This window comes from Microbacterium shimangi, from assembly GCF_043556445.1.
Lineage (GTDB): Bacteria > Actinomycetota > Actinomycetes > Actinomycetales > Microbacteriaceae > Microbacterium.
In genome coordinates this window covers 57,423-115,093 of the sequence record NZ_JBIGII010000003.1, presented here as the reverse complement: position 1 = coordinate 115,093, position 57,671 = coordinate 57,423, and the positions used below count along the sequence as shown (strand labels likewise).

The 57,671-nt window shown below is 70.2% G+C and carries 47 protein-coding genes, 1 tRNA gene, 1 other RNA gene and 1 pseudogene (2 of these 50 cut by a window edge); 31 read left to right on the top strand and 19 right to left on the bottom strand.

Going from position 1 to position 57,671, the window contains the following annotated elements; all coding sequences use genetic code 11:
* Both ACFXQA_RS02200 and ACFXQA_RS02195 read right to left on the bottom strand, forming a co-directional pair.
* A protein-coding gene (locus ACFXQA_RS02200; RefSeq protein WP_394518154.1) for a hypothetical protein crosses the window boundary here: on the bottom strand, nucleotides 1-379 show its 5' portion. Its footprint begins 326 nt before the window's first position; only the first 379 of its 705 coding nucleotides appear in the window; the start codon lies at nucleotides 377-379; its stop codon lies off the left edge, out of view.
* Nucleotides 380-491: 112 nt separating this feature from the next.
* A complete protein-coding gene (locus ACFXQA_RS02195; RefSeq protein WP_394518153.1) occupies nucleotides 492-2,021 on the bottom strand; it encodes an HNH endonuclease signature motif containing protein in 1,530 nt (509 codons plus the stop codon).
* A gap of 324 nt (nucleotides 2,022-2,345) precedes the next feature.
* On the opposite strand from ACFXQA_RS02195, the gene ACFXQA_RS02190 reads away from it, so the two are divergent.
* Nucleotides 2,346-3,023: a glycosyltransferase family 2 protein gene (locus ACFXQA_RS02190; RefSeq protein ID WP_394518152.1), complete on the top strand. Its 678-nt coding sequence runs from the start codon at nucleotides 2,346-2,348 to the stop codon at nucleotides 3,021-3,023.
* Here ACFXQA_RS02190 and ACFXQA_RS02185 read toward each other — a convergent pair.
* Together ACFXQA_RS02185 and ACFXQA_RS02180 are read right to left on the bottom strand one after the other, a co-directional pair.
* Nucleotides 2,987-4,291, bottom strand: coding sequence for a glycosyltransferase (locus ACFXQA_RS02185; RefSeq protein ID WP_394518151.1), 1,305 nt, complete (start codon nucleotides 4,289-4,291; stop codon nucleotides 2,987-2,989). The genes ACFXQA_RS02190 and ACFXQA_RS02185 overlap by 37 nt on opposite strands.
* Complete coding sequence (locus tag ACFXQA_RS02180) at nucleotides 4,288-6,438, bottom strand: glycosyltransferase (RefSeq protein ID WP_394518150.1); 2,151 nt, start codon at nucleotides 6,436-6,438, stop codon at nucleotides 4,288-4,290. Before ACFXQA_RS02180 ends, ACFXQA_RS02185 begins: the two co-directional genes overlap by 4 nt.
* Before the next feature lie 120 nt (nucleotides 6,439-6,558).
* On the opposite strand from ACFXQA_RS02180, the gene ACFXQA_RS02175 reads away from it, so the two are divergent.
* Together ACFXQA_RS02175 and ACFXQA_RS02170 are read left to right on the top strand one after the other, a co-directional pair.
* A complete protein-coding gene (locus ACFXQA_RS02175) occupies nucleotides 6,559-7,740 on the top strand; it encodes a polysaccharide pyruvyl transferase family protein (protein WP_394518149.1) in 1,182 nt (393 codons plus the stop codon).
* Between the two features lie 284 nt (nucleotides 7,741-8,024).
* Nucleotides 8,025-8,519: a bifunctional nuclease family protein gene (locus ACFXQA_RS02170; RefSeq protein WP_394518148.1), complete on the top strand. Its 495-nt coding sequence runs from the start codon at nucleotides 8,025-8,027 to the stop codon at nucleotides 8,517-8,519.
* Nucleotides 8,520-8,611: 92 nt separating this feature from the next.
* Here ACFXQA_RS02170 and ACFXQA_RS02165 read toward each other — a convergent pair whose 3' ends face one another.
* From ACFXQA_RS02165 to ACFXQA_RS02155, 3 genes are all read right to left on the bottom strand, one after another.
* Entirely contained in the window at nucleotides 8,612-9,640 is a 1,029-nt protein-coding gene (locus tag ACFXQA_RS02165; protein WP_394518147.1) for an LLM class flavin-dependent oxidoreductase, read from the bottom strand.
* Nucleotides 9,641-9,706: 66 nt separating this feature from the next.
* Nucleotides 9,707-10,240, bottom strand: coding sequence for a hypothetical protein (locus ACFXQA_RS02160; protein WP_394518146.1), 534 nt, complete (start codon nucleotides 10,238-10,240; stop codon nucleotides 9,707-9,709).
* Nucleotides 10,237-10,539: a helix-turn-helix transcriptional regulator gene (locus tag ACFXQA_RS02155; protein WP_394518145.1), complete on the bottom strand. Its 303-nt coding sequence runs from the start codon at nucleotides 10,537-10,539 to the stop codon at nucleotides 10,237-10,239. Before ACFXQA_RS02155 ends, ACFXQA_RS02160 begins: the two co-directional genes overlap by 4 nt.
* Before the next feature lie 96 nt (nucleotides 10,540-10,635).
* On the opposite strand from ACFXQA_RS02155, the gene ACFXQA_RS02150 reads away from it, so the two are divergent.
* Nucleotides 10,636-11,589, top strand: coding sequence for an aldo/keto reductase (locus ACFXQA_RS02150; protein ID WP_394518144.1), 954 nt, complete (start codon nucleotides 10,636-10,638; stop codon nucleotides 11,587-11,589).
* 11 nt (nucleotides 11,590-11,600) lie between these two features.
* On the opposite strand, the gene ACFXQA_RS02145 is transcribed toward ACFXQA_RS02150, so the two are convergent.
* The 3 genes from ACFXQA_RS02145 to ACFXQA_RS02135 are packed head-to-tail and all read right to left on the bottom strand — an operon-like array spanning nucleotide 11,601 to nucleotide 14,862.
* Nucleotides 11,601-12,935 carry a glycosyltransferase family 2 protein gene (locus ACFXQA_RS02145; RefSeq protein WP_394518143.1) on the bottom strand — a complete coding sequence of 445 codons (1,335 nt, stop codon included), beginning with the start codon at nucleotides 12,933-12,935 and terminating at the stop codon, nucleotides 11,601-11,603.
* Nucleotides 12,929-13,915 carry a glycosyltransferase family protein gene (locus ACFXQA_RS02140; protein ID WP_394518142.1) on the bottom strand — a complete coding sequence of 329 codons (987 nt, stop codon included), beginning with the start codon at nucleotides 13,913-13,915 and terminating at the stop codon, nucleotides 12,929-12,931. The genes ACFXQA_RS02145 and ACFXQA_RS02140 overlap by 7 nt, the downstream gene beginning before the upstream one ends.
* Nucleotides 13,912-14,862, bottom strand: coding sequence for a WcbI family polysaccharide biosynthesis putative acetyltransferase (locus tag ACFXQA_RS02135; RefSeq protein ID WP_394518141.1), 951 nt, complete (start codon nucleotides 14,860-14,862; stop codon nucleotides 13,912-13,914). The genes ACFXQA_RS02140 and ACFXQA_RS02135 overlap by 4 nt, the downstream gene beginning before the upstream one ends.
* Nucleotides 14,863-14,978: 116 nt before the next feature.
* On the opposite strand from ACFXQA_RS02135, the gene ACFXQA_RS02130 reads away from it, so the two are divergent.
* From ACFXQA_RS02130 to ACFXQA_RS02115, 4 genes are read left to right on the top strand one after another with little or no spacing between them, the layout of a single operon-like run.
* Nucleotides 14,979-16,085, top strand: a complete 1,107-nt coding sequence (locus ACFXQA_RS02130; RefSeq protein WP_394519065.1) for a glycosyltransferase — start codon at nucleotides 14,979-14,981, stop codon at nucleotides 16,083-16,085.
* Entirely contained in the window at nucleotides 16,082-17,200 is a 1,119-nt protein-coding gene (locus ACFXQA_RS02125; protein ID WP_394518140.1) for a glycosyltransferase, read from the top strand. Before ACFXQA_RS02130 ends, ACFXQA_RS02125 begins: the two co-directional genes overlap by 4 nt.
* The gene (locus ACFXQA_RS02120; protein WP_394518139.1) at nucleotides 17,197-18,201 is read left to right on the top strand and encodes a hypothetical protein; all 1,005 of its coding nucleotides are present in this window, start codon (nucleotides 17,197-17,199) and stop codon (nucleotides 18,199-18,201) included. The genes ACFXQA_RS02125 and ACFXQA_RS02120 overlap by 4 nt, the downstream gene beginning before the upstream one ends.
* On the top strand, nucleotides 18,198-19,013 hold the full coding sequence (locus tag ACFXQA_RS02115) for a glycosyltransferase family 2 protein (protein ID WP_394518138.1): 816 nt from the start codon (nucleotides 18,198-18,200) through the stop codon (nucleotides 19,011-19,013). Before ACFXQA_RS02120 ends, ACFXQA_RS02115 begins: the two co-directional genes overlap by 4 nt.
* Before the next feature lie 73 nt (nucleotides 19,014-19,086).
* Here the strand turns inward: ACFXQA_RS02115 and ACFXQA_RS02110 are convergent, their stop codons facing one another.
* From ACFXQA_RS02110 to ACFXQA_RS02085, 6 genes are all read right to left on the bottom strand, one after another.
* Complete coding sequence (locus ACFXQA_RS02110; protein ID WP_394518137.1) at nucleotides 19,087-19,593, bottom strand: 2'-5' RNA ligase family protein; 507 nt, start codon at nucleotides 19,591-19,593, stop codon at nucleotides 19,087-19,089.
* Between the two features lie 22 nt (nucleotides 19,594-19,615).
* On the bottom strand, nucleotides 19,616-19,942 hold the full coding sequence (locus ACFXQA_RS02105; protein WP_394518136.1) for a YbjQ family protein: 327 nt from the start codon (nucleotides 19,940-19,942) through the stop codon (nucleotides 19,616-19,618).
* 117 nt (nucleotides 19,943-20,059) lie between these two features.
* Nucleotides 20,060-20,144 (bottom strand) — tRNA-Ser (locus tag ACFXQA_RS02100).
* Between the two features lie 84 nt (nucleotides 20,145-20,228).
* Nucleotides 20,229-22,568, bottom strand: coding sequence for a transglutaminase TgpA family protein (locus tag ACFXQA_RS02095; protein ID WP_394518135.1), 2,340 nt, complete (start codon nucleotides 22,566-22,568; stop codon nucleotides 20,229-20,231).
* A complete protein-coding gene (locus tag ACFXQA_RS02090; protein ID WP_394518134.1) occupies nucleotides 22,561-23,820 on the bottom strand; it encodes a DUF58 domain-containing protein in 1,260 nt (419 codons plus the stop codon). Before ACFXQA_RS02090 ends, ACFXQA_RS02095 begins: the two co-directional genes overlap by 8 nt.
* Nucleotides 23,817-24,845, bottom strand: a complete 1,029-nt coding sequence (locus tag ACFXQA_RS02085) for an AAA family ATPase (RefSeq protein ID WP_394518133.1) — start codon at nucleotides 24,843-24,845, stop codon at nucleotides 23,817-23,819. Before ACFXQA_RS02085 ends, ACFXQA_RS02090 begins: the two co-directional genes overlap by 4 nt.
* Before the next feature lie 112 nt (nucleotides 24,846-24,957).
* Here ACFXQA_RS02085 and ffs point away from each other — a divergent pair.
* Nucleotides 24,958-25,054: signal recognition particle sRNA small type (ffs, locus tag ACFXQA_RS02080), an RNA gene on the top strand.
* A gap of 15 nt (nucleotides 25,055-25,069) precedes the next feature.
* Here ffs and ACFXQA_RS02075 read toward each other — a convergent pair.
* On the bottom strand, nucleotides 25,070-25,747 hold the full coding sequence (locus ACFXQA_RS02075; protein WP_394518132.1) for an NUDIX domain-containing protein: 678 nt from the start codon (nucleotides 25,745-25,747) through the stop codon (nucleotides 25,070-25,072).
* The gene (locus ACFXQA_RS02070) at nucleotides 25,744-26,781 is read right to left on the bottom strand and encodes a DUF1266 domain-containing protein (RefSeq protein WP_394518131.1); all 1,038 of its coding nucleotides are present in this window, start codon (nucleotides 26,779-26,781) and stop codon (nucleotides 25,744-25,746) included. The genes ACFXQA_RS02075 and ACFXQA_RS02070 overlap by 4 nt, the downstream gene beginning before the upstream one ends.
* Before the next feature lie 147 nt (nucleotides 26,782-26,928).
* Here ACFXQA_RS02070 and pta point away from each other — a divergent pair, with 147 nt between their 5' ends.
* From pta to ACFXQA_RS01960, 22 genes and pseudogenes are all read left to right on the top strand, one after another.
* The gene (pta, locus tag ACFXQA_RS02065) at nucleotides 26,929-29,070 is read left to right on the top strand and encodes a phosphate acetyltransferase (protein WP_394518130.1); all 2,142 of its coding nucleotides are present in this window, start codon (nucleotides 26,929-26,931) and stop codon (nucleotides 29,068-29,070) included.
* 180 nt (nucleotides 29,071-29,250) lie between these two features.
* Nucleotides 29,251-30,522: an acetate/propionate family kinase gene (locus ACFXQA_RS02060; RefSeq protein WP_394518129.1), complete on the top strand. Its 1,272-nt coding sequence runs from the start codon at nucleotides 29,251-29,253 to the stop codon at nucleotides 30,520-30,522.
* A 233-nt stretch (nucleotides 30,523-30,755) separates the two neighbouring features.
* Nucleotides 30,756-31,493 (top strand): HAD family hydrolase, encoded by a 738-nt coding sequence (locus ACFXQA_RS02055; protein ID WP_394518128.1) that lies wholly within the window; start codon nucleotides 30,756-30,758, stop codon nucleotides 31,491-31,493.
* A gap of 52 nt (nucleotides 31,494-31,545) precedes the next feature.
* The gene (locus tag ACFXQA_RS02050; protein WP_394518127.1) at nucleotides 31,546-34,086 is read left to right on the top strand and encodes a glycoside hydrolase family 65 protein; all 2,541 of its coding nucleotides are present in this window, start codon (nucleotides 31,546-31,548) and stop codon (nucleotides 34,084-34,086) included.
* A gap of 222 nt (nucleotides 34,087-34,308) precedes the next feature.
* On the top strand, nucleotides 34,309-35,502 hold the full coding sequence (locus tag ACFXQA_RS02045; protein ID WP_394518126.1) for an ice-binding family protein: 1,194 nt from the start codon (nucleotides 34,309-34,311) through the stop codon (nucleotides 35,500-35,502).
* A gap of 44 nt (nucleotides 35,503-35,546) precedes the next feature.
* A complete protein-coding gene (locus tag ACFXQA_RS02040; protein WP_394518125.1) occupies nucleotides 35,547-37,862 on the top strand; it encodes a DNA polymerase III subunit gamma and tau in 2,316 nt (771 codons plus the stop codon).
* 2 nt (nucleotides 37,863-37,864) lie between these two features.
* Nucleotides 37,865-38,458, top strand: coding sequence for a recombination mediator RecR (gene recR, locus ACFXQA_RS02035; protein ID WP_394518124.1), 594 nt, complete (start codon nucleotides 37,865-37,867; stop codon nucleotides 38,456-38,458).
* 65 nt (nucleotides 38,459-38,523) lie between these two features.
* A pseudogene (locus ACFXQA_RS02030) lies at nucleotides 38,524-38,841 on the top strand (EamA family transporter); the annotation flags it as partial.
* 9 nt (nucleotides 38,842-38,850) lie between these two features.
* Nucleotides 38,851-39,405, top strand: coding sequence for a DMT family transporter (locus ACFXQA_RS02025; RefSeq protein WP_394519064.1), 555 nt, complete (start codon nucleotides 38,851-38,853; stop codon nucleotides 39,403-39,405).
* 158 nt (nucleotides 39,406-39,563) lie between these two features.
* Nucleotides 39,564-40,115 (top strand): YegP family protein, encoded by a 552-nt coding sequence (locus tag ACFXQA_RS02020; protein ID WP_394518123.1) that lies wholly within the window; start codon nucleotides 39,564-39,566, stop codon nucleotides 40,113-40,115.
* Nucleotides 40,108-41,784 (top strand): protein kinase domain-containing protein, encoded by a 1,677-nt coding sequence (locus ACFXQA_RS02015; protein ID WP_394518122.1) that lies wholly within the window; start codon nucleotides 40,108-40,110, stop codon nucleotides 41,782-41,784. Before ACFXQA_RS02020 ends, ACFXQA_RS02015 begins: the two co-directional genes overlap by 8 nt.
* 175 nt (nucleotides 41,785-41,959) lie before the next feature.
* Nucleotides 41,960-43,027 carry a phosphate ABC transporter permease subunit PstC gene (gene pstC, locus ACFXQA_RS02010; protein ID WP_394518121.1) on the top strand — a complete coding sequence of 356 codons (1,068 nt, stop codon included), beginning with the start codon at nucleotides 41,960-41,962 and terminating at the stop codon, nucleotides 43,025-43,027.
* Nucleotides 43,024-44,475 carry a phosphate ABC transporter permease PstA gene (gene pstA, locus ACFXQA_RS02005; RefSeq protein WP_394518120.1) on the top strand — a complete coding sequence of 484 codons (1,452 nt, stop codon included), beginning with the start codon at nucleotides 43,024-43,026 and terminating at the stop codon, nucleotides 44,473-44,475. Before pstC ends, pstA begins: the two co-directional genes overlap by 4 nt.
* A complete protein-coding gene (gene pstS / locus ACFXQA_RS02000; protein ID WP_394518119.1) occupies nucleotides 44,472-46,091 on the top strand; it encodes a phosphate ABC transporter substrate-binding protein PstS in 1,620 nt (539 codons plus the stop codon). Before pstA ends, pstS begins: the two co-directional genes overlap by 4 nt.
* A gap of 178 nt (nucleotides 46,092-46,269) precedes the next feature.
* Nucleotides 46,270-48,846, top strand: coding sequence for a hypothetical protein (locus tag ACFXQA_RS01995; protein WP_394518118.1), 2,577 nt, complete (start codon nucleotides 46,270-46,272; stop codon nucleotides 48,844-48,846).
* 70 nt (nucleotides 48,847-48,916) lie between these two features.
* The gene (locus ACFXQA_RS01990) at nucleotides 48,917-50,038 is read left to right on the top strand and encodes a substrate-binding domain-containing protein (RefSeq protein WP_394518117.1); all 1,122 of its coding nucleotides are present in this window, start codon (nucleotides 48,917-48,919) and stop codon (nucleotides 50,036-50,038) included.
* Between the two features lie 27 nt (nucleotides 50,039-50,065).
* Complete coding sequence (locus ACFXQA_RS01985) at nucleotides 50,066-51,118, top strand: hypothetical protein (RefSeq protein WP_394518116.1); 1,053 nt, start codon at nucleotides 50,066-50,068, stop codon at nucleotides 51,116-51,118.
* A 127-nt stretch (nucleotides 51,119-51,245) separates the two neighbouring features.
* Complete coding sequence (locus ACFXQA_RS01980; protein ID WP_394518115.1) at nucleotides 51,246-52,379, top strand: COG1361 family protein; 1,134 nt, start codon at nucleotides 51,246-51,248, stop codon at nucleotides 52,377-52,379.
* The gene (locus tag ACFXQA_RS01975) at nucleotides 52,376-53,212 is read left to right on the top strand and encodes a hypothetical protein (protein WP_394518114.1); all 837 of its coding nucleotides are present in this window, start codon (nucleotides 52,376-52,378) and stop codon (nucleotides 53,210-53,212) included. Before ACFXQA_RS01980 ends, ACFXQA_RS01975 begins: the two co-directional genes overlap by 4 nt.
* Complete coding sequence (locus ACFXQA_RS01970; RefSeq protein WP_394518113.1) at nucleotides 53,209-54,216, top strand: sortase; 1,008 nt, start codon at nucleotides 53,209-53,211, stop codon at nucleotides 54,214-54,216. The genes ACFXQA_RS01975 and ACFXQA_RS01970 overlap by 4 nt, the downstream gene beginning before the upstream one ends.
* Nucleotides 54,217-54,240: 24 nt before the next feature.
* Complete coding sequence (locus tag ACFXQA_RS01965; RefSeq protein WP_394518112.1) at nucleotides 54,241-55,182, top strand: phosphate ABC transporter ATP-binding protein; 942 nt, start codon at nucleotides 54,241-54,243, stop codon at nucleotides 55,180-55,182.
* A 99-nt stretch (nucleotides 55,183-55,281) separates the two neighbouring features.
* Complete coding sequence (locus ACFXQA_RS01960; RefSeq protein ID WP_394518111.1) at nucleotides 55,282-56,568, top strand: aspartate kinase; 1,287 nt, start codon at nucleotides 55,282-55,284, stop codon at nucleotides 56,566-56,568.
* A 103-nt stretch (nucleotides 56,569-56,671) separates the two neighbouring features.
* On the opposite strand, the gene ACFXQA_RS01955 is transcribed toward ACFXQA_RS01960, so the two are convergent.
* Nucleotides 56,672-57,671, bottom strand: partial view of a dipeptide ABC transporter ATP-binding protein gene (locus ACFXQA_RS01955; RefSeq protein ID WP_394518110.1) — the 3' portion only. 608 nt of this gene lie beyond the right edge of the window; only the last 1,000 of its 1,608 coding nucleotides appear in the window; its start codon lies beyond the right edge, outside the window; its stop codon occupies nucleotides 56,672-56,674.

Genomic DNA, 57,671 nt, shown 5'->3' with positions numbered 1-57,671 from the left:
GCGGAAGGAGGAACTCCGGAAGGTCGTCGGGCGCCGGCGGGGCCGCCACGGACATCCCCGCCACGAATGCCGCGCCTCCGACGAGCAGCGCGATGCCGATCGTGCCTAGCACCGTGCGCCACCGCGATCGGCGCGGAGTGTCGGCCGCGTCGACGGCCGCGGGCGTGTGCGGACCCTCGGGTGGCGCCGGGGTGTGGTCGATCGCCTCGGGTGGCGCCGCGTGGGGCCCTGGCGGTGTGTGCGGTGCGAGGTCCACTGATGGCGGGGTCTCGAGATCGCGCAGGCGGTCGATGTCGGCGACGGTCGCTTCCGCGCCCGCGCCGTAGACGCGTTCGCGGAGGCGGCGCAACTCGTCCGCAGAGTCAGAGAGCGGCGTCATGCGATCAGTATGGCGTGGGTGGGCCGGCAAGGGTCGGACCGCCCGCGCCTCCGTTCTCAGACCCGCGTGTCCGTTCTCAGACCGGCGTCCGTTCTCAGTCCCGCGTCCGCCTCTAGAACGGCGGCCCCACCTCATCGGGTTCGGGGTGAGGGCCGCCGCCGGGTTCAGCGCCGGGTTCAGCGCCGGGTTCAGCACCGGCTTCGGGATCGGCGTCGGGGACGAAGACGACGCGCGTCGGAGGGTCGTCGCGGTAGGTGTATCCGAGCGGTGAGGTCCATTCGAGCGATCCTCCGGGGAGTTGCCGCACCGTCCACTCGGTCTCGGTCTTCATCGTGTGATGGCGCACACAGAAGTGGGCGAGATTGCGCAGTCGGGTGCGACCGCCGTGCTGTCGTTCGTGATGGTGATCGAGCTGACACAGGTGGGCACGCTGTCGGCACCCCGGGCACCGACATCGCACGTCGTGCGCGGCGAGAAACCGCCGTTGCGCCGCCGAGGGCTCGTAGCGGTCGACCTCGAGCACGGTGCCGCGCACCGGATCGGTCATGACGCGGTCCCATCCGGTCGCGTCCCCGGCCAGGCGCCGGGCGGTCTCGCTGTCGACCGGCGAACGGCCGTCGAGTTCGGCACCGCCGGAGGTGACCCCGGTGAGGGTCGTGACGGGCACCGTGATCTGCACGTGCGCCCGGATCGCACCGATGCCCCCGGGCGAACGATCGAGCGTCGGATCGATGGCGGGAGCCCCCGTGAGGAGGAGGTCGGTGAACAGATCGGCGCGGACCTGGTCAAGGGTGCGCTCGTCGAACTGCGGGGGCTCGCCGGGGGCGGTGCCGGCCGAGGGTTCTGCATCATCGATCCCGGCGGCTGCGTCCGACAGCCCCGGGTCGTGTTCGCGGCGCGCGGCGATGTCGACTTCGCGTATTGCTCGCGCGCCACGGGTGAGCCGATCGCGAATGCTGAAGGCTTCGACCACCGGCAGAAGCGCTTCGAGTCGCGCCATCCCGTCGTCGAGCTCGGTGACCGTGACCCGACGTTCGAGCGAGGCCTCGGCGAATCGTTCGTCGATCGAGCGAGGGTCGAGCCGCTCCGCGAGACCTCGGGCGAACGCGCGGGTGCGCGCCGGAGTGTCGGACGCCGCGTGATCGAGCACCACCCGCTCGAACGCACCCCTCGCGTCGGGGTCGGTGAGGCGGCACCCGACGTCGACGATCGCCGTGGCATGAGCGCGACTGACGAGCCCGCTCTCGAGCGCATCGACGGTCGTGGGGAAGAGCCGCAGCAACTGCTCGGCGTCACCGATCCGGCCCTGGATGGTGCGATCGTTCTCGTGCAGTGCCATCGCGAACTCGGTGGCGATCGACCGCAGCTCCATATCGCGGCCGCGCGAGTTGCGTCGCGAGGTACGCTCCACCCGGGCGCGGACGATCTCTGCTGCCCGGGCCAGCAGCCGCACCCGACGTGCTTCTGCGGCGGCGATGATCCCGGCCTCTTCGATCAATCCGGCCCGGATTCCTCGCAACTCGACGACCTCGGCCGCGCCGACGTCGTCGCGATGGCTCTCGAAACGGAAATGCGCGAAACCCGCCGCATCCGCATTCGAACCACCGGCGCCGGCATCGTCGCTTTCTGGCGAGTCGAACATGTGCCCTCATCCGTCGTCACGGGACTACGGTCTTCGGATCGAAGACCGCCACCGACCGGCGAACCGGGGGCACTCGGTGTGGTGTCGAAGAGTCAGGATGCTGACGCACGGGCCCGATCTCGACGACACGTTCATCGTCCCACCACCCTCCGACATCGTCCCGACCGGCGCCCGGCGCCCGCCCCACCCCGTGCCGAAACGCCCGCGCGAAACCCGCCCGAGACCCGCCCAAAACCCAGGCCGAAACCCTCGCCCGAACCCCCTCCGCATCCCCACGAGAACCGCACGCGCCGGGCACCCCGTTTGCGCGGATACGCTGGTGCGGTGACTGAGGCGATCGTCGTGCTTCCCTGGCGTCCTGCGCCCTCTCGCATTCCGGCGTACGACCGTGTACGCGCCTGGTACGCCGAGCAGCTTCCCGAGCTCGAGGTCTTCACGGTCGACACCGACGACGACCCGTTCGTCCTCGCGGCGTGCCGGAACAAGGCCATGCGCGACGCGCCCGACGGCACGGTCGTGGTGGTGGGTGACGCCGACACCTTGCCCGAGCCCGGGCCGCTCCGTGCGGCCATCGCCGCCGCGCGCGACAGCGATCGCGTGCACCTGCCCTACGACGAGTACCGGTGGCTGGGCCGCGACGGCTCCGCCCAGTTCGACGCGGGCACATCGCTCATCGACTGCCACTACGAACTCATCATCGGCGCGTGCTCGGGCGTCTACGTCGCGACGCCGCGCACGTGGGCGGCGCACGGCGGGCAGGACGAGAACTTCCGCGGGTGGGGCTTCGAAGACGCCGCCTGGTTCATCGCCCACCAGACCCTCCTCGGGGGCCCGCCCGTCCGGCACGCCGGGCGCGTGTACGCCCTGCACCACCCCGGTGAGATCCGCGCGGGGCTCCAGTACGACCTGAATGCCGCGCGCATGGAGCGCTACCGCGAGGCGTCGGGCGACCCGATCGCGATGGCTCAGCTGCTCTCCGAGGTTCCTGTCAGCGCGGTGTAGGCGATCGCTGGTCCCGACCCCTCCCGCTGCTCGCGGGCGATGCCGTCGAGAGTGGCACGGGCGACGTCGTCGGAGATCACCGCGTCGATGGCGGCGGCGAGTTCTGCGGCATCCGCCCGGTTCGGATCGAGGGCCCGCCCCAGACCCGAGCGTTCGATGGCGGCGGCTCCGGCGAACTGGTCGGTCGAGAACGGCAGCACGACCAGCGGCACGCCCTGTCCGACCGATTCGGTCACGGAGTTGTTGCCCCCGTGGGTGACCCCGGCCACCGCGCGCCCCAGCAGCCGCACCTGGGGGAGGAACCCCCGAACGAGCCAGTTCGACGGCACGGGGCCCAGCGCGGCCGGGTCGGTCGCTCCCGTCGCGATCGCGGCGCGAAGACCGAGGCGGCGGAGGGCATCGGCGACACGGGCGAGCACGTCGTCGCGCACCGAGAGGAAGCTGCCGAAGCTGACGTACACGAAGGGTTCGTCATCGGCGAGCCACCTCTCGACGTCGGTGTCCGGCCCCTCGTCGCGGCGGGTCGAGCCCAGAAATGCGTGCGGCGGCAGCGTACGCCCGTCGCCCTCGGCAAGAGCCGCCGGGTAGTTGTAGAGCACGAGCTCGCCGTGCGATGCGAACGCATCGGGAATTCCGGATGCTGCGGGGTCGAGTTCTCGCGCCGCGGTGTTCCACTGATCGGTGAACCGTCGCGAGACCTCGGCGCACAGCATCCGCAGTTCTTCGAGTTCTGCCGTCTCGGGTGAGAACGCGGCGGGCCACGCGGGCGGGTAGCCGTAGACCTCGCCCGCCACGGGGAGCGCGCTGGGGTGACCCAGCACCACGTCGCCGTAGGGGATTCCGGCCGTCTGCAGGGCGAGTCGTGCGCTGAAGGCGAGGTGGTCGACCACGATCGCGTCGGGCGAGACCTCGGCGACCACCTCGAGGGTGCGGCGGGCACGACCCACCGGATCCCACATCAGATCGGTCAGGCGCTCGCGGGCCTGGTAGGCCAGCGTCGGCACCATTCCGCGTCGCGTCGCGTCGAAGAACCCCTGCAGCGACGCCGCTTCGTCTCTCGGTTGCTCGCCGGGTCGCATGACCCCGGCGTTCGATCCGCGTCCGAGCGGCAGATCGACGCGACGCAGCCCGAAGTCGCGCACGATCGGATCGGTGGCGGGTCCGGTCGCGACCACGACGTCGGCGCCAGCGTCGCGCCACGCCGTCGCGATCGTCGCGAGCGGCAGAAGGTGCGAGGCGTAGTCGGGGGCGATGACGAGGAGCGTCATGCCACCGGGCCGACGGCACGCAGCAGCTCGGCCTCGGAGGCCGCCACTCCGCGGTAGACCGGGCCGAGCGCGGCGGCCATGCCCTGGATCGTGAACCGCGCGGCCACCATGTCGTGTGCGCGGCGCGTGAGGCTCTCGTCGCCGCGCGCGGCGAGGTCGAGAGCGGTCGAGACCGCACCGGTGAGCTGCGCCGGATCCCACGTGGCGGTGAGCACGCCCGTGATCCCGTCTTCGACGTAGGTGGCGGGGCCGCCGGCGTCGGGGGCGACGACCGTGAGTCCGGTGGCCATCGCCTCGAGCAGAGCGATGCCGAACTCCTCTTTCAGGCTCGCGCAGACGTAGACCCCGTTCGGCGCGATGAGACCGGGCACCCCGAACCGCACCGCGGCGAGCCACCGCGCGGCCACGTCGTTCGGGCGATGGCCGACCAGGAGCAGGCCGGCCGCGTTGCGCGTGCTCGGGGGGACGACGACGTCGATGCGCTCGAGCTGCTCGCGCTCATCGAGTGAGGGATTGTCGAGGTCTCCGCCGATGATGAGCAGGTTCGCCCGCTCCGACAGCGGGCTGCTCGCCCACGCCTCCACGAGCGTCGCCATGCCCTTCACCCGGTGCAGGCGCCCCACCGAAGCGATGATCGGCAATCCGCGGCGGTGCGGGGGCAGTGCCTCGGTCAGCGCGTGCAGATCGGCGAACCGCTCGTCGCGGGTCGGATCGAGAGCGTGAGCGGATGCGTCGACGACCGCGCGGTCGACCACGTCGAGGTCGACGCCCTCGGCCACGATGGTGTGGCGCTCGGGGTGCGAACCGACGTCGATGCCGACGAGTTCGCGCATGTCGCGCGCGAGTTCGGGGCGGGGGAACAGCACGGTGTGGGCGGCATTGGCGGCGAGGTTCTGCACCAGCCGCATGCGGAACCAGAAGTGCTCGCGCCGATCGACGTCGCCGAACGTCGCGCGGGTGAGTTCACCCGAACGGTCGAGCGATTGGATGATCGAGTGCGGGTCGGGAGCCACGGTGAAGACCACCGGGATTCCGAGTTCGCGGGCGACGTCGACGGCGGCGAGGCTTCCGACGTCGGCCATGCGCAGGTGCAGCACGTCGACCCGGCCCGCGGCCCGCAGGAGCCGGCGGATTCCGCGCCGAGCCGTGACGCGCAGCGGCCACGCGGCGGCCGAGGGAACGGCCGACGGTGCCAGAGGGACATGGCCGTAGACGTGGCCGGTGTCGGAGCCGACCGAGAGCAGGTCGGCTGCGGCCTGGGGCACCGGGCCCCGCGAGAGCGTGAGCACGCGCTCGACGTGGGCCGCGGGGTCTGCGACGAGGGCATCGCCGAGACGCACGAGGAGGGTGGCGATGCCACCGTTGTCGCCCGCGCCGGCCGAGGCCAGCGTCGGGTCGATGTCGGCGTGGAGGAAGAGCTGCGCGACGGTGAGCCCCCCGTCGGTCTCGGTGGGGCGCCGCGTGACGACCTGGAGGTCGATGACGGCGAGTCGCGCCACCTCGGCGAGGCGGCCCTCACCGCCGACGAGGTGCTCGAGGTGGTCGGCGATGCGCGCGCCGTCGGGGCGCTGCCCGAGCGCTGCGACCGCGGCGACACGCACGTCTTCGTGCTCCTTCTCGTCGAGGGCGATCTCGAGAAGACGACGTTCGGCGATGGGCTGACGCACGAGTCCGAGCGTTTCGACCAGCCGGGTGCGAGCGGGCGTGCCCTCGACGCCGAGCAGGGCGGCGTCGATAGCGACGGCGAGGGTCTCGCCGACGGCTCCCGACCAGTTCTCGAGGGTCGTCTGCGCGAGCATGCCGGTGAAGCCGCCGTCGGCGACCAGCGAGAGCAACCGGCCGATCGCATCGAAGCGGGGGAGCGTTTCACCCAGCGCCCACGCCGCGTGCTCGCGGATGAACGGGCGCTCGTCCGAGAGCAGACGGCTGAGGCTGCGCGAGGCCTGCTCGTCGAACAGTGCCGCCAGCGCGTGCACCGCGGCGATGGCCGACACCTGGTCCGTGCCGGCGATCGCGGCCGCCAGAACCCGGATGGTGCGCACCCCCGGATCGCGTCGTGCCTCGAGGGCGAGGTCATCGGCGAGCCGGATGGCGTCGATGATGCGGGGTGCCGTTGCGACGGCGTCGAGCGTGGTCTGAATGCCCATGGTTTGGCTTCTTCTGTAGAGCGTGCCGCGATCCGCGGTCGTTCGAATGGTAACGGGCGAACCTGGCGTCCGAGTAGCGTGGAGGCGCTCTTCTCGCATCCTTCGGAGGTAACCCCGCGCATGTCCGTCATCGTCATCGGAGATATCGGCGTCGTCGACGGCATGATGCACATCGGTGATGAGGCGATGTTCGAGGCGGCCGCCACCGAATTGGCCGGCCGCGGACTCGAGGTGGTCGGCGTCTCGTCCGCCCCCGAAGAGTCCGCCGAGCGATACGGCATCGGTACGGTGTCGCGCCTCGGGTTCGCCGGCCTCGATCGGGCCGCCGCTGCCGCGCGGAGCGCGCTGCTGGTGGATGCAGCATCCGGTCGCGCCACCCTCGCCACCGACGACGCCGCGACCGGCGTCCTGGCGGCGCTGCGCGACGCGAGCGGCGTGCTCGTCGCGGGCGGGGGCAACCTCGCCTCTCGCTGGCCCGTCCACATCCACGAGCGCGGCACCCTGGCCGCCATGGCTCGGGCCCTCGACCTACCGGTCGTCGTGAGCGGACAGACCCTCGGACCCGACCTGATCGAGACGGATGCTGCGGCCGTGGCGACCCTGTTGCGCGGTGCCGCGCGCGCGGCCGTTCGCGAGTCGGCGTCGGCAGCGCTCGCCGCTTCGTGGGACGTCGGCGTGCGCTCGGGGGTCGACGACGCGTCGTTCCTCGGCGATGCGGCGGGATCGTCCGAGCGCTCAGGGATCGTCGTGAGCCTGTCGGGCTGGTTCGACCACCGTCCACCGGCCGCCGTCGAAGCATCCCTCGCCCGTCTCATCGACCGGGCAGCCGTCGTGGTGGGCGGGCCGGTGCGGTTTCACGCGCACTTCGGGCCGCTCGAACAGGCAGCCGAGCCTCGCGGCGACGCCGCTCTGCACGAGCGGATCCGCGCCCGCCTCGCCGTCGAGAGCGAGGTCGTGCCGACCGGAGATTCGCAGCACTCCGCCGCCCTCGCGCGCAGCACCGCGCTGCTGATCACGAGCCGCTACCACCCGGCCGTCTTCGCCGCCCCGGCCGGGGTTCCGACCCTCGGGCTGGTCGCCGATGCCTACACCGGTATCAAGCTGGGCGGCGCCCTCGGCCACTGGGGATCGCCGCAGACCGCGACGCTCGATGAGCTCGACACCGCCGCGCCGCTCGTGGTGGAGGAGTTGGATGCTGCGCGCTCCCGCATCCTCGACGAGGCAGCCGCCCGGCGTCCCGCCCACTTCGCCGACTACACGGCGTGGTGGGACGACGTCGCCGCGGTCTTCGCCGGCCGCTGACCCATCCGACTCGCCGCGGGCGAGACCGCCGAAACCCGCGTTCCCCTGTCGCGATCGGCGGGACGCATCCGCGTTTCGCGACAGCGGAGCGCCCATGGCCGGGTTCCCCTGCCGCACACGGTGCGTGCGACGCGCCTTTCGTGACAGCGGAGCGAGCGAGCGGTTGCGGGGAGGCGCGGGAAACGGCGAGCTGGTGGCCTTGAAGCGCCTGGCAAGCCCGCCGCGGGCGGTCGGAACGGCCGTACGATGGCAGAACTTCGAGACCGATCGCGACGGGAGACACCATGGTGCAAGTCCGAGTGATCGGTGTGGCGCGTGACACCGAACAACAGCACGTGATCCTGCTCAAGCCGGTCGACGAACCGGCGGCGGAGGGGCGGATGCTGCCGGTGTGGATCGGTGAGCAGGAAGCGACGTCGATCCTCGTCGCCGTCCAGGGTGCGCAGACCCCCCGGCCGCTCGCGCACGACCTCATGGCTCAGATGATCCACGAACTCGAAGCGGAGGTCGATCGCGTCGAGGTCACCCGTCTCGAAGAGGGAACCTACTTCGCCGAGATCACCCTGTTCACGCCTCACGGCATGCGCGTCATCGACGCCCGCCCCTCCGACGCGATCGCTCTCGCTTCACGGACGCACACGCCGATCTGGGTCGCCGACGACGTGCTCGAGATCGCCGGCGTCGAAGACACCGTCTCCGAACCGGCCGCCGACGAGGAGCAGCTCGACGAGTTCCGTCGGTTCCTCGACGACGTCGACCCGGAAGACTTCGAGGCCTGACGCGGAACGCGAAAGTGCCCGCTCCCGCCGAGAGTGCACCGAATCCGATGCACTGTGAGCGAGAACGGGCACTCTCGGCGAGGGCGCGCTGATCAGACCCGCGTGCCGACCCAACCGAGCGCGGGGGCGACGTAGCGGGCGAACGACTCGACGACCCGCAGGTTGAACTCCACACCCAGCTGGCTGGGGATGGTGAGCATCAGGGTGTCGGCGCTGCGGATGGCCGCGTCGTCGAGCAGCTGCTCGACCAGGGCATCGGGCTCGGCGGCGTAGGTCTTGCCGAACGTCGAACGGGTGCCGTCGATGATTCCGACCTGGTCGCCGTCCTGGCGGCCGCCGAAGTACATGTGGTCTTCGGTCGTGGTCAGCGGAAAGATGCTGCGGCTGACCGACACGCGCGGCTCGCCGGCGTGACCGGCGTCGCGCCACGACGCGCGGAACGCGTCGATCTGTTGGGCCTGCAGTTCATCGAACGGCAGCCCGCGGTCTTCGGTGAGGAGCGTCGACGACATGAGGTTGACCCCCACGCGCCCGGCCCACTCCGCGCTGTCGCGGTTGCCGGCACCCCACCAGACGCGCGAACGCAGTCCGGGAGAAAGCGGCTCGATGGCCTGACGGCCCACCCCGCCACCGAAAGGACTGTGCGGGTCGCGGTCGGCGAGGCCTTCGCCGTCGATCGCGCGCAGGAACGTCTCGAAGTGGTCGCGGGCGATGTCGGCGCCACGCGGGTCGTTCGACCCGGTGTAGCCGAACGCCTCGTAGCCGCGCACGACCGACTCGGGTGAACCACGGCTCACGCCGAGCGCGAGTCGACCGTCGCTGATGAGGTCGACCGCGGCCGCCTCTTCGGCGAGGTAGAGCGGGTTCTCGTAGCGCATGTCGATGACGCCCGTGCCGACTTCGATGCGCTGCGTGCGCGCCGCGATCGCCGCGAGGAGCGGCATGGGTGAGGCCTGCTGGCGTGCGAAGTGGTGCACGCGGAAGTAGGCGCCGTCGACGCCGAGGTCGTCCATACCCTGGGCGAGGTCGATCGCCTGCAGCATCGAGTCCTTCGCGGTGAGCTGGCGACCGCCGCCGAGGGGCCCGTAGTGACCGAACGAGAGAGTGCCGAAACGTTCCATGACAGCATCAACCGCCGACCTGGTCGTCGTATTCCAGTGAATGGATGCGGCGGAACGACCTCTTCTTCACTCGTCGTCCTCGCTTGCGGGGTCCGAGTTCCACAGAAGCGCCGCGGCAGGCGCCATCGTCACCGTGACGAGCGCGGCCAGCGTCAGGAAGACCCACGAGTTCGTTCCGAACAGGTTGAAGGACGAGGCGAAGAATCCGTCGACGACCGCCAGGACCCACAGCATCCCGACCACTCCGAGTGCCACACGGAATGCTGCCCGGAAGCCCCGATCGCGCTGCGAGATCTCGCGCTCGTCCAGCTGCGCGTGAGGCGCGTTGTCGAGCATGTGGGTGGCGCGCCGCAGAAGAACCGTGCCCGCCGCCCCGATCACGAGCGCACACATCAGCAGCACGACTCCCACGGGTTCTTCCGCGGCGAGGGCTGCGGCGATCCCCAGCGCGAAAGTGACCGCCGGGGCGAGGGCCAGCACGCGTCGGCTGGTGGGCGGGCGCATCCACGCGGGCTGCGGTCGTTGGCGCCAATCGGCTGCGCGCTTGTCCATCTCGCCGCGCAACTCGGCGGTGCGTTCGCGCTTGCGGGGATCGCTCATGAGTCATGTCCGTTCGATCGGTCAGGGTGTGAGGGGGCGGCATAGAGCTGCGCCGACATCGGTGGAAAGGGCTCGAGCGAGAAGATCGCTTCAACGGGGAGGGCGAAGTAGGCGGCGAGCTGAAGAGCGAGCTCGACCGATGGTCCGTAGTCGCCGCGTTCGAGGAAGCCGATGGTCTGCACATTGACCTTCACGGCCTCTGCCACCTCGCGGCGACTTGCTCCCCGCTCGACGCGCAGGACAGCGAGTCGGTTGTGCAGTCGTCTGCTGTCTCCGCCTGCCGTGGTGTTGCCCGTCATGCATACAGTGTTGCGTATACGCAACGTTTACGCAAGCGCGACAACACCGAAGGGTGGATGCCGGAATACCCGCGTCGACGAGGGGTTGAGCCAGACATGGCTCGAATCGGAAACAGCGACCTCAACGTCCTTCCCCTCTCCTTCGGCGGCAACGTGTTCGGCTGGACCGCCGACCGTGACACCTCGTTCGAGATCCTCGACGCATTCCACGGCGGCGGCGGCGACTTCATCGACTCCGCCGACGGATACAGCTCGTGGGTTCCCGGCAACTCCGGCGGTGAGAGCGAGACGATCATCGGCGAGTGGCTCGCCTCGCGCCGCCCTGAGAACGTCGTCGTGGCGACCAAAGTCAGCCAGCATCCCGACTTCCGCGGGCTCTCGGCGAAGAACGTGCGCGCCGCCGCCGAGGCGTCGCTGAAGCGGCTCGGGGTCGACACCATCGACCTCTACTACGCCCACTTCGACGACGAGAGCGTGCCGCTCGAAGAGACCGTCGCCGCTTTCGGTGACCTCGTGACCGACGGGCTGGTGCGTTACACGGCCGTGTCGAACTACACCGGCGCGCGGATCCGGGAATGGGTCGGCTATGCCGAGGCCGCGGGCAGTGCCCTCCCGGTCGCCGTGCAGCCGCACTACAACCTGGTGCACCGCAACGAGGTCGAGGACTCCATCGTCCCGGTGGCAGAAGAGTTCGGTCTCGGCCTGGTCCCGTACTCTGCCCTCGCCAGCGGTTTCCTCACCGGCAAGTACCGGTCGACGGATGCTGCGGGCCAGTCGTCTCCCCGGGCTCAGGGTGCCGCGAAGTACGCGACACCGCAGGGCCTCGAGATCATCGACGCGCTCGAGGGCATCGGCACGGCGCACGGCGTCTCGATCGCCTCGACGGCGCTGGCATGGCTGCGCGCCCAGCCGACGGTGGTCGCGCCGATCGCCAGCGCCAGCCGCGTCGAGCAGGTCGCCGGCCTCCTCGACGGCGCCCGCGTCGAACTGAGCGCCGCCGAGGTCGCAGAACTGACCCGCCTCTCGGACTGGGCCCCGGGCGAGGCCTGACCCGACCCCGCTCAGCGCAGGTGCGCGGGGCTGCTCCACCCGCCGACGAACGGCTCGACGCGCGGCTCGGCTCGGAGCGCGACGGCTCCCTCGACGACGAGGGATCCGACCGATACCTCTGCGTCGTCGCCCCACCGTGCGCGGCGCACGCGCGCGCGTCTACTGACGGCGCGCGCCAGCACCTCGCCGTCGGGGGCGCGGATGTCGAGCGCGCCCTCGTCGCCCGTCCCGAGGCGTCGGAGGCGGTCGGTCAGTTCGGATACGGCCGACCCGCTGGGCATCGCGACGGGCCGCACGAGCTCGACCTCGACCCGCGGCGTCGGGTGCGCCGCATCCACCGGGACCACTCGGGGGTCGGCTGCGAACACGGCCGCCGTCGCGTGATGCTCGAGCTCGACGCGCGCCCGCGGAAACGCGGCGAGCACCGAGTCGGCGCAGACGAAGGTCGCCGCTTCGCCGTGCCTGCCTCTGAGGCGGAAGACGATGTCGGCCACGGGGGCGAAGACGCCGGTTCCGCGAGACCCGTCGACCGCGATCTTGTGCGAGAGCAGCAGCGTCTGCGCATTGCCCCGGCGGGTGCGCTCATCCGGGTCGGCGGCGCGACCGGCCCATTCCGGGCCGTCGTGCCAGGCGACCGCATCGGGCACGTGGGCGAAGACGGCTCCGTCCTGCCACGCGCGATGCGCCCACTCCCAGTCTTCCCCGCCGTACCGGTCGAAGCTCTCGTCGAAGCCGCCGGTCTCGGCGAAGAGCCATCGCGAGCAGGCGAACGCCGCGCTGATGATGTACCGGTACGAACGGTCGTCGGCCTCGAGCAGGTTCTGCGACCGCTCGTAGGCGTCGGCGAGCCAGGCGGGCTCGGGCAGCGGGTGCACGAGCGCCGCGATCTCGATCGGCGCCTCGACGGGCTGACCGGCGAGCTCCGCGTGGCGACGCTTTCCGACGGTGACCGCCTCGGGGAGGAGGGCCGGCAGCCGCGTGATGGCCCGCACGTAACCGGGCTCCGGAGACGTGTCGGCGTCGAGGAAGCAGAGCACGTCTCCCGTCGCGCGCGCGGCGCCGAGATTGCGGGCGGCGGCCGCGCGGAAGCCCCGGTCGGGCTGTCGGACCACCTCGACCCCGGCCGGCACGACCGGGGCGTCGGGCGAGCCGTCGTCGGCGACGACGACCTGCAAAAGCTCGGCGGGGTAGTCCTGCCGGGCGAGCGCGGCGAGCGTGCGGGCCAGCTCGCCCGGCTGGCGGTAGTGGGTGACGACGACGGTCACGGGCAGCAGCGGGTGCGGCGCAGCATCCACCAGATCCCAACGGTTACCGGGAACGGTGGTGCCGAACGGCGGGGTCACCACGACAGGCTCTTCCACCAGCCGAGGTAGGCCGCCGCCATGTCGCGGCGCCCGTGGGGCACGGCGGCTGTCTGCAACCACGTCGACGCGGGGTTCTGCGCCGCGGCCGCCACCGCGGTCGCGAGGGCATCGGGGGGTGTGAGCGCGATGGTTCCGGGTCGGAGGGAGGCCATCTCGTCGACGTAGCGGTTCGCGGTGGCGACGGGGCGGCGACCGGCGGCGATCCAGGAGCCGAGCGATCCCGAGGCCGAAACGTGGCGATGCGCGACGACCGGAACGCCGACCAGGCGGCACCGCCGCAGCAACTCGGCGTCGTCGAGGTACCCCGTGACCTCGACCGCGACGCCCTCGGCTGCGGCCCCGCGGACGAACGCCTCGAGGTCGGCGGCGTGCCCGTCCGACGCGCGGCCGAGGATCGAGAGCGTCGTGGTCGAGGTGTCGACCGCCGCACGCAGCGCCTCGTCGTGCCCCTTGCCGGGGTAGAAGAAACCGAGCACGCCGATGCTGCCGTCGGAACCGGGCCGAGCGTCGCCGGGGAAGGGGACGACATCCACCGGGAGGGGAATCACCCCGACCGCGGCGCTGCGTACGCCGTGCTCCCGCAGGAGCGCGGCCTCGTGGCTGCTGTTGCAGACGACGCCTGCAGCGACCGCCGCCACCGCGCGGTAGCACTCGAGGCGGCGCGGGAGGTTCCGGGGGCCGTCCGACGGTTGGGGGACGTCGTGAAGAGTGACCGAGAGCGGATGCTGTTCGCCGAGGCGCTGCACCGATTCGGCCGCCTCCTCGGGCGAGGAGGCCCAGAGCCGGTCGGTGAACTGCAGGTGCAGAGGGGTGCCGGGCGGCACCGACGGCACGGCCTCCCTCAGAACCGCGAGGTCGGGGCTCCCCGCGTCGACGACGGCCCGCACGAGGTCTCGGGCGTACGCGGCCACACCGTGCTGGTCGACGTCGTGCACGACGAGCCGGGGAGGCGCTCCCGTCACGCTCTCCACCGCGCCAGAAGCGGGGCCAGACGCGCGATCGCCCTCTCGACGTACACCGGGTTGTCGCGGTACCAGGCCCCCTGCGCCGCCCGCACCTCGGCCGATGAGACCCGCGCGCCGTCGATCGACCAATCGTCGCGCGGCTCTTCATCGAGGTCCCACGCGTCGGCGACCCACGCCTCTCGGGGCGCCTGCACACCGTTGAGGATCGGGCGGCCGGGGTCGGTGGGGGCGGCGCTCGATCCGAGCGCCTCGAGCACACGAGCGCCGAGGCCCAACCAGATCGGGTTGCCGGGGTGGTTCACCGTTCGCATGTGATCGAAGGTCGGCTGGGCGAACAGATCGGAGGCGGCGACGTCGAGGTCGCCCTCTCGCCGCCGGAGCTCGGCCAGCGAGTCGTCGGCCACTGCTCGCACGCCCGTGGGATCGAGCTGCGCGGGAAGGGGGAGGCCGGCGGCGAGGGCGAGCTCGCGCACGTCGAGGTAGTCGACGAAGGGCGGCATGGTGGTGACCTCGGGAACGCGGATGACCCACTGGAAGGGGTAGAGGCCCGTGTAGCGCACGATGGGCACGGTGACCGCGCGCGCGGTCGGTCGCAGAAGACCGACGAGCTGCCGGGTGCCCAGGGGCAGGTCGTGGTAATCGTCGCGGATCGGCTGCACCGCGAGGAACGACGCCCGCGCGATGAGCCGCTGCAGGTGCGGCACGTCGTCGGCGGTCAGTTCGTGCACCGGGGGTACGCGCACCGTCGGGGTGGCGGGGCCGTCGACGACGATCCGCAGCGACTCGGCCTGACAGTTGCCGACGATGACACCGGCGCCCTCCGGGGCCTCGCGCAGCCCGTAGAACTCGCCGTAGTGCTCACGTCGCCCGGCGTCGGCGGTGACCCCTAGCATCGACATCGGCGAAACCGCAACCGTGGGGTTCTGGGGCGGCGAGGGACTCATAGTGAGAAACGTATATCGTCGGAGTCGTCGCCTTCCCCAACAGGGGGTTGCGTTGCGAGGACTCCGCTGTGCGGTGAGCCGCACGACGCGGAAGCCACACAGCGAGGAGGACGACCATCGGTTCCCAGGTTCAGCCGTTCGTTCGCATCGCCGCGGTTCCTGCGCAGCATCCGTACCCCCGGGCCATCGCCGACCCGACACGCGTCGTCCTTCTGACCGATCCCACGCCCCCCGGCGCTCCCGTCGGGCAATGGTGGCCGCCGCAGATTCTCGACTCCTCGTGGATCCGACGCCACCACGACGATTTCGACGTGCTGCACCTGCACTTCGGTGCGGAGTCCTACACGCCCGAGCACGTGCTCGACGCGATCGGCGAAGCGCGTCGTGCGGGCAAGCCGGTGGTCTACACGGTGCACGACCTCGAGAACCCGCAACTGAGCGATCAGTCCGCGCACACCCGCATGCTCGACGCGATCATTCCCGCCGTCGACGTTCTGGTCACCCTGACCGCTTCGGCCCGCGACGAGATCGCGGCGCGGTGGGGCCGCACGGCAACGGTCATCGCGCACCCCACCCTGCTCGACGGGGCTCATTCCCGCGATGCCACCGTTCCGGTCGGTCACCCCGACACGGCCCGCCGCATCGGGGTGCACCTGCGAGACCTGCGCCCGAACATCGACGCGATCGGCGTCGTGACGACGCTCGTGAGAGCCGTGGCCGAGCTGCGCGCGGCCGGCGGTCGCGTCATCGGCAGCGTGCGACTCAACGAGCGCGTCCGTGACGAGGCGACCGCCGAGACGCTCGTGCGGGTGGTCGCCGAGGCCGACGGGGTCGAGATCGTCCGCGCCCCCCGCCTCACCGACGAGGGCCTCGCCGAGGCGCTCGCCGACCTCGACGCGTGCGTGCTGCCCTACGCGCACGGTACGCATTCCGGCTGGCTCGAGCTCTGCTACGACCTCGCCGTTCCCGTGATCGGGCCCCGACGCGGGCACTTCCGCGATCAGCATCCCGACGACTACACCCCGTACGACATCGGCGACCCCGCGTCGCTCGCGAGTGCGATCGAGCGCGCGACCCTTCCGGCGTGGTCGACACCCGGATCGGTGTCGCGCTCCGCCCAGGTCGCACGCCGCGAGAGCGAGCGTGCCGTGCAGCGCGAAGAGATCCGCGCGGCGCACGCCGAGCTCTACCGCACCCTCACGACCCGCAGGTTCGCCGCATGAGCGCTCAGGCGCTACGCGTCGCCGTCATCGCCCCGTCGCGGCACCCGATCCGCCAACCGCATCCGGGTGGCCTCGAGGCGTGCGTGTGGGAGCGGGTGCGAGGTCTGCGCGCCCGCGGTCACAGCGTCGCGCTGTGCGGGCCCGACGGATCGGACTTCCTCGACGGACCACCCGAGTTCGTGCTGCCGCGACCGCGGTGGTCCGACGGCGAAGAAGCGTCGGACACCGCCTACCCCGAGGGGTACCTGTCGACGATCGACGAAGCGATGGAGCGGGCCATGGCCTACCTCTCGCGTCACCGAGACCGGTTCGACGTCATCGACAACCACAGCCTCCACGGCACGCCCATCGCCTGGAGCGATCGGGTCGGCATCCCCACGATCACGACGCTGCACACGCCCCCACTGCCGTCGATGATCGCGGCCGCGCGCTCGACCATCGGCGCCGACCACCGCTTTCTCGCGGTCAGCCGCCACACCGCGCGCGAGTGGGAGGTCGCCGGCGTCGAGTCGACCGTCTTCCCCAACGGCGTCGACACCGACCGGTGGGCGGCCGGCCCGGGCGGCGACCGATGGGTGTGGTTCGGACGCATCGTGCCCGAGAAGGCGCCGCACCTCGCGATCGACGCCGCACTGCTCGCGGGCAAGCGCATCGTGCTGGCCGGCCGCGTCGGCGACGCCGAGTACTTCGAGCGCGAGGTGCGCCCGCGCCTCGGTTCGCAGGCCCGCTACGTCGGGGCGCTCCGCCAGAGCGCGCTGGCCCGTCTCGTCGGACGCAGTGCGGTCGCGCTGGTGACCCCGATGTGGGACGAACCGTTCGGGCTCGTGCTCGCCGAGACCCTGGCCACCGGTACCCCCGTGGCCGCGTTCGATGCGGGCGGAGTGCGCGAGGTGGTCGCCGCGGCCCCGGGCGCGATGGTGGTCTCGCGCGGAGACGTCGAGTCGCTCGCGCTCGCCGCGCACGACCTCGCCGCACGTTCGGCCCTCGAGCCGGGCCTGCGTGCCCAGATCCGCGCGGCGGCGGTCGCGCAGTTCTCGCTCGAGCGTCGGCACGCGCAGCTCGAGGGGCTGCTGGCAGCCTCGGTCGTGGGGGCGCCGCGCCTGGAGGTGGCGTGACCGGCCTCGGCTGGTACGTCCACCACCACGGACGCGGACACCTGACGCGCTTCGAGGCGGTGCGCCCGCACGTGATCGGGCCCGTCGTCGTCTTCTCGTCGCTCGACGCGCCGACCGATCTGCCCGAAGACACGCGCTGGGTCGTGCTGCCCCGAGACGACGCGCCCTACGACCGCGCGGGTCGCCGGGTCGACCCGCAGTCCGCTGACCCGACGGTGGGAGGGATGCTGCACTGGGCGCCTCTCGGACACCCCGGGCACCGCCAGCGGCTCGCCGCGATCGCCGCAGCATCCGTCACCCACGATCTCGACGCGTTCGTCGTCGACGTGTCGGTCGAGGTCGCCCTGTGGGTGCGGCTGCTCGGCCTGCCGACGGTCGTCGTGGCGCAGCCGGGTGAACGCACCGACGGAGTGCACGCGCTGGCCTACCGCGCGGCGGATCGCATCATCGCGCCCTGGCCGCGGGCCCTCGTGCCGTCGGCCGCGCTCGAGGAGTTCGGCGACCGCGTCGAGTGGATCGGCGGCGTCTCGCGCTTCGCCGACCGCGTCGTGGTGGCCAGACGCGACGAGCGCAGCGTGCTGATTCTCGGGCAGGCGCTCCCCGGCGAGGCGCTGGTGCGGGCGCGCGACGAGGCCGCGGCTGCCGGCTGGACGATGACCGTGGTGGGGGCGGATGCTGCGCCCTGGCAGGCCGACCCGTGGGACCAGCTGTGTGCGGCCGACGTCGTGGTGAGCGCCGCCGGGCAGAACAGCGTGGCGGACATCGCCGCGGCGGGGGCGCGTGCGCTCGTGATCGCGCAGGATCGACCGTTCGGCGAGCAGGCCGCGACCGCCGAGGCGCTCGACCGCGCCCGGCTCGCCGTCTCGACGCCGATGCCGCAGCCCGGGGGATTCGTGGCCCTCCTGGAGCGTGCGCGGGTGCTCGAGCCCGAGTGGAGTACCTGGCAGGTCGGCGGAGCGCCGGCGCGCGCCGCCGCCGCCATCGCGTCGGTCGTGCGATGACCCCGCACATCGCGGTCGTGACCGTCGCCTCCCGCGGGCGGGCTGACCACGTCGACCGCCAACGCGCGTTTCTCGCCGATCGACCCGACGTTCTGCGCGTGGAGGCGTGGCTCGACGCCGCAGCGCCCGAGCCGTCGAGCACCGAGGTGCGGGTGCACGTTCCCCCGGGCGCGCAGGGTCTGCGGGTGGGGGAGGGGCGCAATGCCGCGGCCGACGCGGCGATCGCCGCCGGCGCCGAGATGCTGATCTTCCTCGACGCCGACTGCCTCGCCGGCCCGGGGCTCATCGAACGGTACGAGGCGGCGTCGCGGGCCGCCCCCGGCGCGCTGCTGGCCGGCCCGGTCACCTACCTCGACGAGGGCACCGTGCCTTCGAGCGTCGCCGAGCTGCCGCCGCTCACGCGGCCGCACGCGGCACGGCCGTCGCCGACCGACGGCGAGGTGGTGCGGGCGTCGGACGAGGCCTACGACCTGTTCTGGTCGCTGTCGTTCGCGCTGACCGCCACGACCTGGCGGGCGCTCGGCGGTTTCTCGGAAGCGTTCCAGGGCTACGGCGCCGAAGACACCGACTTCGCGTGGCGGGCCCGCGAGCAGGGCGTGCCGCTGGTCTGGGTCGGCGGTGCGCACGCCTATCACCAGTGGCATCCGACGTCGGATCCGCCCTGGCAGCACCTCGACGACATCCTCCGCAACGGCGCCACCTTCGCGCGCCGGTGGGGACGCTGGCCCATGGGTGGCTGGCTCGACAAGTTCGCCCGCGACGGCGCGATCGCCTGGGACGGCGACACCTGGCGCCGCACGACGCCCGCCTGACGTCGCGTAGCGGCGGGGTTGCCGTCGCTGGGTCGGCGAACCCACGCTCTCGACGCGATCCCGCAGACCCGTGTCAGTGCAGGTCGGTGACGGTGGCGGATGCGGCGTCCCACCGCCGCAGCGACACCCCGGCGCCCACGTGCGCGGGCCCCAGCAGAGCGAGCGCGTCGGGCAGGGCCGAGAGCTTCAGCCGGCGCGCGAGGGTGATGTGCGGGGTCCAGTCTCCGGGCGCGGTGTGGGGGGCATCCTCCCCGGCCGGCACCGCGGCGTGCACCGTCCGGTGCAGGTGCAGGAGGGCCGGGCTCGGCTCGACCTTCCAGGCGAGCACCCCGCGGTCGCCGTGCGCGAACACGGTGGGCTCGGCGAGGGTCACGGGTACGGGCAACTGCGTCAGCGCGTCGCCGAACGCGACCGGGTCGAGGTTCGGCCGCACGAGGAGCGTGAGGTGCGGCCGATTGGTCTCGGAACGGTACGCGCCGAGGCTCGACATGCCGGCCGTCGCGAGGCTCTGCCAGTCGGCACGCACCCGGGCCTCGGTCTCGGGGTCGAGCAGGAGCTCGATGCTGACGACGTCGCTCATATCTCCCGCGACAGTACCGTCCCTATCCCACGGGCTCGATCGTGACGGCCGTGCCGTACGCGCACACTTCCACTCCGCCGGAGTCGCCGTAGTCGTTGGTCTCGAAGCGGAACGCGACCACCGCGTTCCCGCCTCGCTGCGTCGCTTCGACCGAGAGCCGCTCCAGCGCTTCCGCCCTGGTCTCCTGCAGGAGCTTCGTGATGCCCTTCAGCTCGCCGCCGGCCAGCGACTTGAAGGTCGCGCCGATGTTGGATCCGAGATGGCGCGAGCGCACGGTCAACCCGAACACCTCGCCGAAGACGTTGGTGATGCGAGAGCCGGGGACGTCGTTCGTCGTGACGATGATCATGCCGACACGGTAACAACGCCGGGCGCGACGGCGCCACCCTTTTTCGGGCGGGCGCATCGGCCGTGCCGAGCAGGATGACGATGTCGCGACACCTCGTGAAAACCGGTGTCGTAGGAGCGGAGGATAGGGGATTCGAACCCCTGAGAGCTTTCACTCAACACGCTTTCCAAGCGTGCGCCATAGGCCACTAGGCGAATCCTCCTGAGCCACGAAGGGACGTCGAACATCCTACCCCGGGCGCGGCGGTCGCCCGTGCGCGGGTCGCGTCGGCCGGGCAGCCGCCGCCTCAGGCCGTGCTCTCCCGCGCCGGTCGTGCCCGCCGGCTCGCATACGTGCTGCCGGGGCGGACGGCGAGCGAGCGCGGGGCCACGCGGGCCACGAAGCGCCGGCCGGGTGACGCGGCGCCGAGCAGGCTGGTGCTCGCCGAGCTCACAGCATCCGCCCATTCCTCCCGCGCGACCGCCGCGCGATCGCCGGCGTAGCTGACGCGCTCGATCGCGGCGACCAGCACATCGGTGGCCGAAGGGTCGGCGCCGTGGTGCCGCACGAGCCGTGCACCGAAAGCGCGAGGCGACTCCGCGGCGGGAGCGGGTATGCCGAGGTCGACCGCGAGTTCCTGGATCGACAGCCACGCCGCGGGCGCATCGCCTCGCCCGGCAGCGGCGAGCAGACGCCGACGCCTGATCTCGCGCACCGCACCCGGCAGCGCGAGCGCGACGAGCGCGGCCAGCGTGAGCCCGAGGGGCCAGAGGTTCACGGATGCTGTCGAGCCGCCGCCGTTGGACGCTGCGCCGTCCTGCTCGTCGAGGGGCGTGAGTCCGGCCGAGGAGGTCGGCGTCGGCGTGGGAGTGGGTTCCTGCGTCTGGGGGGCCGAGGAGGGCGTCGTGCCCGGGGTCGTGGTCGAGCCGGAGGCGAAGTTCGTCGGGGTGCCGAGGCTGTTCGTCGGCTCGAACGGCACCCAGCCGATGCCGTCGAAGTGCACCTCCGGCCACGCGTGCAGCTGGGTGCTCTGCACCGAATAGACGGTCTCGCCGTCGGTCTGCGAGCCGGTACTCGAGCCGGGGAGGTACCCGACGACGATGCGGGCGGGCATGCCGAGCGTGCGTGCCATCACGGCGAACGCCGACGCGAAGTGCACGCAGTATCCCTGCCGCACGTCCAGGAATTCGGCGATGGCTTCGACCCCGGTGCCGTCGAAGCCGTCGGACACCGGTGCGTCGAGCGAGTAGCGGAAGTCGGTGCCGCGGAACCACGACTGCAGGGCGACCAGCGCGTCGTAGTCGGTGCGCGAGTCGGCGGTGATCTCGTCGGCGGTGCGGGCGATGACCGACGGGATGTCGCCCGGCAGCGCGTAGACGTCGTCGTCGTCGATCCCACCGGCCGACGTTGCGCGCACCTGTTCGAGCGTCGGATCGGGAACGGCGGCGACGACGTCGTACGACTGCTCTCGCACCGAGCCCGACTCGGCCTCGACGGTGCGGTTGTCGGCGAGGATCGACCAGGTTCCGTCGAGTCCGCTGACATCGGTGGCGGGGTAGGGGACCGGTGCGAACCGGCCGTTCAGCTCGACGACGTCGATGGTCGCGCGATCCTCGGTCACCGCGACGCCCTCGCCGACCGCGACGGGATCGAGTTCGGAGGCCTCGGGCTCGAGGTCGCGCGACTCCCCTTCGTCGGGGTCCCACACGGCGCCGTCGAACTGCGACAGGGTCGCGACGCGCAGGTAGGGCGCACCCGTGCCGGTGGTGCGCACCTGCAGCACCTCGACGGCTCCGGGCTGCCGCAGGTCGTCGCCGAGCTCGAGGGAGGGGTCGATGGTCGCACCGCCGGAGTTGCCGCCCACCGGACCCGCGCGGGCGTCGGGAGCGGGCAGAAGGGGGCTCGCGACCATGGCGACCACCACGGCGACCGCCCCGATGCCGATCGCCGTTCCCGGGGCGACCCGCGCCGATCTGCCGCGTGACGGCCGAGGCCCGCCGGCGCCATCGAGCCCGACCCCCTCTGCGCGGGCGCCCGCGGCGCGCTGCCGTGCGCGGGTGTCGACGGCGAGGAGGAACAGGATGCTGACGGCAAGGGCAGCGAACGCGACGATGTCGACGTCGCCGGGAACGGCGATGGAGGGGATGAGCGAGACGGCGACGAGACCGACGGCCGCCAGAAGGGGCATGCGCGCGGTCAGGACGACGTGGTCGAGGGCGACGGCGAGGAGCCCGATCGCCGCCACGATGAGAAACGACAGCGCGGGTCCGGCTTCGAGCGGCGCCGCGCCCAGCGCGACGTCTTCGATCGCCGACCGCACGAGGACGTCGGCCAACGTGAACGTCTCGGGAGTCGGGATGATCCAGAGAAATCCGGTGCCGCGGCCGAACGCGGCGGTGACGAGAGCGACCCAGACGATGATCTCGATGACGCTCACCAGGATGGCGGGCAGGCGCAGGCAGCGCGCTGCGTAGCCGGCGGCGAGCACCGCACCGGTGAGAGCGAAGGCCCCACCGACCCACGGCCCGGCGTCGACGACCCGCAGGAGGGGCATCATCGCCGCGAACAGCGCGATCCACACCCCGATCACGAGCGCGAGGTCGATGGTGCGCGAACGCGGCACGCCGCTCGCGCGTGCTTCAGGCACCGACACGGTTCACCCCGCGTTCCCGCGCCGTCTCCCACGCGTCGGCGAGGTCACCCTCGCTGAAGGCCGAGGCCGTGTGCCAGCCCTGGTCGCGCAGACGGGCGAGCGCGTCGGACGACGGCGAGGTCGCGATGATGACGGCGAGCGACGAATGATGGGCGAGGGGGGCGAGCGCCAGGGCGTCGGCGACTCTCAGGTGGCCGGTGATGACGACGACGGGGCCGGTCTGGGCTCCTGCGAACAGGCCGGCCGCGCGGGCCGCCCCGTTCCCCTGGCGGGCGACGAGGGTCGCGAACTGGGTCGCCAAGGCATCGATCTCGTGGATCTCTCCCCCCAGGATCGGCTCCGAGAGGGTGGACCCGTCGGTGTCGATGACCTCGACGGTGTATCCGTCGCGGACGAGCCGCGCGACGGCCGAGACGGCGGCCGACACCGCGGTTTCGAACGCCGCATCCGCCCCCGGTGCGCGGAGGGCGTCGGGGCCCCAGTGCGCGGCACCGCGGTCGAGGATCACGGTGGCTTCGGGGCTCGAGTCCTGCTCCTCTTGGCGCACCATCAGGGTGTCGCGATGCGCGGTCGCGCGCCAGTGGATGCGGCGCATCGAGTCGCCCGGGGCGTAGGGCCGTGCGACCAGGTTGTCGGCTCCCTGGCCCAGCTGGGTCGTGGCCGTCTCACGCGTGCCCCCGGTTTCGGCCGCGGTGGCGACGAACGGCACGAGTTCGACGACCCGCGGGGCGACCGTGACGCTCGTTCGTCCGCCGAGCCGGATCCGGCGACGGGCGAGGCCGAAGGGGTCGGTGGTGGTCAGCCCGAAGGGCCCGAGCGAATGGATGCCGCGGCTGCGCCCCTCGACGGTGTAGCGCAGATCGACCGCGCGGGCGCTGGCGCGGAGTCCTGAGCCCACCGCGGGGAAGATCCCGCGCGCGCGCCCGTCGAGTCCTGGCGAGACGGTGTCATCCCATGCACCCGGCGACATCGGGAGGGCGTTGCGCACCCCCACGCGAACGGTGACGACGCTCTCGCGTCCGACCGTCGCCACGTCGGGGGAGAGCGATCGCGACACCGTGTCGATGCGACGCGTGAACCACAGCGAGACCACGCTGGCGACCAGCACCGAAAGCAGAAGAACGCTGAAGTAGACGAGCTCCACGAGCCCGGCCTCGTGTGCGACGACGAATCCGAGGGCGGCCAACACGAGTGCTCCGGTTCCGCGGAGCGTCAGCGGCCAGACGCGCCGCACGAACCCGATCACGACCGGACGGCGAGAGGCACCCGGACGCTCGCGGCGATCTGGGCGAGGACGACGGCGACGGCCTCGGCCGCCGAGCGACCGCCTGCCGCTGCCCGGGTGGGGATGAGCCGGTGGGCGAAGACCGGCGCCAAGAGGGCTGCGACATCGTCGGGGATGACGAAACCCCGGCCGTCGAGCGCCGCACGCACCTTGGCGGCACGGATGAGTTGCAGCGTCGCGCGGGGGCTGGCGCCCAAGCGCAGGTCGGGGTGGGTGCGGGTGGCGTGGGCGAGTGCGACCGTGTACTCCTCCAGCGACGGAGCGACGTGCACGGCGCGTGCCCAGGCGATCAGGTCGCGCACGCGCGACGCGGTGACGACCGGATCGACGTTCTCGAGCGGGTTCACCGTGTCGCGCTGACGCAGCATGAGCGCTTCGGCCGCAGCATCCGGATAGCCCATCGAGATGCGCATCATGAACCGGTCGCGCTGCGCTTCGGGAAGGGCGTAGGTGCCCTCCATCTCGAGCGGGTTCTGCGTGGCCACGACGAGAAAAGGGGAGGGGAGGGCGTGGGTGCTGCCGTCGACCGTGACCTGATGCTCTTCCATCGCCTCGAGGAGGGCCGACTGGGTCTTCGGCGATGAGCGGTTGATCTCGTCGGCGATCACGATGTTCGCGAAGACCGCCCCGTGCTTGAACTCGAACTCCCGGGCGACGGGGTTGAACACCGAGACGCCGGTGATGTCGCCGGGGAGGAGGTCGGGGGTGAACTGGATGCGGTGCACGCTGGCGTCGACCGATGCGGCGAGCGCCTTCGCCAGAACCGTCTTGCCGACGCCCGGCACGTCTTCGATGAGAAGGTGCCCCTCGGCGAGCAGGGTGACGAGGGCGGTGCGGACGGCCTCGGGCTTTCCGTCGATCACTCGCTCGATGGAACGCGTGATGCCGCGGGTGAGCGACTCGAACGATTCCGCGGTGATCGGCTCGTCGGCGTCCTGCTCATCGCGCGAGACGCGGCGGCGGGTGGCTGACACGATCTGGTCCATGCGTCTCCCGGAGGTGCAGACGGCGGGGCCGTTCTCGCCGTTATGCAAGCGTAACCTGCGGTCGCGCGTGCGGGCCGGGAGGTGCCTGAGTGCGAACTCCGATAGACTCGTCGTCGGCTCTCCGCGTGGCGGCATCCCGGCCAACTCCCCCAGGACGGAAACGTAGCAAGGGTAACCAGGCTCTACCGGGTGCGCGGAGAGTCTTTTCTTTGCCCTGCGGGCGGTCAGCGGGCGAAGGGCCCGTCGATCACGGCCCATTGCAGCAGCATGATGGTCTTCGCATCCTGGATCGCACCGTCACGGATGCTGCGGAGCGCCTCGTCGATGTCGAGCTCGATCAGCTCGATGTCTTCGCCCTCTTCGGCCAGGCCGCCGCGGTCGCCCGTGCGTGACCCGCCGTCGTAGGCCGCGGCGTAGAAGTGCAGTCGCTCGGTCACCGATCCCGGGCTCATGTAGACATCGAAGACGTGGTCGATCTCGCCGAGCGAGACGCCCGTCTCCTCTTCTGCTTCACGACGGATCGCGGTTTCCGGGTCGTCGTCGTCGAGCAGGCCCGCGGCGGTCTCGAGCAGCATCCCATCGGGGTGATCGTTGACGTAGACCGGGTAGCGGAACTGCCGCGTCAGCAGCACCGTTCGTCGGTCTGCGTCGTAGAGCAGCACGGTCGCGCCGTTGCCGCGGTCGTAGGTCTCGCGCTGCTGCGTGGCCCACTCGCCGTCGGAGTCCTGGTAGTCGAGCGTCGTCTTGCGCAGCACGTGCCACGCCGAGGCCAGAAGTTCGACGTCGCGCACCTTGACGCGGGGGTTGCGGTCGAGTTCGAGTCCGGTGCGGTGAAGGCCGGTGCGGCCCCGCGCGTCGGGGATGTCGGCTCCGGGCAGCCCCGGTGCGTCGGCGTTCGTCATGCGTCCTCCGTAGGGTCGGTCGTCCGCGATCGTCGCGGGTAGGGGGTGGATGCGGCGGGCCACCCGTTCTCGCGAAGACCCGCGACGTTCGCGCGGTGGGCCTCGACCGACTCGAGTGAATCGGTGCGGAAGGCCGTGGCGAACGCGAGTGAGTCCCAGTACTCGTCGTAGCTGTCGTAGCGCTCGAACGCTTTGTCGGCGACCTGGCGCAGCAGTTCCCAGGCGCGCTCGGCGGTCAGATACCCGGTCATGTACGCGTACCGCACGCCGCCGATGACCCGCTCGACATCGCCGGCGAGCAGCAGCTCGGGCTCGCGTCCGTCGACAGCCTGCGAGAGCTCCAGCACGTCGAAGACGGTGCGTCCGGTGAGGGCCGCGACCCGCGAGGCCATGACGTCGGCGTCGGGGGAGTCCGCCACCGCTTCGAACCGCGCCGACAGGCGGCCCTTCGCGAGCAGATCGGCGACGAGCACTTCGGCATCGAGGGCCGACGCGATCTTGTAGTTGTCGTCGAGGGTGGTGCGCAGCTTCGACAGCGAGGTGTAGGGAAGGGCGGGCCACGGCGTGCCCTTCTGCCCGTCGGCCCAGGTCGCGCGGAGCGGCGCGGGCAGTTCGATCCACGCGAAGGCGAACGACAGAGACGAGTTCCACCCGCCGAACGAGTAGTCGCTCGCAGCATCCAGTGCCAGGATCTGCTGCTGTTCCAGGGTGATCGGCGAAGCTCCGGTGGCCTCGAGGTAGGCGCGCTGCGCGCGGCGCATGGCGCCCGCGTCCCAGCGGGCCAAGAGGCCGGCGGCGGTGATGAGGGTGACCACGAATCCGGCCGCACCGGCGAAGAACGGGTCGACCACCTCGGTGGCGAAGGCGATCGAGAAGAGGATCGTGGCGACGGTGAGCCCGCAGAGCATGGTGAGCAGAGCCCGGAGCGCTTGGTCCCTGGGGGTTGCACGGCGCCGGGCCTCGACGATCTTGGCGTAACGCGATCGCGACCGCACAGGAAACTCCACGTCGCCGATGTGGTTCTGCAGTGACATGAGACCGCCTTCGAAGGTGAGCGGATCAACGCTATCGAAGCGCGACGGGCGATCCGGTCGCGGCGGGGCCGTTGCAACCGTGCGGCGTTCTCACGAGGTCGAGAGACACCCAGGTTCGCGTCACCCGTTGCGGCCTACGCTGGACCCGTGGCGCAGAGCATCTACATCACCTCGGCCGAAGGACATTCCGGCAAGTCTTCTGTCGCGCTGGGCGTGCTCGATGCGCTCAGTCGCGCGACACCGCGGGTCGGGGTCTTCCGACCGATCGCGAGGTCGACCGTCGAGCGCGACTACGTGCTCGAGATGCTGCTCGCGCACGACGGTGTCGACCTCGACTACGACGAATGCGTCGGCGTGACCTACGACGACGTGCGTGCAGACGCGGATGCCGCGCTCGGACGCATCGTCGAACGGTACAAGGCCGTCGAGGCCCAGTGCGATGCGGTCGTCGTCATCGGCTCGGACTTCACCGACGTCGGCAGCCCCGCGGAGCTCGCCTACAACGCGCGGATCGCCGCGAATCTCGGAGCCCCGGTGCTCCTGGTCGTCGGCGGCCGGGCGCAGCAGGGGCAGAGCGAGCACCTGGGGGCGAGCGTCTCGCGCACCCCCGACGAGATGGGCCAGATCGCCTCGCTCGCGCTCGTCGAGCTCATCCACGAGCGCGCAGAACTCTTCGCGGTGATCGCCAACCGCACCGACCCCGAAGGCCTCGACGCGACGATCGAGGTCGTGCGATCCGTCGTCGCCGCGGCGCTTCCCGACGCCGCGGCAGAGTCGCGCGTACCGGTGTGGGCGCTTCCCGAAGACCGTTTCTTGATCGCCCCGTCGGTGCGGGGTGTGCTGCGCTCGGTCGACGGCGATCTTCTGAAGGGCGACCCCGAGCTGCTGACCCGCGAGGTGCTGGGCGTCGTCGTGGCCGGCATGTCGATGGTGAACGTGCTGCCGCGCCTGACGGAGTCGGCGATCGTGGTGATCCCGGCCGACCGCACCGAGGTGGTGCTCGCCACCCTGCTCGCGAACTCGTCCGGCACCTTCCCGTCGCTCGCGGGCATCGTCCTCAACGGCGGATTCGATCTGCCGGAGCCGATCGACAAGCTGATCGACGGCTTGGGTTCGTCGCTTCCCATCATCGCGACCGACCTCGGCACCTACGAGACCGCCGTGCGCATCATGAACACCCGCGGCAGGCTCGCCGCCGACTCCCAGCGCCGCTACGACACCGCACTGGCGATGTTCGAGAAGCACGTCGACACCTCCGAACTCACGCGCACGCTCGGGGTCGCGCGGCCGTCGGTCGTCACTCCGCTGATGTTCGAGTACGCGCTCGTCGAGCGTGCGCGCTCCGACCGGCGTCGCATCGTGCTGCCCGAGGGCGACGACGACCGCGTGCTGCGTGCCGCGGCGACGGTGCTCGCGCGGGGCATCGCCGACCTGACGATCCTCGGAGAAGAGATCGAGGTGCGAAACCGCGCGATCGAGCTCGGGATCGACCTCCAGCAGGCCGAAGTGCTGAGCCCGTTCGATGCCGTGCACGTGGCCAAGTTCGCCACCGAGTACGAGCGTCTGCGTGCCCACAAGGGCGTGACGTACGCGCAGGCCGCCGACACCGTCACCGACGTGTCGTACTTCGGCACGCTCATGGTGCACCTGGGCCTGGCCGACGGCATGGTGTCGGGGGCGGCGCACACCACCGCGCACACCATTCGGCCCGCCTTCGAGATCATCAAGACCAAGCCGGGCGTCTCGGTCGTCTCGAGCGTGTTCCTCATGGCGCTCGCCGACCGGGTGCTCGTCTACGGCGACTGCGCAGTGATCCCCGATCCGACGAGCGAGCAGCTCGCCGACATCGCCATCTCGTCGGCGGCGACGGCCGAGCAATTCGGCATCGACCCGCGTGTGGCGATGCTGTCGTACTCGACGGGGGCCTCGGGGACGGGCGCCGACGTCGAGAAGGTTCGCGCGGCGACCGCCCTCGTCCGCGATCGGGCGCCCGAGCTGCTGGTCGAAGGTCCGATCCAGTACGACGCCGCAGCCGACGCCGCCGTCGCCAAGGCGAAGATGCCGGAGTCCGACGTCGCGGGTCGTGCCACGGTCTTCGTCTTCCCCGACCTCAACACGGGGAACAACACGTATAAGGCCGTGCAGCGGTCCGCCGGTGCCGTCGCGATCGGCCCGATCCTGCAGGGTCTGAACAAGCCCATCAACGACCTGTCACGGGGCGCGCTCGTCGACGACATCGTCAACACGATCGCGATCACCGCCATCCAGGCGCAGAGCGAAGCATCCTGATGTTCCCCGCCGGGGAGCATGTCCCGAATTCCGCAACGATCGGGCTCGATCGTGGCGGAAAATGGGACATGTGAACGGGCGTGTCCCGAATTCCGCAACGAATGAGCCCATTCCTTGCGGAAAGTGGGACATGGTCGGACACAGCGTGGGTCAAATGAGGGACAAGAAGGTGGATGCTGCGTGAGCGCCGTACTCGTGGTCAACAGCGGCTCGTCGTCGCTGAAATACCAGCTCCTCGACGCCGACACCGAAGAGGTGCTGGCGTCGGGGCTCGTCGAACGCATCGGTTCTCCGGCAGGTTCCGGGGCCGCGGGCGTCGCGACGCACACACTCACTTCGGCGGCGCTCCGCCGGGTAGACCCGTCGCTCGCCGACGGTCCGTCCGAGGCCCCGACACTCCTCGACGCCACCTTCACCATCGAACGCGACATCGTCGACCACTCCGCGGCATTCCAGGTCATGCTCGAGGCGTTCGGCGAACACGGGCCGTCGCTCGCCGACAACCCTCCGCTGGCCGTCGGGCACCGCGTCGTGCACGGCGGAGCGCGCTTCTTCGAGCCGACCCTGATCACCCCGCTCGTCGAGATCAACATCGACGAGCTCTCGATGCTCGCGCCGCTGCACAACCCCGCGAATCTCTCCGGCATCCGGGCCGCACTCCACGCGTTCCCCGGCGTTCCCCACGTCGCGGTCTTCGACACCGCCTTCCACCAGACGCTCGCCCCGGCCGCCTACACCTACGCGATCGACTCCGCGCTGGCCGAGGCGCACCGCATCCGTCGCTACGGGTTCCACGGCACCTCGCACAAGTTCGTCAGCGAGGCGGCGGCGGTCTTCCTCGACCGGCCGCTCGCCGATCTGAAGCAGATCGTGTTCCACCTCGGCAACGGGGCATCGGCGACGGCGATCGACGGGGGTCGGTCTGTCGACACGTCGATGGGCCTGACGCCGCTCGAGGGTCTCGTGATGGGAACACGCTCCGGCGACATCGACCCCGCCGTGATCTTCCACCTCGCACGGCGCGCCGAGATGTCGACCGCCGACCTCGACGCCCTCTTGAACAAGAAGTCGGGGCTCCTCGGGCTCGCCGGAGTCAGCGACATGCGCGACATCCAGGCGGGGGTCGAGCAAGGCGAACCCGCGGCCACCCTCGCGTGGAACGTCTACATCCATCGCCTCCGCGGCTACGCGGGTGCCTACCTCGCGCAACTGGGCGGCGTCGACGTCATCTCGTTCACCGCGGGAGTCGGCGAGAACTCACCCGACGTCCGCGCCGGAGCCCTCGCGACCCTCGGATTCGCCGGCGTCGAGATCGACCCCGAGCGCAACAGCGCCCGAGGCCGCAGCATCCGGGTCATCTCGACCGATGACTCGCCCGTCACCGTGCTGGTCGTCCCCACGAACGAGGAGCTCGAGATCGCGCGGCAGACCCTGGCGGTCGCGCGCGCCTGAGCCCGCCTCCCGTCCCACTTCGCGTCATCCGCGCCACTTCGCGTCGAGCCTCTTCGTCGGCGCGGCGGTTCGCAGCATCCGCGCCGCTTCGAAATGGCGCGGATGCTGAAAAGTGCAGCGGAATGGGAGGAATCGCCCGGCGCTGCCCGCGTCCGGTCGGGGTGCGAGAGTCCTACTACTCTTGATGCACGGCACGACGGTGAGCCGCCGTATTCGTTCCCCCTGGAGGTCCCGTGCCTGACGAGCTTTCCGCCCTTCCCGACCTCGCTTCCTACGAGGCTGTGCTGTTCGACCTCGACGGCGTCCTCACGCCCACCGCCGAGGTGCACATGCACGCCTGGCGCGTCATGTTCGAGAAGCTCTTCGCCGACTGGAACATCACCCCGCCCTACAGCGATGCCGACTATTACGAGTATCTCGACGGCAAGCGCCGCTACGACGGGGTCGCGAGCCTTCTGCGCAGCCGCGACGTCGAAGTGCCGTGGGGCGAGCCGTCCGATGCGCCGACCGTCGACACGGTCAGCGGAATCGGCAACCGCAAGAACGCGGTCTTCACCCAGGTGCTCGAGAGCGACGGCATCGCCGCCTACCCGGGTTCGCTCGCCCTCGTTGAGCGGTTGCGTTCGGCGGGTGTGCCGGTCGCGGTCGTGTCGAGCTCGAAGAACGCCGAAGACGTGCTGAAGGCGGCCGGTATCCGCGACCTGTTCCCCGTCGTCATGGACGGCGTGATCGCCGAGCGCGACAACCTCACGTCGAAGCCCGCACCGGACGTGTTCCTGGAAGCGGCTCGGATGCTGGGAGTCGACCCCGCACGCTCCGTCGCCGTCGAAGACGCCCTGAGCGGCGTGCAGTCCGCTGCGGCCGGCCGCTTCGCCGTGGTCGTCGGCGTCGACCGCGGCACCGGCGCAGACAAGCTGCGCGAGGCGGGCGCGACGGTCGTGGTCGACGATCTCGCCGCGTTCCTCGACTGACCCGCGCTCCGCACCGCAGCGCAACCCGATACCCCTCACCGGAAGGTAATCCATGATCGATCGCGGTCGCTTCCCCGTCGACGAATGGCGTCTCATCGAGACCGAGGGGTCGCTCGACGACGCCGGGGTCACCGAGACGCTGTTCTCGGTCGGCAACGGTTACCTGGGGTTGCGGGGCAATCATCCCGAAGGCCGCTTCGCGCACGAGTCGGGAACCTTCATCAACGGGTTCCACGAGGTCTTCCCGATCCGTCACGCCGAGCGGGCCTACGGCTTCGCCGAGGTCGGTCAGACGATCATCAACGCCCCCGACGCGAAGGTCATGCGCGTCTACGTCGACGACGAGCCACTGTCGTTCGACGTCGCCGACGTGCGGGAGTACGAGCGTGCGCTCGACATGCGCGAGGGTGTGCTCCGCCGCCGAGTGCAGTGGTGCACGCCGTCCGGCAAGCTCGTCGAGCTCGAGGACGAGCGAATGGTGTCGTTCGACGAGAAGCACCTCGCCGTGCTCCGTATGACGGTCACCGTGCTGAACTCCGACGCTCCCGTGACGATCAGCTGCCAGCTGATCAACCGCCAAGACGGCGAGGGCATCTACGGCGGCACGCCGATCGGCACGACCAAGCCGGGCTTCGACCCGCGCAAGCCCGACAAGCTCGAGGACCGCGTGCTCCAGCCCCAGGAGTACTGGCAGGACGGCGAGCGTTCGGCGCTGAGCTATCGCGTCGCCGAATCGGGCATGACGATCGCGGTGGTGGCCGACCACCTCGTCGAGACCGAGAACGAATACACCGCGCGCAAGCTGATCGAGCCCGACATCGCCAAGAACGTCTTCCGCGTACAGGCGAAGGCCGGAGTCCCGACCACGATCACGAAGATCGTCAGCTATCACACCTCTCGCGGCGTGCCCGCCCGCGAGATCGTCGACCGCTGCCGCCGCACCCTGGATCGCGCCTGGTCGGTGGGGGTCCCCGCGATCTTCGCGCGGCAGCGCTCGTGGCTCGACGCCTTCTGGGCTCGCTCCGACGTGCAGATCGGCGGGCACCCCGACCTGCAGCAGGCCACCCGGTGGTGCCTGTTCCAGCTCGCGCAGGCCGCGGCCCGTGCCGACGGCCAGGGCGTCCCCGCGAAGGGCGTGACGGGGTCGGGCTACAGCGGTCACTACTTCTGGGACACCGAGATCTACGTGCTCCCGTTCCTCGCGTATACGACGCCCCTCTGGGCGCGCAACGCTCTGCGCATGCGCTACCTCATGCTGCCGGCCGCCCGCAAGCGCGCACACCAGCTGAACGAGGCCGGCGCGCTGTTCCCCTGGCGAACGATCAACGGCGAAGAGGCGTCGGCCTATTACGCCGCCGGAACCGCCCAGTACCACATCAACGCCGACGTGGCTTTCGCGCTGGCGAAGTACGTCAGGGTGACCGGAGACGTCGACTTCCTCGATTCCGAGGGCGTCGACATCGCGGTCGACACCGCGCGGCTGTGGGCGACGCTCGGCTTCTGGCGCTCGAGCGACGGTGTGCACGACGGCCAGGGCGATTCGTTCCACATCCACGGTGTGACCGGCCCCGACGAGTACACGACGGTCGTGAACGACAACCTGTTCACGAACGTCATGGCCCGTTTCAACCTGCGCTTCGCCGCGCGCACGGTGCGCGAGATGGAAGAAGCCGATTACGACGCCTACACGCGTATGGTCGAGCGCCTGAACCTCGATCCGTCCGAGCCCGGAATGTGGGACCGCGCCGCCGAGGCGATGCACATCCCCTACAGCGAGGCCCTCGGCATCCACCCGCAAGACCACGTGTTCCTCGAACGCGAGATCTGGGACCTCGAGCACACACCGCCCGACCAGCGTCCGCTGCTGCTGCACTTCCACCCGCTGGTGATCTACCGCTACCAGGTGCTCAAGCAGGCCGACGTGGTGCTGGCCCTGTTCCTGCAGGGCAACCACTTCACGCCCGAAGAGAAACTCGCCGACTTCACCTACTACGACCCGCTCACGACGGGCGACTCGACGCTGTCGGCTGTCGTGCAGGCGATTCTCGCGGCCGAGGTGGGCTATCAGGATCTGGCGCTGGAGTATTTCCGCGAATCGATCTTCGTCGACCTCGCCGACCTCCACAACAACGCGGCCGACGGTGTGCACGTGGCGTCGGCGGGCGGGGTGTGGACGGCACTCGTGTCGGGTTTCGGCGGCATGCGCGATCACTTCGGCGACCTCACGTTCGACCCGCGACTGCCCGCGGACTGGCCGTCACTGTCGTACGTGCTGCACTGGCAGGGCACGCGCCTGAACATCGTATTGACCGCAGAGACCATGACGGTGGAAGCCGGCGAGGGTGACCCCGTCGACTTCTCGGTGCGCGGCGTCGGTTATTCGGTCTACGGCGGATCGACTGTGGTGGTGCCGCTCGACGGACAGGGCCCGATCATTCCCGGCAAGCCGTCGATCCGTCAGTTCGCCGATGCGCGGCGCGAAGACGGGTCTTTCCTGTCGGCGTCGGTACCGACCGTGACCGCTTCGATTCCGGTCGTCGACCACGGGACGACGCCGATCGCGGGGGAGTCGCCCCTCGGGGCGGATGTCTGAGCCGTTTCAGGAGACCTGATGTGTGTCCGGACGAAAACGGCGCTATTTCGGTAGTTTACATCGCTCTGGGAAAGAGCAGGTGGATGTCAAATTTTATTTTAGATTGGCGATATTCAAGATAGTGTGGTAATCGGCTCAACTCGGGCCGTTGTTCCCTCGCATTTCACGGGGGCTGATAAGGCGGTTCCCATGGGAACCCACACGTTCGTTAGCAATCCGTCTATGGGCTCCCGGTTTCTCGGGAGGACCGCGGCGGTATGCCTGGTCGTCGCGGGTCTCGTGCTGGGTGGCCTAGCCATAGGCGGCACCAGCGCAGACGCGGCCACGCGGGTCGGCCTCGGCGAGGCCGACAGCTATGTCGTGCTCGGCGGGCAGGCCGTCACCAACACCGGCCCCAGCAGTCTCGAAGGAGACCTGGGGGTCTCTCCCGGGACGGCGATCACCGGCATCACCGACGACAACTTCGTCGCCCCCGGAACGCTGAATCAGACCGACGCGCCCCAGGCGCAGAGCGACCTGACGGTGGCGTACAACGACGCCGCGGGGCAGGAGTCCAATGCGGCCTCGCCCCCCGATCTCGGTGGGCAGACGCTCGTCGAGGGGGTCTACACCTCGACCTCGACGGCAGCTCTCACGGGTACCTTGACGCTGAACGCCCAAGGCAATGCCGACGCCGTGTGGATCTTCCAGGTCGGATCCAGCTTGACGACCGCATCGAGCAGCGTCGTGTCCCTCATCGGCGGCGCGCAGGCGTGCAACGTGTTCTGGCAGGTGGGGGAGTCGGCGACTCTCGGCACCGACTCCGAGTTCGTCGGAACCATCATGGCACTGACGTCGATCACCGTCACCTCGGGAACGAACGTCGAGGGCCGTGCGCTCGCGCGAAACGGTGCGGTGACTCTCGACACCAACGTGTTCTCCGACCCGCGCTGCGCCGGTGACACCGACGGTGACGGCGAGGCTGACGCCGATGGCGATACGGATGCTGACACGGACGTCACGGATGCTGATGCCGACGGCGGTACAGATGTCACCGACACTGACGCGGACGCGACGGATGCGGATACCGACGTGACCGACACGGATGCCGACGTCACCGACACCGACACCGAGGCGACCGACACCGAGGCGACCGACACCGAGGCGACCGACACCGAGGCGACCGACACCGAGGCGACCGACACTGAGGCGACCGACACCGACACGGATACGGATGTCGGCCCGACGGATGCGGGCACCGACACCGACACCGACAGCAAGACCGACGGTGGCAACGCGACGGACGACGTGCTTCCGGCCACCGGACAAGACGGATCGAGCGGGTGGCTGCTGCTGCCGGCCGGCCTCTTCGTCGCCCTCGGCGCCGTAGCCCTGACGGTGCTGCACACCGCCCGCCGGCGGGAGTCTTCGCACTGACCCTCTCCGGGCGGTATGTCGGCGGTAGGTCGTAGGCTGTTCGGGTGACCACAGCCCTCTACCGCCGCTACCGCCCGGAGGCGTTCGGCGAGATGATCGGGCAGTCTCAGGTCACCGATCCGCTCATGACGGCTCTCCGCAGCGACAGGGTCGGCCACGCCTACCTGTTCTCGGGGCCGCGAGGTTGCGGAAAGACGACGTCGGCCCGTATCCTCGCACGCTGCCTCAACTGTGCGGCGGGGCCCACCGACACCCCCTGCGGCACGTGCGACAGCTGCGTCGAACTGGGCCGCGGCGGCGGGGGCTCTCTCGACGTCGTCGAGATCGACGCGGCCAGCCACAACGGCGTCGACGACGCGCGAGATCTGCGCGAACGGGCGATCTTCGCACCGGCTCGCGATCGCTTCAAGATCTTCATCCTCGACGAAGCGCACATGGTCACCCAGCAGGGGTTCAATGCCCTGCTAAAGCTCGTCGAAGAGCCGCCCGACCACGTCAAGTTCATCTTCGCGACGACCGAGCCCGAGAAGGTGCTCGGCACCATCCGCTCGCGAACCCACCACTATCCCTTCCGGCTTGTGCCTCCGGCGGCGATGCTCGAATACGTCCAAGAGCTCAGCGAGACCGAGGGCGTCGACGTTCAAGCGGGCGTTCTCCCGCTCGTCGTTCGGGCCGGCGGCGGCTCACCGCGCGACACGCTCTCGCTGCTCGACCAGCTCATCGCCGGTTCCGATCCATCGACCGCCGCCGACGCCACGGGCCGTGTCGAGGTGAAGTACGAGCGCGCCGTCGCCCTGCTGGGCTACACGCACGCCGAGCTGCTCGACGAGGTCGTCGACGCGTTCGGTGTGCGCGACGCCGCCGCGGCGTTCTCGTCGGTCGACCGGGTCGTGCAGACGGGGCAAGACCCCCGCAGGTTCGTCGACGACCTGCTCGAACGGCTCCGCGACCTCATCGTGGTCGCCGCGACAGGGCAGAGCGCGGGTGCGGTGCTCCGGGGCATCTCGGTCGAAGAGCTCGAGCGCATGTCGCGACAGGCGGGTCTTTTCGGTGCGCAGCGACTGTCGCGCACCGCAGACCTCGTCGTCAACGCGCTCGACGAGATGACAGGGGCGACGTCACCTCGCCTTCACCTCGAGCTGCTCGTCGCCCGTGTGCTCGCCGAGTCCGGTGCGGCGCCCGCTGCCGCCGCCCCGCACACCGCCTCCGCGGCGACGGCCGTCGTTCCGACCGCCGCGACTCCGCGTGCTGCTGCCCCGCCCACGCTCGATCGAAAAGCAGAGCGAGAAGCCGAGCGTGAAGCCGAGCGTGAAGCGCCGCGTCGAGACGAACAGGCCGCTCCAGCCGCGGCCCCGGCGTCGCACGCACCCGTCGCGCAGACGCAGGCGGCCGCTCGGCCCGTCGAGGCGCGCGAGCCCGATCCGGTCGCCCCGCCTGAGCCGTTCGGCGACCCCGAACCGCCCGAAGATCGTGAGCCGCCGGCCGAACCCGAACCGCGAAGCGATCCTGCCGGCCAGTTCGCTCCGCCCGCCGCGGCGGGCCCGCTCACGGTGCAGCGCCTGCGAGACGCGTGGCCCGAGGTGCTGGGACGCCTCGAGACCATCAGTCGTTCATCCTGGCTGATCGCCTCGGGCGCACGGGTGGCGGCGCTCGACGACGACGTCCTCACCCTCACCTTCGCCAACGCGAGCGATGTGGCCGGGTTCAAGAAGCGCACGGCGGGGGCCGGGCCGAGCGAAGACCTGCGACAGGCCATCATGGGTGTCCTCGGCATCCGCGTGAAGTACATCGCCCGGCACGACGGCGAGTCCGGCGGCTCTGGGCCGGGTGACCCCGGCAGCCAGACACCCCCGACGTCTCCGGCACCCGGGCGAGACCGGCAGGCGACCAACGCCGCGCCGTCTGCCGCGACGCCCGTGACCGAGTGGGCGGTGGCCTCCATTCCGACGACGTTCGAGGCCGACACCGCCCCGCCGGCTTCGTCCCCGTCCGGTAGTGGGCGGTCACCGGCACCCGTCGCCCGCGCCATAGGACAGTTCGCCGTCGACGACGAGCCCGAAGAGGCGACCTCGGTGCGTGTCGCGACCCTCGAGCCGGTGCGCGAGGGGGCGGTGTTGCCCGTCCGCGAGGTCGAAGCATCCGTCATCGTCGATGATGACCCGGAAGACGAGCTCCCCCCACCCGACGAAGCGTTCGACGCGCCCGTTCCTCCGGTGGTCGCGCCGTCGCTCGCGCGGCCCGCGCCCGTCAGCTCGGCACGCGGCGGAGTCCAGCGCGTGGGTGAGGCCGTCGTCCGGCAGGTGCTGGGCGCCACGTTCGTGCGCGAAGAGCCCTACGAGTCGCCGACCAGGTTCGGCTGAGCATGTACGACGGAATCGTTCAAGACCTCATCGACGAATTCGGGCGGTTGCCCGGCATCGGCCCCAAGTCGGCGCAGCGCATCACCTTCCACATTCTGCAGTCGCCTTCCTTCGACGTCTCGCGGTTGTCGATCCTGCTCGGCGAGGTGCGCGAGAAAGTGCGCTTCTGCGAGATCTGCGGCAACGTGTCCGAGCAAGACCGGTGCAGCATCTGCCGTGACCCACGGCGCAACCCGACGCTGATCTGCGTGGTCGAAGACGCGAAAGACGTGGCCGCGATCGAACGCACCCGCGAGTTCCGCGGTCTCTACCACGTGCTCGGCGGCGCGATCAGCCCGATCGCGGGCATCGGGCCCGACGACCTGCGCATCACCTCGCTCATGCAGCGCCTCGCCGACGGCACGGTGCAAGAGGTCATCCTCGCGACGAACCCCAACCTCGAAGGCGAAGCGACGGCGACGTATCTGAGCCGGCTGCTTCGCACCCTCGAGATCCACGTGACGCGGTTGGCCTCGGGACTCCCCGTCGGCGGCGATCTCGAGTACGCCGACGAGGTCACCCTCGGCCGTGCGTTCGAGGGGCGCCGCACGCTGTGACCGCGGCGTCGGTGGGAGGGGCCCCGACCCGATTCACCCGGCGCGCGTGGCTGCTCTTCGCCGTGATGGCGGTGCTCTGGGGCATTCCGTACCTCTTCATCAAAGAGGCCGTCGATTCCCTGTCGCCACCGGCCGTCGTGTGCATCCGCACCCTCGGAGCGGCGCTCCTGCTCCTGCCGTTCGCGGTGCGCCGGGGCGCACTCCGGCCCGCACTGCGGGCGTGGCGCTGGGTGCTCGTGTTCGCCCTTCTCGAGATGGCGGGCCCGTTCATCCTGCTCGCGCACGCCGAGCAGACCCTCCCGTCGGGCCTCACCGGCCTGCTCGTGGCGACCGTCCCGTTGTTCGCCGCCATCATCGCGTTCGTCGCCGGCGACCGTGGCGCGTTGCGTCCGGTGCGCATCATCGGACTCGTCGTGGGGTTCGCGGGCGTGGCGGTGATCGTGGCGGGCCCTGGCCTCGCGCTCGGCGACGGACCCGAGGGGGCGATCGCGGTCGGCGAGGTCCTCCTCGTCGCCGTCCTCTACTCCATCGCCCCCTTCGTCGTGGCTCGGCGCCTGCGCGAGGTGCCCGCGTTGGGGTCGGTGACCCTGTCGCTGCTCATGGTCGGGATCGCCTACCTGCCGCTGGCGATTCTCACGTCGCACAGCCTGCCGACCGCCCGCAGCGCCTTCTCGGTCGCAGCGCTCACCGTGCTCTGCACCGCCGTCGCGTTCCTCGCGTTCTTCGCCCTCATCCGCGAAGTCGGGCCCGCCCGTGCGCCTCTGTTCACGTACGTCAATCCGATCGTCGCCGTCGTGCTCGGCGTGATCGTGCTGAGCGAGCCCCTCGCACCCGCGCTCCTGGCGGGGGTGCCGCTCGTTCTCCTCGGATGCTGGCTCGCGGCCACCGGCGGATCCGTCCGCGCGCGGCGTCGTCCTGCTGTGCCACCGCCGATCGCGCCCGGCTGACCCGATTCGACGCTCGGGCACGAGACGATCACCGTTCGTATACCGTTCGGCCATCTTTCGATGTGCAGTCGTACATGCGCGCCGACCACGTTCGAGCATCGACGGTCGGCGAGATACTCATGGGGAGTTCTCAAGAACGGCCGCGCGATAGGACCACAGTGAGCGAGGCGCTCCCGAGACGAACGGCCCACGCGGGTCGGATCGTCTTCGACACCTTCCGGTCGGCCTACGATCCGATGCTCAATTCGTGGCTCGTGTTCCGTGCTCAGATCCTCCGCGAGACGCTCACGGTTCCGGCCGATGTCTCTCCGTCGGGATCGGATGAGCGCGAGCGCGCCCGCGCCGGCCGGTTCGGCGTATGGCGAATCCTCGCGACCAACAACCGTGAGCTCGGCCGCGGCTCCGGTCTCTTCGCCACCCCTTCCGAGGCGCTCGCCACCGTCGAGATCCTGCAGAGCGAAGCGCTGGAGCTCGCCGCAGCCGTCGTCCGCGGCGTCACCCCGATGACGCACGGGTGGGTGCTCCGCCGCGACGGCGAGGCCGTCATGACCTCGTCGCGGTGGTACGAGTCGGCGTCCGAGGCCGCGACCGCAGCCCGAGCGGCGCGCACGGTGCTGGCGACCGCGACGATCGCGACGGGTGTCAACATCGGCACGCAGTCCGGTCGACGGCTTCGGCGAGCCATCGTCCCCGTGAACCCGATTGTCTGACGCGGAGCACCCCGAGCCGCCCGCCGACGGTCTCGTCGCCGGCCGCTTCCGCGTGCTCGGCCTGCTCGGTTCCGGCGCGACCGCCTCGGTGTACGAGGCGCTCGATACCGTGGCCGGCGGGCGCGTCGCGGTGAAGGTTTTGCATCCGCACCTCGCCGAGCGACGCACCCTCCGCACGGCGTTCCTCCGCGAGGCCGAGAGGGTCGCCGGCATCGCGCACCCCGCGCTGTGCGGTGTCATCGGGTCGGGCGTGCACGACGAAGGCGGTACCCCGCAGACATGGAGCGCCTGGCAGCTGGCACCCGGGGTCACGCTCGGCGAGCACGTGCGCGAGCGCGGCGTGCTGTCGGCGCGCGCTGCGGTCGACGTGGGTGCGCGGGTTCTCGACGGGCTCGCCGCGCTCCACTCGGCACGACTCGTGCACCGCGACATCTCGCCGTCGAACATCGTCATCGACGTGGATGCTGCGGGCCGCCTGCGCGACGCGCGCATCATCGATTTCGGGCTCGTCGACGTGGCGGGATCGACCACCCGCGGCGGTGACGTGCTGCGCAGTGAAGAGGGCGACGGCGTCGTCGGCAACCTGCAGTACGCGGCGCCCGAACTGCTGCGCGGGGAGGGCGTCGGACCGGCCGCGGACCTCTATCAGCTGGCCGGAGTGCTGTACTTCGCGCTCGTCGGCGGCCCGCCCTTCCCGCGGGAATCGTCGGAGGCCACCATCCGGGCGCACCAGTCGGCGCCGCCGCCGACCGCGTCGGTGCGCGTCGGCGGTATCCCGGTGTCGCTCGATCGGGTCATCGTGCGGGCCATGCTGAAAGACCCCGACTCGAGGTTCGCATCGGCGAACGAGATGCGCGCCGCACTCGCTGCCTCGGTGGCGCCACGTACGACCACCGCGACGACGCCGGTCGCTGCGACGACGAAGACGCGGGTGTTCGCGCCCGTCGCCCCCACGCCGGCCGACCCGGTGCGCGTGCGAGAGCCCGAGCCCGAACCGGGCCGCACTGGCGCCGGGTGGCTGTGGGGGCTCGGCCTGGTCGCGGCGGCGCTGGTGGTCGCGGTCGTCGTCGCGCTGTCGTCGGGGGGCGGCGCGCCGACCGTGCGAGAGACCTCGACCCCGATTGCCGAAACCCCCGTTGCGCCCACCCCGACTCCGACGGTGTCGACGCCGCCTCCGGTGACCCCGTCCGCCGTGCCCGCGATCCTCGTTCCTGCGGTGGAGGGGATGACGGCGGATGCTGCGCGCCAAGCGCTCGAACGAGCCGGACTCGCCGTCGGCGAGATCCGACAGACCGACTCGGTGCAGTCGTCGGGAACCGTGCTGGGCAGCGATCCCGCCGCGGGAGGGTCGCTCACCCCGGGGGGCATCGTCTCGCTCACGGTCGCGAGCGGCGACAACTCGGTGCCCGACGTCATCGGGGTCCCGGAACAGCAGGCGACTGAGGCCGTCGCCGCTGCGGGGTTCACCCCCGTCGTCACTCGGCAGATATCGGAGGCCCCGACGGGAACCGTGGTCTCGGTGCAGCCGTCGCCGGCTGCCAGCGTCCCGCTCGGCACTTCGGTCACCATCGTCGTCGCCGCCGCGCCGCCCGCTCCGGTGCCCACGACCCCGCCCGTCACACCGACGCCGACCCCGACGCCCACCCCCACACCGGGAGCCACGCCGTGACGTCCCCCGCTCATGACCGCGACAGCCGTCCTTCGCACGATCGACCCGGGCTGTTCACCTTCGAGGCTCACGATGGCGACGATCCGGCTGGAACCCGCCGCCGGTCGTTCTCCTCAGGAAGATCCATGAGACGACCTTTTCGCCTGCCCGCGGGCCGAGCCATCGGAATGCAGGCATGACGACGGTCCGTCCAGACGATCTCACCGAGGTCTTGAATGCGCTCGACTCCGATGATTCGGCGACCGGGCCGGAGGGTGGCTCCGACAACGCGGTCGTCGCGCGGCCCCTGAAGGCGGCCCCGTCGGTCTCGGATTCCATCTTCCGTTCGGGATCGTTCCTCGCCGGCGGGATCACCGTGGCGATCATGCTCGCCGTCGGTCTCTTCCTGACTCTCCGCAGCGGCGAAGCGCTGAGCATCGCCGGTCTGTCGTTCTTCTGGGAGCAGGAGTGGTCGCCGGAGTCGGGCTCCTTCGGCATCGTCGCGGTTCTGTTCGGCACCGTCTCGATCGCGGTGGTCGCGATGATCTTCTCGGTGCCGCTCGCGCTCGGCACGGCCCTGCTGATCTCCGAGATCGTCTCACCACGTGTGAGGTCGCTGCTGACGACCCTCGTCGACCTGATGGCAGCGGTTCCCAGCGTCGTGTACGGCCTCTGGGGCGTCTTCTTCCTCCAGGAAGCCGTCATCCCCGTCGCCCAGTGGGTGTCGGCCTATTTCGGCTGGATACCGATCTTCGCGGTGACAGACCCCGACGGCGCTCGACTCACCGAGGCTGGAGCGTTCACGTCTTCGGCGTTCATCGCCGGGATCGTCGTCGCCTTGATGGTGGCACCCACCCAGACGTCGGTGATGCGCGAGGCGTTCTCCCAGGCTCCGGTGGGGGAGCGGGAGGGTGCTCTCGCCCTCGGCTCGACGCGCTGGGGGATGATCCGCACCGTGGTTCTGCCGTTCGGGCGCGGCGGCGTCATCGGGGGCACGATGCTCGGCCTCGGCCGCGCGCTCGGCGAGACCATCGCGGTCTACATGATCATCTCGCCCATCTTCACGATCAACTGGGAGGTGCTGAGCAAGGGAACCAACTCCATCTCGGCACTGATCGCGCTTCGCTACGGCGAAGCGAGCCAATTCGGGCTGTCGGCGTTGATGGCCGCGGGCCTGACGCTCTTCCTCATCACGCTGGTGATCAACTTCACCGCGTCGTCGATCGTGTCGCGGTCCCGCTCCGGTGCAGAAAGCGACGGATGACCTTGACCGTGAATGACACGATCACCACGCTGATCGAGCCTGCAGAACACCGAACGTCGCGGGAAACAGAATCCCGGGACTCGTTCGATGCGCCCGCGGCCGATACCGTCCCGACCGGCCACACCTCGTTGCCCTCCCCCGGAGACACCCCCATCGGTCCGCGACGGCACCTTCGAGGGGCACCCGCAGAAGAGAGGTTCAACCTCCTCGGTGCGCTCGCAGCATCCGTGGCGTTCGCCACCCTTCTCTTCGGGTGGGTGACCCCCATGACCGGCGCCATCGGCTGGGCCGTCGTCGCCTACCTGGCGTTCATCGGCATCTATGCGCTGCTGATCATCCTTCGCAGCGACCGCCTCGAGGTCGCCGATCGAGTCATGACGGCATTGCTCTACAGCGCGGGCGCCATCCTTCTCGCGGCCCTGGTGTTCGTCGTCGTCTTCACCGTCGTGCGCGGCATGCCCGCCCTGGTGCATCCGAACTTCTTCGTGCAGACCATGCAGTACGCCGGTCCTCTCGACCCGCTCGAGGTCGGAGGCATCGCCCACGCCATCGTCGGGACGTTGATCCAGATCTCGATCGCGCTCGCCATCGCGGTTCCCCTCGGCATCGCCACCGCCGTCTTCATGAACGAGATCGGCGGACGCTTCGCTCGTTTCGTGCGCACGATCTCCGACGCCATGACGGCGCTTCCGTCGATCGTCGCGGGTCTGTTCATCTATGCCGCCGTGATCACCCTGGTCACGCACGAGAGATCGGGCTTCGCGGCGTCGCTCGCGATCACTGTGATGATGCTGCCGATCATCATCCGCGCGTCCGACGTCGTCTTGCGCCTCGTTCCCGGCAACCTGCGGGAGGCGTCGTACGCTCTCGGCGCTTCACGGTGGCGCACGGTCTGGAACGTCGTACTGCCCACCTCGAGATCGGGGTTGGCGACGGCGGTCATCCTGGGCACGGCGCGCGGCGTGGGCGAGACCTCACCCGTGCTGTTGACCTCCGGTGTCACCGCGGTCATGAACGCGAACCCGTTCTCGGGCGCGATGATCTCGCTCCCGCTGCAGGTCTTCGACATGGTGAAATCGCCCGAGCCGACCATGATCGCGCGCGGGTTCGGTGCGGCGGCGACCCTCATTCTTCTCGTGCTGCTCCTCTTCATCATCGCCAGAGCCGTCGGCGGTAAAGGCCCCGGCCAGATCAGCACCCGCCGTCGCCGAGCTCTCGCCACAGGTTCGCTGGCGGATCTGCAGCGGATCGAAGATCGCCTGGCGACCCGCGCGTCGATCGAGACCGCGGTCTTCGCACCGGTGTCGAACGCCGCTCCGATCTCAGGAGAGCCGCAGATGCTCGAGGCCTCGAACGAGGACGACGTGCCCGATACGCCGGCGCAGCCCGAGGCCGCATCCGACATCACCGAAGTCATCCACCCCGACACTCCGAAGGAGTCCTCGTGATCCGTCGACGTTTTCGTCTTCTCGCGACGGCCATCGTCACCCTCCTCGCCGCCGGCATCGTCGGAGGGGGTGGCACGGCCGCCGTCGCGGCCACGTCGTACGCGAACATCTCCGGCTCAGGCTCGACGTGGTCGCAGAACGCCCTCGACCAGTGGCGCCGGAACGTGCAGTCCAACTACACGATGACGGTCGATTACCGCGGCCTGGGCTCCACCGCCGGTCGCGGCGACTTCATCAACCGGACCGTCGACTTCGCCATCAGCGAGATCCCCTTCCAGCTCCAGCCCACCGAGCAGGGCGCGCAGCCCGAGAAGCCCGTCGCGGGCAGCTACGCCTACATGCCGATCGTGGCGGGTGGTACGGCCTTCATGTACAACCTGAAGATCGGCGGAAAGCGGGTCACGAACCTGCGGCTGTCGGGCGCGACGGTGTCGAAGATCTTCGCGGGGCAGATCACCAACTGGAACAACCCCGAGATCCAAGCCGACAACCCTGGTCTCGCCATGCCCGACCGGGCCATCCAACGCGTCGCACGCTCGGACGGCTCGGGTTCGACCGCGCAGTTCACGCTGTGGATGTCGAAGCAGCACGGCGACATCTGGAAGACCGGCATGACGTCTCAGTTCCCCGACAACGTGGGCGCGACGTTGCAGAGCGGTTCGCTCGGTGTGTCCGGGTACGTGAGCCAGAACTACGGCGAGGGTGCGATCACCTACGTCGAGTACTCCTACGCGGTGAAGTCCGGGTTCCCCGTCGCCAAGATGCTGAACGCCGCCGGGTACTACATCGAGCCGACGGCGTCGTCGGTCGCGGTCGCGATGCTGAAGGCGCAGATCAACAACGACGTGAACTCACCCGACTACCTGACCCAGATCCTCGACGGGGTGTACGGCAACGCCGACCCCCGCACGTATCCGCTGTCGAGCTACTCGTACATGATCGTGCCGACCGTCGAGGGCGGCACGTTCAACGCCGACAAGGGGAGGACCTTGGGCGAATTCGCCCGATACGTCCTCTGCGAAGGTCAACAACAGGCCGAACAGCTCGGATACTCACCTCTTCCGATGAACCTCGTGCAGGCCGGAGCCGACCAGATCAAGCGCATACCCGGGGCTCAGGGGTCTGTCGTCGACATCAACAAGTGCAACAACCCGACGTTCAAGCCGGGCGACTCCGTCGACAACAATCAGCTCGCTCTGACGGCCAAGCAGCCCGCCGAATGCGACCGCAAGGGCCCTGACCAGTGCACGACGGGTACCGCTGGCGCCGCCGACACGGTGACCGATGTCACGGGATCCGGCAACGGCGGGTCTTCGGCCGACGCTGGCGGATCGCCGGCTGCGGCTGCGGCAGCGGGTGCTGCCGCCGATACCCCGGCGGCGGCGGCGGAAGCGGCCGTCGCGGCGGATGCTCCCGTCTACGACGCGAACGGAGACCTCGTCTCGGCCGCGGCCGGCGGCGGAAGAGCTGCGGCTTCCTCCCCGTTCACCCTCCCCGACTCCCCGTGGGGGCCGCCTCAATTCCTGATGCTCGCCGCCGCCATCCTGCTCCTGGCCGCCATCGCCACGCCTCCGGTCCTTTCCCGGAGCATGGGCCGAACGCGGTCGAAGAACTGACGGCAGTCGTCGCCCGGGCAGTCGATCAGGGGCGTCTGATCTCGCCCGGATTTCCCGACGTCAGTGCGCCATGAGCGTGCGAACCCTCGTTGATCAACCGTTCATCTGAACGTCATGACCCGCCCATAATTTCGACGCTGTCGGCAGAGACCCGCTGCTGAAAATCTAGGGAGAACCCTTGCGTACGGCTCTACCCCAACGTCGCGCGCGGCGAGGCCTGATCTCCGGCCTCACCGGCGTGATCATCGGCGGCTTCGTCTTCGCGTCGATGACCGCTGCGGGCGTGATGGCATCGTCTGCTTCCGCCGCGGGCGAGCCGGGCTCCGATACCCGCCCCGTGACGATCACGGCCGCCGATTACTACGGTGAGGGCCACGAGGGCGAGCCGTTCCCCGACCTGAAGCTCACGGTTTCTCAGACCGCCGGCTTGGGCGCGCAAGGCATCGAGATCAGCTGGGAGGGCGGCAAGAAGTCCACCCCGCCCACGGGGACCGGCGGCGAGAACTTCCTGCAGTTCGCGCAGTGCTGGGGCGACGACCCGACCGCACCCGCCGACAAGCCGCGCCCCGACCGCACCACGTGCCAGTACGGAGCTGCCGGCACGACGGGGACGAGTCGCTACGGGTTCCGCTCGAACGAGCCGATTCCGACCCAGGACCTCTCCTACACCGTCCCCGGCCCGGATTCCCTCACGCCGCCGCAGACCTCGGTGCCGTTCGTTTCATCGACGACGCGAGACGGCGTTCACGAGAGGGTGGAGCGGATCGCGAACGGAGCGTTCGTTCCCGGCACCGACACGCTGGACGTGAACCAGAATCAGTTCTTCTCCCAGTACACGACCAACGAGATCTCTTGGGCGGGTTCCGCCGCGAACGGCACCGGAAGCACGAAGTTCGAGGTGCAGACAGCGGTGCAGTCGCGAGGACTCGGATGCGGTCGCCGTGTCGCGGCCGCCGACGGAACCGAGACGGCGCAGTCCTGCTGGCTCGTCGCCATCCCGCGCGGCACGGCCGACAACGGTGAGGTTGCCATCACCCAGTCCGGGCTCTTCTGGGACAGCTGGCAGCACCACGTCGCGGTCCGTCTCGACTTCCGTCCGCTGGGCAGTGGGTGCGAGATCGGCGCTGCGGAACGACAGGTCGTCGGCAGCGAGTTGCTCGCCACGGCGGTCTCGTCCTGGCAGCCCAGCCTGTGCTCGGACGGCGGTGACATCTACAACATGATCACCGCGAACGAGGCCGACGCGGTGAACGTCGCGAACGCGGCGACCGACACCGCTCCGCTGGCGCTCACCTCCCGGCCGTACTCGGGCGAGGGCGCGGACGATCTGATCTACGCCCCCGTGGGTCTCTCGGCGGTCACGGTGTCGTTCGCCATCGACCGGTTCCCGAACCCGGTGACGGCGCCGGAGGAGGCGCTGGAACGCACCGGCCTCCCCTTCACCTCCATGAAACTGACGCCGAGGCTGGTGGCCAAGCTGCTGAGCTACTCCTACCTCTACTCCCTTCCCAACGACGCCCCCAAAGATCATCTGGCGGGCAACCCCATCAACCTGCTCGCCGACCCCGAGTTCCTCGAGATCAACGATCCGGAGTGGGCCGATCAGGCGATCGCGGGGATCGGCGTGTCGGACATGCTCCTGCCGCAGGGGCGTTCGGATGTCGCCCTCGCACTGTGGAACTACGTGCTGGCAGACGCCGATGCACGAGCCTTCCTGAACGGTGAGGCAGATCGGTGGGGCATGAAGGTGAATGTCTTCAGCTCGACCAACGCCGAGGTGAACCCGAACGGCGCGCTGGCTCTGCCTTCGGAGAGCTTCCCGAAGTCCGACCCGTCGAAGGTCGACGCGATCCCCGGCGGAGCAGGCGAGTTGAACCTCATCACGTGGCGGCCGTACACGAACGACCTCGACACGTCGGGCTATCTCGCCCTCCGGGGTGATGCGCAAACCGTCATCGGCTGGGACACGAACGCGAATCCGCCGCGCTACACCCGCAACCCGCGCAGCCTGCCCGGGTCCCAAGCGGTCATCGCCCTCACCGACAGCGCCGCGTCGGAGAAGTACCAGATCGTCAGCGCCGCGTTGAAGAACCCCGCGGGCGAGTTCACGACCCCCACCACCGAGGCGATGACCGCCGCCGCTGCCGCCATGGCGCCGGCGGGTGCGCAGACTCAGGTGTCAGGGTTCGACACGACGTCGGAAGCGGCACGCGGAGCGTCGTCGGCCTACCCGCTCACGATGCCGATCTACGCGGCGGTGAACCCGTACATGACCGATGCGGATGCGCGCGGCAGCTATGCCGCCTTCATCCGCTACGCGGCCGGCGACGGTCAGGCTCCGGGCGCGAAGGTCGGACAGCTGCCCGTCGGGTACGCCCCGATTCCCGAGAACTGGCGATCGCAATCCGTCACCGCGGCGAACGTCATCGAGAGCGGCTTGACCCGCTCGAGCGCGCCCGCTCCCACCGCGAACACCGACCCGACCGGGGCCGGTCCCGCCACCGGATCCGTTCCCGTCGCCCCCGGCTCGAGCACCGGAGGTGCAGCTCCTGCCGCCGCAGCCGTCGCCGGTGAGACCGCCGCAGCCGCCGCTCCCGTCGCCTCGGGTGAGGTCGCCGGAGCGCTGACCAGCGCTGCCACCCCCGCCGACCCGAACAGTGGCGGCCTCGCGGTCACGCTCCCGGTCGCTCTGCTCGCCGGGCTGGCGAGCGCCGGCGCCGTGCTGATCATCCCCCGCCTTCCGCGCCGCACCTGACGCGGTCCTCTCCTTCCCTTCCCGCACTATCCGTCACGCACTACACCACCTCATATCAGATAGGTATCCAGTGAAGCTCAAGAAGATCGCTGCGCTCGGCGCGGCTGTCGGCCTCCTCCTCTCCGGCGTCGGCCTCGCCTCCACCGCCTCGGCGGAGCCCGTATCCAACAGCTACGTAGCTGTCGGCTCGGACACCCTTCAGGACGCAATGAACGCGCTGACCAACGGCACGAGCGCATCGGGCTCGTACGTCCGCGTGCTCGCAGACGGCCAGACCATCGGCAACTTCGACGCCTTCGGGTCAGCCGCGATCCAGACCAAGTCGAGCGGCCCGTTCTTCGCCCGCCCCAACGGCTCCGGCGCGGGACGCGACGCTCTGCGTCGCTCGATCGACGGCAACCCCTGGTCGGTTTCCGGCAACACGACGCCGGCCCGCTCCATCACGGGCCAGGTCGACATCGCCCGCACGTCGAGCGGTGCAGGCAGCAACGCCAACGCAGCGGGTCGTCTTCTGTACGTGCCGTTCGGCCGTGACGCTGTGGCGTACGCCTACAAGGGTGGCACCGCGGCGTGGGCGAACATCACCGCAGCTCAGCTGAAGGGCATCTACGAGGGCACGATCACGTCGATCGACGGCGTGACTGTCAAGCCCCGTCTGCCCCAGACCGCATCGGGCACCCGCTCGTTCTTCCTCGGCGCCATCGCGGTGACCAACCCGGCGGGCGTCGCAGATGCGTCGAACACCACGGTTCCCGAGAACGACGCCACCGTGCTCGGCGAGGGTGAGATCATCCCGTTCTCCGCCGCCAGCTGGGTCGCTCAGGCCAACAACGTCTCGGGCGTGAACACGATCGCCGCCGCAACCGGCGTTTCGATGGGCTCGCCCATCGCGGGTGCCGCTCCGTTCACGGGCACGGCTCCTTCGCTCGTTCCGAACTCGGCGTTCTACGCGAACACGACCTTCGGTCGCGACACCTTCCTGATCGTCGAGCGCGCTCGCGTGCAGTCGACGTTCACCTACACCGGCGCGCCGGCGTACGACCCGACCCTCGCGGGCCTCGTCAACTCGTCTTCGCTCACCAGCCTGACCAACTTCAGCCTGTCGCCGCTGGCGCCCGGCTCGGTCAAGCGCAAGTTCGGCTTCCTCGCTCCCAGCTCGACCACCCCCGTCGCGGCATACGCGCAGGGCTGATCCACCACAACGAATAGGACACCAGACATGTTCAAGCTCAACACCGCTAAGGTCGTCCTCGCCGGCGCCCTCACGGTCGTGCTCGCGGGCGCCGGAGTCTCGGCCGCCTCGGCCGCGATCACGCCGGCCGGCTCGACCTCGGCCTACTACATCTTCGACGCCACCACCGAGGCGCTCGTCGCCGATGGCGCGCCGATCGCGTTCGACCAGCTCGTCGCCGGCTACCCGTCGGACACCGGCTTCTCGGACTACGACCAGATGTTCACCGGCCCCGCCGCCACGACCCAGGTCTACGTCTTCGTTTCCCCCCGTGGCGACGAGCGCGACACCTCGAAGTGGCTCGGTCGTCAGATGAACGGGTTCAACGACTTCGCCGCCAAGACCGTTCTGACCCCCGCGATGCTCCTCAACAACCTCGCCGGTGCCAACTACGCATCGGTCAAGGCGAACGGTGGAAACTTCTCGGCCGGCCTCGCGTTCACGTCCAGCAACGGCGTGACCGTCGAAGACGTCTCGTTCGTCCACATCACCGTCCAGCCGGGCGGCTCGTGGTCGTACACGGCGACCAAGGACAGCGGCACCACGACGCCGACCGACCCCGAGGGCGACTCGGCTGACATCGACCTCGAAGCCGGTGTCATCGAGGCGGACGGCTCGCTCGAGCTGACCGTTCCGGCCAACGCGAAGGCGACGTTCACGACGCCGACGCTGACCACTCAGGGCCTCTCGCAGTCGACCGCGACGCTTCCCCAGGTGACCGTCGCCGACACCCGCAAGACCGTCGACCGCGACGGCTGGGACCTGACGCAGTCGGTCACCGACTTCGTCAGCGGCACCAACACCATCGACAAGAAGAACCTCGGCGTCGCGCCGAAGGTCGTCACGACCACGCAGGGCGCCACCGCGGCCCCCGCTCAGGTCGCCGGTTCGGCGACCTACCCGTCGCCGTTCGCCAGTGCCGCAGCCGGCAGCGCGGGCACGTCGACCACCCTCGGCGCCGACCTCACGCTGGTCGCTCCGGCAGGTACCCCGGAGGGCACCTACACCTCGAAGATGACGCTCACGCTCGTCTCGAAGTAATCGCACGATGAGAGGGGGCGGCGTGAAAGCGCCGCCCCCTCTTCGCATTCCCACACGTCCGCCCCTCGTTCATGCGTCGTTCAGTTTCGCGCCGTACGTCGGCAAGCACTTCCTGCGGAGATATACCGTGCAGCTTTTCCCGAACGCGGTGCGCCTGAACGCCCGCAAGGCCGCGGCCGCCGTGGCCGCTCTGACGCTCAGTGCGTCGCTTCTCGTCGCCGGTGTTCTCGCGGGTGGCCCCGCCCTCGCCGAAGACGCCCCCGCCCCCGCCGACGACGCGACGATCGGCATGTCGGCCGAACCGCTCAACGAAGAGGGCGCCGCCGTCCGCAGTCGATTCGACTACCAGGCCTCCCCGGGCCAGATGATCGACGATTCCTACGTCGTCACGAACACGGGTACCACCGCGCAGACCTACGCGGTCTTCGCCACGGATGCTTTCAACACCGAAGACGGATCGTTCAGTCTTCTCGACACCGGCATCGAGCCTTCCGATGCGGGCGCGTGGGTGAGCTTCGGAACCGAACGCTCCATCAGCGTCGAGCTGCAACCCGCGGAGTCCAAGTCCATCCCGTTCACCCTGCGTGTGCCCGACAACGCGACACCGGGCGACCACGCCGCGGGGCTCGTCGTCTCACTGCAGACCGGCGACGGTCAGGTGCTCATGGACCGTCGTCTCGGTACTCGCCTCTACGTGCGCGTGCCGGGGGAGTTGCAGCCGAACCTGACGATCACCGGCATCACGGCCGCGTACACCCCCAGCTTCAACCCGCTCGCCGGCGAGACGACGGTCACCTTCACCGTGCAGAACGCGGGCAACGTCGCGCTGGCGGGGCAGCTGAAGACCGAGATCAAGGGGTTCTTCGGGATCACCCTCGCCTCGCCCACGCAGCAAGACGTGTCGGAGATGCTTCCCGGCAGCACCCGGACGGTCACGGCGGTCGTCCCCGGTGTGGGCCAGTGGCTCTTCCTCAACCCCGTGACCACGCTCTATCCCTCGGTCGACGAGACCGCGCTCAACCCCGGGCCGCTTGCGAGCGTGACGCGCGACACGGTCGTCATCGCCGTGCCGTGGGTGCTTCTCGCCATCATCGTGCTCGGCCTCCTGATCTGGGCCTGGATCTGGTTCGGACGCAAGCGCAACGCGCGCCGCACCAAGGCGTGGATCGAGTACACCGAGGCGGAAGCGCGACGGAAGGCCGACGCCGATCGTGAGCCCGTGGGTGCCCTCGCCGGCGACACCGACCGGGCGGGGTCGTGATGGGCGGGGTCGCGCGGCCGAAGCGGCGACGGGGGCTGATCCTCGGCGCGTTGACGCTCGCCCTCGTCGGACTCCTCGCAGCGCCCTCGACCGCGGCGCTCGCCGTCGTCGCTCCGATGGCGGCCGCGGACTGTTCGCCGTCGTCCGATGCGTCGGGTTCGGGCTCCGGTATCAGCATGACCGCAACCGTGCTGGGTCCGGATGGCTGTCCCGTCGACGGGTCGACCGGTGGCGGATCGTCCGGCGGCGGCGGCGCCGGAACGGGTGGCCGCCCGGGCGGCTCCGCCTCGGGCACCGGTGCGGTGGCCGGACCACCGGCGACCGTCGCGACCGCCGCGGTCGATCCCACCCCGACCGCCGACGAGATCGACCTCGGCGGCATCCTGTACATCGGGGGGCTCTCTTCGAGCTCTGTCCCGTCGGTCAACCCGTTCGGCGGAGACCTGCAGCTGTGGTTCACGGTGCGGAACGTCTCGGACTCGACCATCGAGGCGTCCGCCGACTTCTGGATGGCCGGTCCCTTCGGGAACCGCATCTCGTCGGTAGACGGCGTCGTGATCTCCGATCTGAAGCCGGGCGAGACCCGCACGGTCGGCGCCGAGCTCCCCGGAGTCGGGCAGTGGACGGTCTTGTCGGCACATGCGACACTCAACCCGCCCGAGTCCGTGAACGGAACGGTGCTCGCTCCGGTGACCCGTGACGCGACCGTCTTCGCCCTCCCGTGGCTGGTCGTGCTGCTCATCGCCGCAGGTCTGACGGCGTGGGTCGTCGTGCAGATCGCCCGTCGACGCGAGGGCGTCGAACCCCTCGGGGCCGTGGGGGCGCTGGCGTGACGATCACCGAGGCACCGCCGCATCGCGCACCCGAGCCCGCCTTCGAACCCCCGGAGTCGGTGCCGCGCAGCGCCGCACCGCCGCGGACCCCGCGTCCGCCCAAAGCTCCCCGGCCGCCCCGCCGGCCGCCGCGTCCGCCCGTCGTGCGTCCGCCGCTGTCGCGCGGAGGGGCGATCGCGCGCAGTGTCGCGGCCACCGTGGCCGTGCTGCTCGCGATGTTCGTGCTCAACCTCACCGTGTTCAGCCACGTGCAGCACCTGGTCACCCAGCAGAAGCTCTCCGACGAATTCCGAGCGCAGCTCTCCGCCGGAACCGCCCCGGTCAGCGAGGGCACCTTCGAAGACGTCCTCCTCGCCGACGGTGTGCCCGTCGGCATTCTCGAGATCCCCCGAATCGGGATGTACGAAGTGATCGTCGAGGGCACCTCCTCGGCCGAGACGTCGATGGGCATCGCCCACCGTCGCGACTCAGTCCTGCCGGGTCAGGCGGGTGTGAGTGTCATCATGGGCCGGTCCGCCGCCTACGGTGGTCCTTTCTCGGCGATCACGTCGCTGAGCCCGGGTGACACCATCACCGTCCGCACCGGCCAGGGAATGCAGATCTTCGAAGTGATGGGTCTGCGCTACGCCGGCGATGCCACGCCTCCCGCCCCCGTTCGCGGTGAGAGCCGCATGATCCTCATGACGGCTCGTGGTGCCCCGTACATCCCCGGCGGCATCTCCTACGTCGACGCGAAGCTCGTGTCCGAGACCCAACCGAGCGGGGCGCGCCAGACGACGAGTCTGACGCTGCCCCCCGAAGCGAAGCCGCTTGCCACCGACACGACCACCGTGTGGGCCCTCGTCTTCGCGCTGCAGTTCCTGATCGCCGTCGAGATCGCCGCCGTCTGGGCGTTCCGCCGCTTCGGTGCGCAGAAGACGTGGATCGTCTTCCTGCCGGTCCTCGTCCTCGCCGGATTCCTGGTCGCCGATCAGACCACGCGACTGCTGCCCAACCTGCTCTGAACGCCCACCGAGAAAGCCACCACCATGTCTGACGACATCACGACCGTGATCGATCCGGTGCCCGAATCGAGCCGGAGGGATGCGGGGCGCCTCCGCCGCGACCAGGCGGGCTACGTGCCCGCACCCGAGGCGCCGAGCTACGCCGCCGCCCCGATCGATGCGCCGGCCGCGCCCCGGTACGACGCCGCCCCGCTCGCCTCGCTCGACGCGCGCAACATCACGGCGTGGTTCGGTGACCACCAGGTGCTCGACCGCGTGTCGCTGAACATGCCGGCCGGCGTCGTCACCGCACTCATCGGCCCCTCGGGCTGCGGCAAGTCGACGTTCCTCCGCATCCTCAACCGCATGCACGAACTGATCCCGTCGGCGTCCCTCGCGGGCGAGGTCTTCCTCGACGGCGACGACATCTACGACCCGAGCCGAAAGCTCACCGCGGCCCGCCGCGACATCGGCATGGTGTTCCAGAAGCCCAACCCGTTCCCGGCGATGTCGATCTACGACAACGTCATCGCCGGTCTCAAGCTCACCGGGGTACGCGCCGGTCGCGACGAGAAGGACTACCTCGTCGAGAGGTCGCTGACCTCCGCCGGCCTCTGGAAAGAGGTCAAGGATCGTCTGCGCGCCCCCGGCGGCGGGCTCTCGGGTGGGCAGCAGCAGCGCCTGTGCATCGCGCGGTCGCTGGCGATCAAGCCCAAGGTGCTGCTGATGGACGAGCCGTGCTCGGCCCTCGACCCCACCTCGACGCGCGTGATCGAAGAGACGATGGGCGAGCTGCAGAAAGAGGTGACGATCGTCATCGTCACGCACAACATGCAGCAGGCGCAGCGCGTGTCGCAGCAGTGCGCGTTCTTCCTCGCAGCCCAGGGCCAGCCCGGACACATCGTCGAGCACGGCGACACCGAGGCGATGTTCGGCTCACCCATCGACCCGCGCACCTACGACTACGTCAACGGCCGCTTCGGGTGACGCCCCGGGCGTCGTAACGGTGACGGGGCCCGCATCCGCCCGTCCGTAAGATAGGTCGGTGGGCGACAGCATCCGCCCGCTCGTTTTCGGGAGTCCCACATGGCGCTGATCGTCCAGAAGTACGGCGGGTCGTCCGTTGCCGACGCCGTGAGCATCAAACGCGTCGCCAAACGCATCGTCGACGCGCGACGCGCCGGGCACGAGGTCGTCGTCGCCGTGAGCGCGATGGGCGACACGACCGACGAGCTGCTCGACCTCGCGCACCAGGTCGCCCCGATCCCTGCACCCCGCGAGCTCGACATGCTGCTGTCGAGCGGAGAACGCATCTCGATGGCACTCCTCGCCATGGCGATCCACTCGATGGGGTTCGAGGCGCGTTCCTTCACGGGCAGCCAAGCCGGCATGATCACCGACGCGACGCACGGCGCCGCCCGCATCGTCGATGTCACCCCGATCCGCCTCCGCGAAGCCCTCGACGAAGGGGCGATCGTCATCGTCGCCGGCTTCCAGGGGTTCAACCGTGACACCCGCGACATCACCACGCTCGGCCGCGGCGGGTCCGACACCACGGCCGTGGCGCTCGCGGCGGCGCTGAACGCCGATGTCTGCGAGATCTACAGCGACGTCGACGGCATCTTCACCGCCGATCCCCGCGTCGTTCCGAAGGCCCGCAAACTGTCGCGCGTCTCGAGCGAAGAGATGCTCGAGCTCGCCGCGAACGGGGCGAAGGTGCTGTACATCCGCGCCGTGGAGTACGCCCGCCGACACGGCGTGCTCATCCACGCGCGCTCCACGTTCAGTTCGAGCGAGGGCACCTGGGTGCTCGACCGTTCGCGTCACCATGAACTCGTCCCCGAGGGAGAAGAGATGGAAGAGCCCATCGTCGCCGGTGTCGCCACCGACCTGAGCCAAGCCAAGATCACCGTGATCGGTGTGCCGGATGTTCCCGGCAAGGCCGCAGACATCTTCAAGATCGTCGCCAAATCGGGCGCGAACGTCGACATGATCGTGCAGAACGTGTCGGCCGCGGCCACCAGCCGCACTGACATCTCGTTCACCCTCCCCAAGACCGACGCTGCGACGGCACTGCGGGCACTGGCCGCCGAGCAGTCGGAGGTCGGGTTCGAGAGCCTCGTGCACGACGATCAGATCGGCAAGCTGTCGGTCGTCGGGGCGGGCATGCGCACGCACTCGGGCGTCTCGGCCACCCTCTTCGAGGCGCTGAGCCTCGCGGGAGTGAACATCGAGATGATCTCGACCTCCGAGATCCGCATCTCGGTGGTGCTCCGCGGCGACGACATCGCGAACGCCGCCCGTGTCGTGCACACCGCCTACGGCCTCGACGGCGACGCCGAAGCCACGGTCTACGCCGGATCCGGCCGCTGAGGCAGCATCCCCCGGTCTCCGGCGTAGGCGGTGAACCCGGCGTAGGACGATCCGCCCGGAATCGTCCTACCTCCGGGCTTTCTCCTACGTTCGCGACGGCGCGTCAGGCGCGCGCCGCGCCCGGGATCGCCCCGAGAAGCTCGCGCGTGTACGCGTGCGCCGGGGCGGCGAAGATCTGCGCGGCGCTCGACTGCTCGACGATCCGCCCGTCCTTCATGACGGCGACGCGGTCGGACACCTGGCGGATGACGCCGAGGTCGTGCGAGATGAAGAGGTAGGTCAGCCCGTGCTCGGCCTGAAGATCGACGAGGAGCTGCAGCACCTGCTCCTGCACCGACACGTCGAGGGCTGAGACCGGTTCGTCCAGCACGACCAGCTCGGGGCGGAGCGCGAGGGCACGCGCGATCGCGACGCGCTGGCGCTGCCCGCCCGAGAGTTCGGTGGGACGCCGCGACAACAACTCCGGCGCGAGACGCACGTCCGCGAGGAGTTCGCGTACCGCCGTGGCGCGCTCGGCCCGGCCGACGCCGAAGGCCTGCAGCGGTTCGGCGACGATCCGCGACACCGTCATGCGCGGATCCAGCGAACCGAACGGGTTCTGGTAGACGACCTGGATGCGGCGGCGGAGCTGCCTCAGCGCGGTGCCGTCCAGGTCGGTGATGTCGGCGCCGTCGAAGGTCACTGACCCGGTGTCTGACGAGACGATGCGCGCGATCATCCGCGCCGTCGTGCTCTTGCCCGACCCCGACTCCCCGACGAGTGAGAAGGTGGTGCCGCGGGGAACGGTGAAATCGACGCCCTCGACGGCGCGGACCGCGCGGTCTCCAGTGCCGTACGTCTTTCCGAGACCCGCGACCGTGAGGAGCGGGCCGTCGTTCGTCGTGACCCGCGGGGCGAGGGCGACGTTCGGGGTGAGGCGTCGGGCGTTGAGTCCCGGGGCCGCCGCGACCAACCGCTGGGTGTACGGGTGCGACGGCGCGGACAGCACCCCCGACGCCGTTCCGCTCTCGACGATCAGACCCTTCTCGACGACGATGATGCGGTCTGCTCGGTCGGCGGCGACGGCGAGGTCGTGGGTGACCAGCAGTACCGCGGTGTTGTGC

Bases quoted from the DNA above. Each gene is read 5' to 3' on its own strand.
- ACFXQA_RS02155 (WP_394518145.1), bottom strand. From the start codon at position 10,539: ATGACGGGCAACACCACGGCAGGCGGAGACAGCAGACGACTGCACAAC.
- ACFXQA_RS01965 (WP_394518112.1), top strand. From the start codon at position 54,241: ATGTCTGACGACATCACGACCGTGATCGATCCGGTGCCCGAATCGAGC.
- ACFXQA_RS02170 (WP_394518148.1), top strand. From the start codon at position 8,025: ATGGTGCAAGTCCGAGTGATCGGTGTGGCGCGTGACACCGAACAACAG.
- ACFXQA_RS02165 (WP_394518147.1), bottom strand. From the start codon at position 9,640: ATGGAACGTTTCGGCACTCTCTCGTTCGGTCACTACGGGCCCCTCGGC.
- ACFXQA_RS01960 (WP_394518111.1), top strand. From the start codon at position 55,282: ATGGCGCTGATCGTCCAGAAGTACGGCGGGTCGTCCGTTGCCGACGCC.
- ACFXQA_RS02115 (WP_394518138.1), top strand. From the start codon at position 18,198: ATGACCCCGCACATCGCGGTCGTGACCGTCGCCTCCCGCGGGCGGGCT.
- ACFXQA_RS02175 (WP_394518149.1), top strand. From the start codon at position 6,559: ATGTCCGTCATCGTCATCGGAGATATCGGCGTCGTCGACGGCATGATG.
- ACFXQA_RS02195 (WP_394518153.1), bottom strand. From the start codon at position 2,021: ATGTTCGACTCGCCAGAAAGCGACGATGCCGGCGCCGGTGGTTCGAAT.
- ACFXQA_RS02045 (WP_394518126.1), top strand. From the start codon at position 34,309: ATGGGCTCCCGGTTTCTCGGGAGGACCGCGGCGGTATGCCTGGTCGTC.
- ACFXQA_RS02160 (WP_394518146.1), bottom strand. From the start codon at position 10,240: ATGAGCGATCCCCGCAAGCGCGAACGCACCGCCGAGTTGCGCGGCGAG.
- ACFXQA_RS02135 (WP_394518141.1), bottom strand. From the start codon at position 14,862: ATGAGTCCCTCGCCGCCCCAGAACCCCACGGTTGCGGTTTCGCCGATG.
- ACFXQA_RS01985 (WP_394518116.1), top strand. From the start codon at position 50,066: ATGTTCAAGCTCAACACCGCTAAGGTCGTCCTCGCCGGCGCCCTCACG.
- ACFXQA_RS02185 (WP_394518151.1), bottom strand. From the start codon at position 4,291: ATGACGCTCCTCGTCATCGCCCCCGACTACGCCTCGCACCTTCTGCCG.
- recR (WP_394518124.1), top strand. From the start codon at position 37,865: ATGTACGACGGAATCGTTCAAGACCTCATCGACGAATTCGGGCGGTTG.
- ACFXQA_RS02075 (WP_394518132.1), bottom strand. From the start codon at position 25,747: ATGACGAACGCCGACGCACCGGGGCTGCCCGGAGCCGACATCCCCGAC.
- ACFXQA_RS02085 (WP_394518133.1), bottom strand. From the start codon at position 24,845: ATGGACCAGATCGTGTCAGCCACCCGCCGCCGCGTCTCGCGCGATGAG.
- ACFXQA_RS02070 (WP_394518131.1), bottom strand. From the start codon at position 26,781: ATGTCACTGCAGAACCACATCGGCGACGTGGAGTTTCCTGTGCGGTCG.
- ACFXQA_RS02050 (WP_394518127.1), top strand. From the start codon at position 31,546: ATGATCGATCGCGGTCGCTTCCCCGTCGACGAATGGCGTCTCATCGAG.
- ACFXQA_RS02105 (WP_394518136.1), bottom strand. From the start codon at position 19,942: ATGATCATCGTCACGACGAACGACGTCCCCGGCTCTCGCATCACCAAC.
- ACFXQA_RS02150 (WP_394518144.1), top strand. From the start codon at position 10,636: ATGGCTCGAATCGGAAACAGCGACCTCAACGTCCTTCCCCTCTCCTTC.
- ACFXQA_RS02180 (WP_394518150.1), bottom strand. From the start codon at position 6,438: ATGGGCATTCAGACCACGCTCGACGCCGTCGCAACGGCACCCCGCATC.
- pstC (WP_394518121.1), top strand. From the start codon at position 41,960: ATGACGACGGTCCGTCCAGACGATCTCACCGAGGTCTTGAATGCGCTC.
- ACFXQA_RS02110 (WP_394518137.1), bottom strand. From the start codon at position 19,593: ATGAGCGACGTCGTCAGCATCGAGCTCCTGCTCGACCCCGAGACCGAG.
- ACFXQA_RS02125 (WP_394518140.1), top strand. From the start codon at position 16,082: ATGAGCGCTCAGGCGCTACGCGTCGCCGTCATCGCCCCGTCGCGGCAC.
- pstA (WP_394518120.1), top strand. From the start codon at position 43,024: ATGACCTTGACCGTGAATGACACGATCACCACGCTGATCGAGCCTGCA.